The 57,671-nt window shown below is 61.3% G+C and carries 49 protein-coding genes (2 of these 49 running past the window's edge); 25 read left to right on the top strand and 24 right to left on the bottom strand.

What is annotated here, in order from left to right; genetic code table 11:
- Both ACIOMR_RS03900 and ACIOMR_RS03905 read left to right on the top strand, forming a co-directional pair.
- Positions 1-59: the 3' portion of a helix-turn-helix domain-containing protein gene (locus tag ACIOMR_RS03900; protein ID WP_008433396.1), read on the top strand. It extends 301 nt beyond the left edge of the window; only the last 59 of its 360 coding nucleotides appear in the window; its start codon lies beyond the left edge, outside the window; its stop codon occupies positions 57-59.
- A gap of 198 nt (positions 60-257) precedes the next feature.
- A complete protein-coding gene (locus tag ACIOMR_RS03905) occupies positions 258-1,460 on the top strand; it encodes a multidrug effflux MFS transporter (RefSeq protein ID WP_003217667.1) in 1,203 nt (400 codons plus the stop codon).
- Between the two features lie 40 nt (positions 1,461-1,500).
- Here ACIOMR_RS03905 and ACIOMR_RS03910 read toward each other — a convergent pair whose 3' ends face one another.
- Positions 1,501-2,580, bottom strand: coding sequence for a LacI family DNA-binding transcriptional regulator (locus ACIOMR_RS03910; protein WP_401192344.1), 1,080 nt, complete (start codon positions 2,578-2,580; stop codon positions 1,501-1,503).
- A gap of 203 nt (positions 2,581-2,783) precedes the next feature.
- Here ACIOMR_RS03910 and hisD point away from each other — a divergent pair, with 203 nt between their 5' ends.
- Positions 2,784-4,091 carry a histidinol dehydrogenase gene (gene hisD, locus ACIOMR_RS03915; protein WP_003217662.1) on the top strand — a complete coding sequence of 436 codons (1,308 nt, stop codon included), beginning with the start codon at positions 2,784-2,786 and terminating at the stop codon, positions 4,089-4,091.
- A 120-nt stretch (positions 4,092-4,211) separates the two neighbouring features.
- The gene (locus ACIOMR_RS03920) at positions 4,212-5,603 is read left to right on the top strand and encodes a GntP family permease (protein ID WP_003217660.1); all 1,392 of its coding nucleotides are present in this window, start codon (positions 4,212-4,214) and stop codon (positions 5,601-5,603) included.
- A gap of 39 nt (positions 5,604-5,642) precedes the next feature.
- On the opposite strand, the gene ACIOMR_RS03925 is transcribed toward ACIOMR_RS03920, so the two are convergent.
- The 9 genes from ACIOMR_RS03925 to ACIOMR_RS03965 all read right to left on the bottom strand — a co-directional run bounded on the left by ACIOMR_RS03925 (position 5,643) and on the right by ACIOMR_RS03965 (position 15,917).
- The gene (locus tag ACIOMR_RS03925) at positions 5,643-5,942 is read right to left on the bottom strand and encodes a DUF971 domain-containing protein (RefSeq protein WP_401192348.1); all 300 of its coding nucleotides are present in this window, start codon (positions 5,940-5,942) and stop codon (positions 5,643-5,645) included.
- Positions 5,939-6,892 carry a HEAT repeat domain-containing protein gene (locus ACIOMR_RS03930; protein WP_401192350.1) on the bottom strand — a complete coding sequence of 318 codons (954 nt, stop codon included), beginning with the start codon at positions 6,890-6,892 and terminating at the stop codon, positions 5,939-5,941. The genes ACIOMR_RS03925 and ACIOMR_RS03930 overlap by 4 nt, the downstream gene beginning before the upstream one ends.
- Complete coding sequence (locus ACIOMR_RS03935) at positions 6,889-7,728, bottom strand: ABC transporter ATP-binding protein (RefSeq protein WP_087692992.1); 840 nt, start codon at positions 7,726-7,728, stop codon at positions 6,889-6,891. Before ACIOMR_RS03935 ends, ACIOMR_RS03930 begins: the two co-directional genes overlap by 4 nt.
- Positions 7,728-8,510 (bottom strand): ABC transporter permease, encoded by a 783-nt coding sequence (locus ACIOMR_RS03940; RefSeq protein ID WP_003217654.1) that lies wholly within the window; start codon positions 8,508-8,510, stop codon positions 7,728-7,730. The genes ACIOMR_RS03935 and ACIOMR_RS03940 overlap by 1 nt, the downstream gene beginning before the upstream one ends.
- Positions 8,511-8,522: 12 nt before the next feature.
- Positions 8,523-9,929 carry an ABC transporter substrate-binding protein gene (locus ACIOMR_RS03945; protein ID WP_401192354.1) on the bottom strand — a complete coding sequence of 469 codons (1,407 nt, stop codon included), beginning with the start codon at positions 9,927-9,929 and terminating at the stop codon, positions 8,523-8,525.
- A 122-nt stretch (positions 9,930-10,051) separates the two neighbouring features.
- A complete protein-coding gene (locus ACIOMR_RS03950) occupies positions 10,052-10,297 on the bottom strand; it encodes a ferredoxin family protein (protein ID WP_401192357.1) in 246 nt (81 codons plus the stop codon).
- A 40-nt stretch (positions 10,298-10,337) separates the two neighbouring features.
- Entirely contained in the window at positions 10,338-12,068 is a 1,731-nt protein-coding gene (locus ACIOMR_RS03955) for a fumarate reductase/succinate dehydrogenase flavoprotein subunit (RefSeq protein WP_008433417.1), read from the bottom strand.
- A complete protein-coding gene (locus ACIOMR_RS03960; RefSeq protein WP_401192361.1) occupies positions 12,065-12,826 on the bottom strand; it encodes a GntR family transcriptional regulator in 762 nt (253 codons plus the stop codon). The genes ACIOMR_RS03955 and ACIOMR_RS03960 overlap by 4 nt, the downstream gene beginning before the upstream one ends.
- A gap of 169 nt (positions 12,827-12,995) precedes the next feature.
- Positions 12,996-15,917 (bottom strand): TonB-dependent receptor, encoded by a 2,922-nt coding sequence (locus tag ACIOMR_RS03965; protein ID WP_401192364.1) that lies wholly within the window; start codon positions 15,915-15,917, stop codon positions 12,996-12,998.
- A 229-nt stretch (positions 15,918-16,146) separates the two neighbouring features.
- Here ACIOMR_RS03965 and ACIOMR_RS03970 point away from each other — a divergent pair, with 229 nt between their 5' ends.
- Positions 16,147-16,419, top strand: coding sequence for a DUF2790 domain-containing protein (locus ACIOMR_RS03970; RefSeq protein WP_102369062.1), 273 nt, complete (start codon positions 16,147-16,149; stop codon positions 16,417-16,419).
- Between the two features lie 99 nt (positions 16,420-16,518).
- Complete coding sequence (locus ACIOMR_RS03975; protein ID WP_003217640.1) at positions 16,519-17,376, top strand: SDR family oxidoreductase; 858 nt, start codon at positions 16,519-16,521, stop codon at positions 17,374-17,376.
- A 119-nt stretch (positions 17,377-17,495) separates the two neighbouring features.
- Here the strand turns inward: ACIOMR_RS03975 and ACIOMR_RS03980 are convergent, their stop codons facing one another.
- From ACIOMR_RS03980 to ACIOMR_RS03990, 3 genes are all read right to left on the bottom strand, one after another.
- Positions 17,496-17,720, bottom strand: coding sequence for a DUF2188 domain-containing protein (locus ACIOMR_RS03980; protein WP_003217639.1), 225 nt, complete (start codon positions 17,718-17,720; stop codon positions 17,496-17,498).
- A 115-nt stretch (positions 17,721-17,835) separates the two neighbouring features.
- On the bottom strand, positions 17,836-18,750 hold the full coding sequence (gene xerC / locus ACIOMR_RS03985; RefSeq protein WP_087692998.1) for a tyrosine recombinase XerC: 915 nt from the start codon (positions 18,748-18,750) through the stop codon (positions 17,836-17,838).
- 103 nt (positions 18,751-18,853) lie between these two features.
- A complete protein-coding gene (locus ACIOMR_RS03990; protein WP_023658829.1) occupies positions 18,854-19,642 on the bottom strand; it encodes a M949_RS01915 family surface polysaccharide biosynthesis protein in 789 nt (262 codons plus the stop codon).
- A 469-nt stretch (positions 19,643-20,111) separates the two neighbouring features.
- Between ACIOMR_RS03990 and arnC the strand changes: the two genes are divergently transcribed.
- The 12 genes from arnC (at position 20,112) to ACIOMR_RS04050 (ending at position 33,403) form a co-directional block, all read left to right on the top strand.
- A complete protein-coding gene (arnC, locus tag ACIOMR_RS03995) occupies positions 20,112-21,146 on the top strand; it encodes an undecaprenyl-phosphate 4-deoxy-4-formamido-L-arabinose transferase (protein ID WP_003217633.1) in 1,035 nt (344 codons plus the stop codon).
- Positions 21,143-23,134 carry a bifunctional UDP-4-amino-4-deoxy-L-arabinose formyltransferase/UDP-glucuronic acid oxidase ArnA gene (gene arnA / locus ACIOMR_RS04000; protein WP_401192370.1) on the top strand — a complete coding sequence of 664 codons (1,992 nt, stop codon included), beginning with the start codon at positions 21,143-21,145 and terminating at the stop codon, positions 23,132-23,134. The genes arnC and arnA overlap by 4 nt, the downstream gene beginning before the upstream one ends.
- A complete protein-coding gene (gene arnD / locus ACIOMR_RS04005) occupies positions 23,134-24,018 on the top strand; it encodes a 4-deoxy-4-formamido-L-arabinose-phosphoundecaprenol deformylase (RefSeq protein ID WP_401192373.1) in 885 nt (294 codons plus the stop codon). Before arnA ends, arnD begins: the two co-directional genes overlap by 1 nt.
- Positions 24,015-25,670, top strand: a complete 1,656-nt coding sequence (arnT, locus tag ACIOMR_RS04010) for a lipid IV(A) 4-amino-4-deoxy-L-arabinosyltransferase (RefSeq protein ID WP_401192376.1) — start codon at positions 24,015-24,017, stop codon at positions 25,668-25,670. Before arnD ends, arnT begins: the two co-directional genes overlap by 4 nt.
- Positions 25,667-26,014 (top strand): 4-amino-4-deoxy-L-arabinose-phosphoundecaprenol flippase subunit ArnE, encoded by a 348-nt coding sequence (arnE, locus tag ACIOMR_RS04015; protein ID WP_003217625.1) that lies wholly within the window; start codon positions 25,667-25,669, stop codon positions 26,012-26,014. The genes arnT and arnE overlap by 4 nt, the downstream gene beginning before the upstream one ends.
- Entirely contained in the window at positions 26,011-26,424 is a 414-nt protein-coding gene (gene arnF / locus ACIOMR_RS04020; RefSeq protein WP_003217623.1) for a 4-amino-4-deoxy-L-arabinose-phosphoundecaprenol flippase subunit ArnF, read from the top strand. Before arnE ends, arnF begins: the two co-directional genes overlap by 4 nt.
- Positions 26,421-27,800, top strand: a complete 1,380-nt coding sequence (locus ACIOMR_RS04025; RefSeq protein WP_008433443.1) for a UDP-glucose/GDP-mannose dehydrogenase family protein — start codon at positions 26,421-26,423, stop codon at positions 27,798-27,800. The genes arnF and ACIOMR_RS04025 overlap by 4 nt, the downstream gene beginning before the upstream one ends.
- A gap of 3 nt (positions 27,801-27,803) precedes the next feature.
- The gene (locus ACIOMR_RS04030) at positions 27,804-29,426 is read left to right on the top strand and encodes an ArnT family glycosyltransferase (RefSeq protein ID WP_401192380.1); all 1,623 of its coding nucleotides are present in this window, start codon (positions 27,804-27,806) and stop codon (positions 29,424-29,426) included.
- Positions 29,427-29,947: 521 nt separating this feature from the next.
- Positions 29,948-30,127 (top strand): type VI secretion system contractile sheath small subunit, encoded by a 180-nt coding sequence (locus ACIOMR_RS04035; RefSeq protein WP_256344058.1) that lies wholly within the window; start codon positions 29,948-29,950, stop codon positions 30,125-30,127.
- A gap of 176 nt (positions 30,128-30,303) precedes the next feature.
- Positions 30,304-31,020, top strand: a complete 717-nt coding sequence (locus tag ACIOMR_RS04040) for an HPP family protein (protein ID WP_102604350.1) — start codon at positions 30,304-30,306, stop codon at positions 31,018-31,020.
- Between the two features lie 124 nt (positions 31,021-31,144).
- Positions 31,145-32,248: an enoyl-CoA hydratase/isomerase family protein gene (locus tag ACIOMR_RS04045; protein WP_177021109.1), complete on the top strand. Its 1,104-nt coding sequence runs from the start codon at positions 31,145-31,147 to the stop codon at positions 32,246-32,248.
- 3 nt (positions 32,249-32,251) lie between these two features.
- Entirely contained in the window at positions 32,252-33,403 is a 1,152-nt protein-coding gene (locus tag ACIOMR_RS04050) for an acyl-CoA dehydrogenase family protein (RefSeq protein ID WP_134326621.1), read from the top strand.
- A gap of 141 nt (positions 33,404-33,544) precedes the next feature.
- Here ACIOMR_RS04050 and ACIOMR_RS04055 read toward each other — a convergent pair whose 3' ends face one another.
- The 5 genes from ACIOMR_RS04055 to ACIOMR_RS04075 are packed head-to-tail and all read right to left on the bottom strand — an operon-like array spanning position 33,545 to position 39,100.
- Positions 33,545-34,318, bottom strand: a complete 774-nt coding sequence (locus ACIOMR_RS04055; protein ID WP_003217608.1) for an enoyl-CoA hydratase — start codon at positions 34,316-34,318, stop codon at positions 33,545-33,547.
- A 9-nt stretch (positions 34,319-34,327) separates the two neighbouring features.
- A complete protein-coding gene (locus ACIOMR_RS04060) occupies positions 34,328-35,455 on the bottom strand; it encodes an acyl-CoA dehydrogenase (RefSeq protein WP_102604354.1) in 1,128 nt (375 codons plus the stop codon).
- Between the two features lie 9 nt (positions 35,456-35,464).
- On the bottom strand, positions 35,465-36,649 hold the full coding sequence (locus tag ACIOMR_RS04065; protein WP_087693007.1) for an acetyl-CoA C-acyltransferase: 1,185 nt from the start codon (positions 36,647-36,649) through the stop codon (positions 35,465-35,467).
- 11 nt (positions 36,650-36,660) lie between these two features.
- Positions 36,661-37,428 (bottom strand): SDR family NAD(P)-dependent oxidoreductase, encoded by a 768-nt coding sequence (locus ACIOMR_RS04070; RefSeq protein ID WP_401192387.1) that lies wholly within the window; start codon positions 37,426-37,428, stop codon positions 36,661-36,663.
- 22 nt (positions 37,429-37,450) lie between these two features.
- A complete protein-coding gene (locus tag ACIOMR_RS04075) occupies positions 37,451-39,100 on the bottom strand; it encodes an AMP-binding protein (RefSeq protein WP_087693009.1) in 1,650 nt (549 codons plus the stop codon).
- A 516-nt stretch (positions 39,101-39,616) separates the two neighbouring features.
- On the opposite strand from ACIOMR_RS04075, the gene ACIOMR_RS04080 reads away from it, so the two are divergent.
- The 4 genes from ACIOMR_RS04080 (at position 39,617) to ACIOMR_RS04095 (ending at position 44,922) form a co-directional block, all read left to right on the top strand.
- On the top strand, positions 39,617-40,507 hold the full coding sequence (locus ACIOMR_RS04080) for a bestrophin family protein (RefSeq protein ID WP_087693011.1): 891 nt from the start codon (positions 39,617-39,619) through the stop codon (positions 40,505-40,507).
- A 75-nt stretch (positions 40,508-40,582) separates the two neighbouring features.
- Positions 40,583-41,641 (top strand): lipopolysaccharide assembly protein LapB, encoded by a 1,059-nt coding sequence (locus ACIOMR_RS04085; RefSeq protein ID WP_102369052.1) that lies wholly within the window; start codon positions 40,583-40,585, stop codon positions 41,639-41,641.
- 111 nt (positions 41,642-41,752) lie between these two features.
- Positions 41,753-43,255, top strand: a complete 1,503-nt coding sequence (locus ACIOMR_RS04090; RefSeq protein WP_102369051.1) for an ATPase domain-containing protein — start codon at positions 41,753-41,755, stop codon at positions 43,253-43,255.
- Positions 43,252-44,922, top strand: a complete 1,671-nt coding sequence (locus tag ACIOMR_RS04095) for a response regulator (RefSeq protein ID WP_177022834.1) — start codon at positions 43,252-43,254, stop codon at positions 44,920-44,922. The genes ACIOMR_RS04090 and ACIOMR_RS04095 overlap by 4 nt, the downstream gene beginning before the upstream one ends.
- Positions 44,923-44,952: 30 nt before the next feature.
- Here the strand turns inward: ACIOMR_RS04095 and ACIOMR_RS04100 are convergent, their stop codons facing one another.
- The 5 genes from ACIOMR_RS04100 to ACIOMR_RS04120 form a co-directional block, all read right to left on the bottom strand.
- Positions 44,953-45,330: a response regulator gene (locus tag ACIOMR_RS04100; RefSeq protein ID WP_003217591.1), complete on the bottom strand. Its 378-nt coding sequence runs from the start codon at positions 45,328-45,330 to the stop codon at positions 44,953-44,955.
- Positions 45,331-45,408: 78 nt separating this feature from the next.
- Positions 45,409-46,602, bottom strand: coding sequence for a hybrid sensor histidine kinase/response regulator (locus tag ACIOMR_RS04105; RefSeq protein WP_003217587.1), 1,194 nt, complete (start codon positions 46,600-46,602; stop codon positions 45,409-45,411).
- On the bottom strand, positions 46,596-47,195 hold the full coding sequence (locus ACIOMR_RS04110; protein WP_008431027.1) for a chemotaxis protein CheB: 600 nt from the start codon (positions 47,193-47,195) through the stop codon (positions 46,596-46,598). Before ACIOMR_RS04110 ends, ACIOMR_RS04105 begins: the two co-directional genes overlap by 7 nt.
- Positions 47,192-48,007, bottom strand: coding sequence for a protein-glutamate O-methyltransferase CheR (locus ACIOMR_RS04115; protein ID WP_003217583.1), 816 nt, complete (start codon positions 48,005-48,007; stop codon positions 47,192-47,194). The genes ACIOMR_RS04110 and ACIOMR_RS04115 overlap by 4 nt, the downstream gene beginning before the upstream one ends.
- A complete protein-coding gene (locus tag ACIOMR_RS04120; protein WP_401192396.1) occupies positions 48,008-51,505 on the bottom strand; it encodes a response regulator in 3,498 nt (1,165 codons plus the stop codon).
- A 280-nt stretch (positions 51,506-51,785) separates the two neighbouring features.
- Here ACIOMR_RS04120 and ACIOMR_RS04125 point away from each other — a divergent pair, with 280 nt between their 5' ends.
- The 3 genes from ACIOMR_RS04125 to ACIOMR_RS04135 all read left to right on the top strand — a co-directional run bounded on the left by ACIOMR_RS04125 (position 51,786) and on the right by ACIOMR_RS04135 (position 57,563).
- Positions 51,786-55,352, top strand: coding sequence for a hypothetical protein (locus ACIOMR_RS04125; RefSeq protein WP_401192399.1), 3,567 nt, complete (start codon positions 51,786-51,788; stop codon positions 55,350-55,352).
- Between the two features lie 216 nt (positions 55,353-55,568).
- Complete coding sequence (locus ACIOMR_RS04130) at positions 55,569-55,928, top strand: response regulator (RefSeq protein WP_003217574.1); 360 nt, start codon at positions 55,569-55,571, stop codon at positions 55,926-55,928.
- A 234-nt stretch (positions 55,929-56,162) separates the two neighbouring features.
- The gene (locus tag ACIOMR_RS04135) at positions 56,163-57,563 is read left to right on the top strand and encodes a DUF1254 domain-containing protein (RefSeq protein ID WP_003217572.1); all 1,401 of its coding nucleotides are present in this window, start codon (positions 56,163-56,165) and stop codon (positions 57,561-57,563) included.
- A gap of 30 nt (positions 57,564-57,593) precedes the next feature.
- On the opposite strand, the gene ACIOMR_RS04140 is transcribed toward ACIOMR_RS04135, so the two are convergent.
- Positions 57,594-57,671 carry the 3' end of a DUF3313 domain-containing protein gene (locus tag ACIOMR_RS04140; protein ID WP_102369048.1) on the bottom strand. Its footprint extends 594 nt past the window's final position, so only the last 78 of its 672 coding nucleotides appear in the window; its start codon lies beyond the right edge, outside the window; its stop codon occupies positions 57,594-57,596.

Here is a 57,671-nt window from a genome sequence, read left to right on the forward strand (position 1 = left end):
ATATGCTGGCGGTTGAACGCATCAGTGAGCGCCGAGCGACCGCCCTCGCCCAGCCTTAAATTCGCGAAATATCCAACTCGACTAAATGGATATTTAGTTGAGTTAAATCAATACTTTACGTCTATCTCCCGTATCAATTGCCTATTCACGACACCCTGCCGCTGGTGACTATGTAGCGAGTCTGTAAACACCGGCTTGTATGCGCCGAGGGCGATCACTAAGCTGGCCCCTCTTTTTTACCGCCGCCCGGAACCACCATGTCTCGAAGTATCGCCCACCTCGCCCTGCTGCTGGGGTTGATCACCGCCGTCGGCCCGTTTGCCATCGACAGCTACCTGCCGGCGTTGCCGACACTCGGCGCCAGCCTGCATGCCTCGCCTGCCGCGGTGCAGATGAGCCTGACGGTGTTCTTCATGATCATCGGTGTGTGCCAGCTGTTCTACGGCCCGATCAGCGATGTGTTCGGGCGCAAGCCGCCGATCTATGCCGGCCTGGCGATTTTCATCGTGGCCAGCATTGGTTGCGCCCTCGCCCCCTCCATCGAGGTGCTGATCGGCTTCCGGGCGTTGCAGGCCTTTGGCGCCTGCGCCGGGATGGTGATTCCACGGGCGATTGTGCGTGACTTGTACACCGGCCATGAAGCCGCGCGCTTGATGGCGTTGCTGATGCTGGTGGTGAGCATTTCACCGATTCTCGCACCGCTGGCCGGCAGCGTGATCATTGCAGTGTGGAGCTGGCGCGAAGTGTTTTGGGTACTGGGTGTGGCCGCAGTGCTGTGCCTGATCATGACCGCCGTGCAATTGCCGGAAACCCACCCCGCCGAACGCCGCCTGGGCAAGACCCTGGGCAATGCGTTCGGCAGCTACGGTGCGTTGCTGCGTGATCCGGTGTTTACCGGGTTGTCGGTAGTGGGCGGTTTTGGCCTTGCGACGTTTTTCGTGTTCATCGGCAGCGCGCCATTCGTTTACATCGAGTACTACGGGCTCACGCCAACGCAATTCAGCCTGTGCTTTGCCCTCAACGCGGCGTCGTTTTTTGCCCTGAGCCAGTTGACCGCGCGCTTGAGTGCACGCTTCGGCCTCGCGCCGTTGATTCGCTGGTCGGTGGCGGGCGTGGCAACGGTCATGGCCTTGCTGGCGCTCACCACGCTGTGGGTCAACAGCCTGCCGTTGATGATGGCGCTGCTGTTTATCGGCTTTGGTTTTCTCGGACTGCTGTTGCCGGCGGCCGGGGTATTGTCCCTGGAAGACCATGGCGCAGTGGCCGGTTCTGCATCAGCGTTGCTGGGCGCGATCCAAATGATCACCGCCGCCGTGTGCATGGCGGTAGTGGGTGTGTTTGCCGACCACACCCCGGCACCGATGTTGATCGGCATCGCCCTGAGCGCGGTGGCGGCGATGCTGACTGCGTGGTGGACCCTCAACCGATTGCCACCGCACCTGGCCCGCGCGGGGTCATAGCGACGCCGGGTAGTTCGTCGCCAGCCTTCGACCGAATGGCTCACGCCTGTTCCTGGGGTTGCCACACCCGGCAGTCGGGCCCCTGCTCTACCCCGCTGTCCGGGACTTTCGCGCTTTTGCGTACGATCAACCGCCCCCTTACGACTTCCTGAATGGCAGGCGTATCGGGGTTTTCCAATTGCGCGCAGATGATCCCAACCGCACGACTCACCATATCGCTCACCGGTTGAACGTAGGTGGTCAGCGAAAACACTGGCCAGGCGGCCAGGGCGATGTCATCGAACCCGACAATCGAGATCTCTTTGCCCGGTGTGAGCCCGAACTCCTCGCGTGCGACATTGATGGCGCCCAGGGCCATGATGTCATTCGCACAAAAAATCCCGTCAGGCGGACTGGCACTCGACAGCAGCCGGCGTACGGCCTCCATCGCGCCTTCAAAGGTGTAGTCACCCACGGCGCGTTGCGGTACCGGATGCCCCAGACGTTGCAGTGCGTCGACAAAGGCGATTTCCCGGTCACGACTGGTCGAGGAGCTTTCCTTGCCGGCGATATAAGCCAGCTCGCGATGCCCGCCAGCCACCAGGAACTGCGCAATTTCCATGCTGCCCTGGGCGTTGTCGCTGGTCACGCTGGAGATACTGGTGCTGTCATTTCGACGGTTGACCAGCACCACTGGCAACCCGGTTTGCTTGCACTCCTCGGCAAACCGCGAAGACAGGCTCGCCGACACCAGCACCAGCGCCTCCACGCGGTAGCCCAGTATCTCTTCCAGCACCGGGTCAGAGTCTTCGTGGTTGGCCGTGGAGAACAACAGTACTCGATAGCCAAGCTCTTCGAACGCCGCCGACAAGGCTTCCAGCACTGCAGAATAAAACGGGTTTTCCATACTTGGCGCGACCACGCCAATCAGGTTGGAGCGCCGCTTGATCAACGAACGCGCCCACTGGTTCGGACGGTAGCCCAATGCTGCCGCCGCCGCCTCCACCTTTTGCCGGGTTTTCGGCGAAACACTGGCGCCTTTGGTGAACGTTCGCGAGACCGCAGACTGCGAGACACCGGCCAACCGGGCCACATCATGGGCAGTGATCGGGTGTCTGGAAGGGTCGTTGGAGTCTGCCATTGAGTCTGCATCCACATTTCAAATGCCGATCATACCTGCCATTTAAAGCAAGGTGTGTCGCCCGTCCCATGCTCGCCCGTCTCGCGCAAATTTCTCGGTCTTTTTTCGCCCTCCCCCTTTTCATCTCGTCCGGGAATGGCTTAGCATCGGCTCAATTGCATACGTATGCAATATCTAAAACAACAACGCTAGGAATTCATCCCATGGCAATTTGGCTCAAAAAAGGCGCAGAAGCGTCCGTCATCAAATCAGCAGCGCGTGAGGTGCGTGACACCGTCGAAAAGACCCTGGCAGACATCGAAGAACGGGGTGATGACGCGATTCGTGAGCTGTCGATCCGCTTCGACAACCTGGACCGGGATGACTACCGGCTCTCCAGCGCCGAGATCGATGCCTGCATGGCGCAGTTGACCAAGCGCGACATCACCGACATCGAATTCGCCCAGACCCAGGTGCGCAATTTCGCCCAGCACCAGCGCAACAGTATGCGTGACCTGGAAGTCGAAACCCTGCCGGGCGTAGTGCTCGGCCACAAGCACATTCCGGTTAACGCGGCGGGCTGCTATGTACCCGGTGGCAAGTATCCGTTGCTGGCCTCCGCGCACATGTCGGTGATCACCGCCAAGGTCGCCGGGGTTCCACGCATCATCACTTGCGCCCCGCCGTTCCATGGCAAGCCGGCACCGGCGATTGTCGCCGCACAGCACATGGCGGGTGCCGACGAGATCTACTGCCTGGGCGGCATCCAGGCTATCGGCGCCATGGCCCTGGGCACCCAGTCGATTGCTGCGGTGGACATGCTGGTGGGGCCGGGCAACGCGTTTGTGGCGGAAGCCAAGCGTCAATTGTTCGGCCGCGTCGGTATAGACCTGTTCGCCGGTCCGACCGAGACCCTGGTAATCGCCGATGAAACCGTGGACGGTGAAATCTGCGCCACGGACCTGCTCGGTCAAGCCGAACACGGCCCGGATTCCCCGGCGATCCTGCTCACCACGTCGGAAAAACTCGCCCGCGAGACGATGGCTGAAATCGAGCGCTTGCTGACGATCCTGCCGACCGCCGGGATTGCGCGCCAGGCCTGGGAAAGCTTCGGCGAAGTGATCGTCGCTGAAGACGAACAGGAGATGCTCGCCATTGCCAATGACCTGGCGTTCGAACACGTACAAGTCATGACCCGTGACCCGGACTTCTTCCTGGACAACATGCGCAACTACGGCGCCCTCTTCCTCGGCCCTCGCACCAACGTCTCCTACGGCGACAAGGTGATTGGTACCAACCACACCCTGCCCACCAAAAAAGCCGCGCGTTACACCGGTGGGCTATGGGTCGGCAAGTTCATCAAGACCTGCACCTACCAGAAAGTGATGACCGACGAAGCCTCCTCCCTCATCGGCGAATACTGCTCACGCCTGTGTGCCCTCGAAGGGTTCTCCGGGCATGGCGAACAGGCCAACATCCGCGTGCGTCGCTACGGCCACAAGCACGTCCCTTACGCCGGTATCGCAGAATAAAAACAGCTTGGCTACAACGGGTCGCGCCACGTGCGCGGCCCGACAACAACAAAAATCATAGCCATCGCGCAGCCCAACACTGGCCCTCTGCGCCAAAGGCCCAGCCTCGAAGGACATCCCATGAGTGTCATCATCGCCTTGCTGGCGTTGTTCGCGTTAATGCTCGCTGCATATCGGGGATACAGCGTCATTATCTTCGCGCCTCTCGCCGCACTCGCTGCCGTTCTACTGACTGACCCCGGCGCCGTTGCGCCGGCGTTCACTGATATTTTCATGGACAAGATGGTCGGCTTTATCAAACTGTACTTTCCGGTGTTTTTGCTCGGCGCCGTGTTTGGCAAGTTGATTGAGTTGTCCGGCTTTTCCCGCTCCATTGTCAAAGCCGTGATCCAGGTGCTCGGCAGCAGCCAGGCCATGCTGGTGATTGTGCTGGTCTGTGCGCTGCTCACCTACGGCGGTGTTTCGCTGTTCGTGGTGGTGTTTGCGGTGTATCCGTTTGCCGCGGAAATGTTCCGCCAAAGCAACATTCCCAAGCGCCTGATGCCCGCAACGATCGCCCTGGGTGCCTTCACCTTCACCATGGATGCGTTGCCTGGTTCGCCGCAGATCCAGAACATCATTCCCACCACGTTTTTCGGTACCACGTCCTGGGCGGCGCCCTGGCTGGGAGTCCTGGGTTCGTTGTTCGTACTGATCGGCGGCATGCTGTACCTGGAGCGCCAGCGACGCAAAGCCCGGCGCGCGGGCGAGGGTTATGGCACCGACCTGCGCAATGAGCCCGAAACGCCCCAGGACATCGCCTTGCCCCACCCGTTAGTGGCGTTGCTGCCGTTGCTGTTGGTAGGCGTGATGAACCTGGCCTTCACCCACTGGATTCCACAGTGGTACGGCAGCATTTATGAAATTGACCTGCCCGGACTGAAGGCACCGATCCAGACCCAGGTATCGAAGATGATCGCCATCTGGTCGGTCCAGGCGGCCTTGCTGGTAGGCATCGTCACGGTCTTTGCATTCGCCTGGCGCACCCTCGTCAGCAAACTCGCCGAAGGCAGCCGCACCGCCGTTGGCGGGGCCATGCTCGCTACGCTCAATACCGCCTCGGAATATGGGTTTGGCGCAGTGATTGCGGCGTTGCCTGGCTTCGTTGCAGTGGTTGAAGCGCTCAAGGTGATCCCCAATCCGCTGATCAACCAGGCCATCACCATTAACTTGCTGGCGGGTATTACCGGGTCGTCATCGGGTGGCATGAGCATTGCCCTGGCGGCGATGTCGGACACCTTCATCGCCTCCGCCAACGCCGCGCATATCCCGCTGGAAGTCATGCACCGTGTGGCCGCCATGGCTGCCGGGGGCATGGACACCCTGCCCCACAACGGCGCGGTCATCACCTTGCTGGCGGTCACCGGCCTGACTCACCGCCAGGCCTATAAAGACATTTTCGGCATGACGATCTTCAAGGTACTGGCGGCGTTTTTCGTGATTGGCGTGTACTACCTCACGGGGCTTGTTTGATCCGGACCGTGTGACGGGAAGTTATACCGCCGCGTTGTTTTAGTCCGACGGAGCCCCGGCCTGGGGCTCCATCTGTGCCAAATAAGCCCACGGGTAAATCCCCCGCTGGTGCCCATCGCTGAAAATCAACTGCACGCCATATCCCTGGGGATGGACCTCCAGCACCCGGACACGGTCCGACACCAGCGGCGGCGTGCCTCTCAACCGAAAGGCCCGGCACTGCGAGCACGGGCATTCACGGCGCAGGCGAGCGTGGTCGATCCATTGCACGCCGTCGCGCCATTCCAGCCTCAAGCGCCCATCATCATCGCGGCCAATGCCGTTCGGTGCACAGTTCATTGCAGTTGTGCCAGGGCAATGCGCACCGCCTTGCGTACTTCCGGGTCGCCATCGTCGGCCGCATCACGCAGCGGGCCAAGGGCCTGTCGGTCGCCCAACTCGCCCAGCGCCAGGGCGGCTTCCTTGCGCAGGTTGCTGATGCTGTGGCCCAATGTCAGGAGCAGCGCCGACAACGCCGGTGCATACCGCAGGCGCCCAAGGCTGCGGGTAGCGCGCAGGCGGACTTGCCAGTAGTCATCGGCCAGCGCCGTGATCAAGGCGTCGCCCGCGCGGGTGCTACCGACTTTGCCCAAGGTGGTCGCGGCCTCTTCCCGTACTTGCCAGGTGGCGTCCTGCAACGCTTCATACAGCGCCGGCAGTACCCGCTCATCACTGGCCAGGCCGAGGGCGCCGGTGGCGGCACGCCGGACTTCGGTGTCCGGATCGCTGCTGGCCAACCTCGCCAGGGCGTCCAATGCCGGCAGGTGCTTGAGCCAGCCGAGCACACCGACCGCTTCGCGGCGCACCCCCGCATCGGTATCGTTCAGCGCCAGCATTGCCGACGGCGCCGCCGCTTCAAGGCGCAACTCGCGCAGGGCACGGAAGATTGCCGTGCGCACGCTGACGTCGGCGTGGGTGGCCCATGGCAATAACAGCCGGCCCGCCTGCGTCGTCTTGAGTACGCTCAAGCTCTGGGCGGCGGCATCACGTACCGACGCTTCAGTGTCGGTCAGCGCCTGGCACAGCGCCTCGACCACTGCGTCTTCTTCCCACGCCTCCAGCAGGCTGGCAGCCTGGGCGCGCACGTCGGTGGCCGGGTCGTGGCGCAGGCTGTCCACCAGCCACACCAGGCCGTCGGGGTCTTCCAAGTCAGCCAGGTCAATCAGGGCGATCCGGCGCATGCCGGCATCCGGCGCTTGCAGCCGCGGGCGCAGGGCTTGGATGTCGGGGTTTTCGGTTTCATAGGTCATATGGCAAATCGCGGTCTTGGGTGATCGTTGGGTAGCCCGAGCGGGTTCAGCCGTGGTAACTGGCGACCATCTTCGTGGTGCAGCAGCTCCAAGCAATGGCGCTTGAGGTGGGTAAATTCCGGCGAGGTCATCAGTTCGGTGCTGCGCGGCCTTGGGAAAGTCAGCTGGAAATCCTCGATGATGCGCCCGGGGCGCGGGCTCATCACCAGGATGCGGTCGGCCAGGAACAGCGCTTCGTCGATGTCATGGGTGACAAACACCACGGTGGTGCGGATGCGCGTCCAGATGTCCAGCAGCAAGGCCTGCATCTTCATGCGGGTCAGGGCATCCAGCGCGCCGAACGGTTCATCCATCAACAGCAGGCCGGGACGATTGATCAATACCCGGGCAATTTCCACCCGCTGCTGCATGCCACCCGACAGCTGGTTGGGCCAGCGCTCGGCAAAACCTTCCAGGCCCACCAGGTGAAGGATCTCATCGGCGGCGGCCAGGCGCTCGGCCTTGCCTACGCCGCGCATCTTCAGGCCGAAGGCAACGTTTTCGCGCACCGTACGCCAAGGGAACAGTGTGTGTTGCTGAAACACCATGCCCCGTTGCTGGGACGGCCCGGCAACCGGCTGGCCATCCATTTCCAGCGTGCCCTGGCTTGGCGTGAGATGCCCGGCCAGCGCGCCGAGCAAGGTCGATTTGCCACACCCGGACGGGCCGAGGATGCACACGAACTGCCCCGGCTCGATCCTGCAATCCAGGGCTTTCACCGCCTCGAATGCCTGCTGCTGTTCGCCCAATACAATGGACAAGCCGCGTATGTCGACACGGCCTTCAAGATGACTCATCAGGCTTTACCTCGTGGTCGATGCCAGGGAGTGAACAGTGCGCCGAGACGCTTGACCAACAGGCTGCTGCCCATGCCCAGCACGCCGATCAACAGCATGCCAACGACAATGTCGGCATAGTTCTGGATGGTGTAGGACTCCCAGGTGTAATAGCCGATACCGTACTGGCCGGAGATCATTTCCGCCGTCACCAGGCAGAACCACGAAGTGCCCATGCCAATCGCCAGGCCGGTGATGATGCTCGGCGCGGCGCCCGGCAAAATCACCTCCAGCAGGATCGCCCGGCGCCCTGCCCCCAGGCTGCGCGCCGAGGCGATCAGCCGAGGATCGACGCCTTCCACGCCATGCACCGTATTGAGCAGTACCGGAAACAGCGCGCCGGTGAAGGTGATGAAGATCATCGACAGCTCCGACGACGGGAACATCAGGATCGCCAGCGGGATCCAGGCCACCGCCGGGATCGGCCGGATCACCTCCAGCGGCGGCAACAGCAGGTCTTCCGCCCACTTCCAGCGGCCAATCGCGATGCCCAGGCCGATCCCCACCAGCGCGGCCGCCAGGTAGCCTTCGAACACCCGGGTCAGGCTTGCGCTCAAGTGCCGCACAAGCTTGCCCGAGTCCGCCAGCCCCAGGGCAGCCTGCACCACGGAGCCCGGCGTGGGCACATTGGCAAACGTCACCAGCCACAGGTTCCAGTGCTGGCTGGCCGCCAACTGCCAGAACAGCAGGCACAACAGCAAGGAAGCGGCCTTGGGCAGCCAGCGCCATGGGGTGCTTGTCATGAACACGCTCCCTCAGCGACCGGCAACGGCCTGCGCGCCGGCGTCGGTGAAATTGAACACCTTGCCGCCCTGGGCCTGGGCAAATTGCTGCGCCTGGCCCTTGAGCAGGAATGCACTGAGTTGGCCGTGCTGGTTGGTGGCAAACCAGGCCTGGCTCGCCAGCAGCTTGATGCCGCTGTCTTCGGCCTGGGCATACACGGCGCGCACCGCCTTGCCTTGTTTGTTCAGGCTGTCCAGCGCGGTGAACGCCGCCTCGGCCGACGCGTAATCGCGCACCTTGGGCTCACCCTTGACCCAGATTTGCGCGACGTGCTTCCAGTCAGTGATCGGCGCGCCGCTCAGGGCGTCGTTGGCCTTCAGCGGGGCCTGGGCGTAGTTGCCCAATTGCGCCGCATAGTCCAGGCCCGAGGCCTTGAACGCGGCACGGATGTACTGGTCATCGATAAAGGTATTGAGGTCCAGGCCACGGTCGGCCTTTTTCAGCAGCTTGAGGGTGTCGATCGCGGTGCCCACGGCCTGGCGGTATTCGGGTTTCCAGCTCAAGTCACGGGTCTGCACGCCCAGCGGGCCATGGAACAGGTAGTTGACCTCGGCTTCGACGCCGGTGACTTTTTCGATCAGCTCGCTGTACTTCTCCGGCTCTGCGGCCAGCAACTGATTGGCCTCGATACTCGCGCGCAGGTAGGCGACGACCACTTCCGGGTACTGTTTGGCATAACTTTCGTCCACCAGCGCGCCGTGGAACGTCGGGGTGTTGGATTGCGAGCCGTCGTAGATCTTGCGGGCGAAACCACGGTTGGGGAACAGTTCGCCGAACGGCACAAAGTCGGCATGGGCGTCGATCTTGTTGGCCTGCAACGCCGAGCCTGCCACTTCGGGCGCCTGGGCAATGATGTTGACGTCCTTGAGCGGGTCCCAGCCCTGGGCCGCAACAGCACGCAGCAACATGCCATGGGCCGTGGAGGCGAACGGCACGGAAATCGTCTTGCCTTTGAGGTCCGCCAGGGACTCGGCGCTGGAAGCGACCGGCACCACAATGCCGTTGCCGCTGCCCTTGATGTTGCCCGACAACACGCTGATGAACAGGCTGTGCTTGCCCGCCGCCTCGAACGCTACGCCGTTGAAGGCACCGGGGAAGTCGGCCATTGCGCCAAAGTCCAGTTTGCCGGCGACCATTTCATTGGTCAGCGGCGCGCCACTGGTGAAGTTTTTCCACTGCACGTCGTAGGTCGCGTCCTTGTACTTGCCGTCGTGCGGCAGGTATTTGTCCAGCAGCCCCAGCTCGCGGATCAGCAAGCCGCCCGCGGCACAGTTGATGGTGGTGTCCTGGGTGCCGATGGCCACCCGGATCGTTTGTGCCTGGGCCGACAGGCTCAAGCAAGCCAGCACCAGGCCGGCCAGGGTTGCGCGCAATAACATTGGGTAGTTCCCCTCGAATCATGGTTGAAGGAATCGTCTCCGCCACGGTCTGGCGCGGTGGGAAACGAGGGGGTGTGGCTAGGGCTGCGTCCGGGGTTGGCGGATGGCGTTTGCGGCAGGTCTCAGCGCAACAGGTACGGAATCTCGACCTTGACTGCGCCGGTGGGGCAATCTTTTTCACAGGGCATGCAATACCAGCATTCATCAAACGCCATGTACGCCTTCTGCGTTGCCGGGTTGATCGCCAACAGGTCCATCGGGCACACGTCGACGCAGACCGTGCAGCCTTTTTCGGAGATGCACTTGTCCTCGTCCACCGTTACCGGGGCGTTGGAGCGAAAGAATATTTCCTGGGGCTGATAGGCCATTTCACGGTGTCCTGTGGTGAGCGAGCTTTGGGGGGCACATTCAGGCGGCGTCAGCCCCTACGCGCAGGCGGTCGTAAGCCTGCATCTCTTCGGCATCCAGCGGGATCACATAGGGCTCGACGGGTTTCTTGAAGCTGACCATCTGCCCGTCGTCGCCCTTTTTCAGGTGGCAATGGCAGAACCAGTCGGCGTCGTTGCGTTGCGGGTGGTCGACCCGGTAGTGGTACAGGCCCCAGCGGCTTTCGGCGCGGTACAGCGAGGCGCGGGCAGCCATTTCGGCGCAGTCGCGGATCACGCTGGTTTCCATGGCGCGCATCAATTCATGGGGGTTGTGCGCCTTCATCTGGTCCAGGTCGCGCTCGATATCGGCGAAGCGTTGCAAGCCGATTTCCATCTTGCGGGTGACCTTGGGCGGCTGCAGGTAATCGTTGACGAAGCGCCGCAGCTTGTACTCGACCTGGGCCGGCGGCAGACCGGTTTCGCGGTCCAGTGGCGCATAGACCCGCGCCTGCTCGGCGGCCACCTGCCGGGCATCCACCGCGCTGAATTCGCGCCCGGCCACAAAGCTTGCCGCGTTAGTGCCGGCAAACCAGCCATAGGTGAACGCGCCGAGCATGTAGTTATGTGGCACCGCCGCCATGTCGCCCGCTGAATACAGGCCCTTGACCGAGGTTTCCGCGCGCTCGTTAACCCACACGCCCGACGCCGAATGCCCGCTGCAAAAGCCGATCTCGGAGATATGCATCTCGACCATCTGGCTGCGGTAGTCGGTGCCCCGGTTGGCGTGGAACTGGCCACGGCTGGGGCGCTCGTTGCTGTGCAGGATCTGCTCGATGTTCTGGATGGTTTCCTCCGCCAGGTGATCGAGCTTGAGGAACACCGGGCCGTTGCCGCTTTCCAGTTCCTGGTGGAACTCCCACATCATCTGCCCGCTCCAGTAGTCGCACTCGATGAAGCGTTCACCCTTGTTGTTGGCGGTGTAGCCGCCCAAGGGGCCGGTGACATAGGCGCACGCCGGGCCGTTGTAATCCTTGATCAGCGGGTTGATCTGGAAGCACTCCAGGTTCGCCAGTTCGGCTCCGGCGTGGTAGGCCATGGCGTAGCCGTCGCCGGCATTGGTCGGGTTTTCATAGGTGCCCATCAGGTAACCCGAGGACGGCAAGCCCAGGCGGCCGGCCGCGCCGCAGCAGAGGATCACCGCCTTGGCCTTGATCACCTGGAAGTCCGCAGTGCGGCAGTCAAAACCCATCACGCCATTCACCGCGCCTTCGCTGTCGGTCAGCAAGCGGGTGCACACCAGGCGGTTGGTGATGCTGACCCGGGCGCGCTTGAGCTGGCGATACAGCACCTTCTTGATGTCGTGCCCTTCAGGCATCGGCAACACGTAGGCGCCCATGTGATGGACTTTTTTCACCGCGTAATCGCCGGTTTCGTCCTTCTCGAACTTCACGCCCCAGCGGTCCAACTGCTCGATGGTTTCAAAACTGTGGGTCGCGTAGGCGTACACCGCCGCCTGATTGACGATGCCGTCGTTGGCAATCGTGATTTCCTTGGTGTACTGCTCCGGCGTGGAGTGGCCGGGAATGATCGCGTTATTGAGGCCGTCCATGCCCATGCTGATGGCGCCGCTGCGCTTGACGTTGGCCTTGTCGATCAGCAATACGCGCAGATCGCGGTTGGCCTCCTTGGCCTTGATCGCCGCCATGGGGCCGGCAGTGCCGCCGCCGATCACCACGATGTCGTATTCCAGTTCCAGGGTTTGGCGGCTCACGGGCGGCTACCTCGCTGACGGTCGATGCGCAGGCGATACTGAAACGCGTCGCCACGGTAATACAGGTGTTCGAAGTCCACGGGCTGGCCGTCTGCGGTGTGGGTCAGGCGTTCGATGCGCATGATCGGCGAGCCGGCCTCGACGTTCAGCGCCTGGGTCAGCTCGCTGTCGGCGAGTACCGCGTCAATCGCCACGTCGGCGTGACCCAGCTGCAAGCCACAGTCGTTCTCCAGGATCAGGAAGATGTCGCGGGTTACCAGGTCGGCGTTTTCCAGGCGTTCGCCCAGGGCCTGGCTGAGGTAGGTGATTTCCAGCGACACCGGTTCGCGGTTGATCAGCCGTACCCGCTTGATCTGCGCGACAGTGCTGCCCTCCTCCACGCCCAGGCGCTCGGCCACCAGCTTGTCGGCGGGCACGAAGCGGTAGCTGCGCAGGCGGTTGATCACTTCATAGCCGCGCTCGGTCATGGACTCGCCCAACCCCTGCAGGGTGCTGACGTTCTGATAAGCCTTGGGTTTGGAAACAAAGGTGCCTTTGCCGTGGATCTTGTAGATCAGGCCTTCCTTTTGCAGATCACCCAGGGCCTGGCGCACGGTGATGCGGCTTACTTTGAAGTTCGTGCCCAGTTCGCTCTCGGAAGGCATCTGGGTGTTCGGCGCGTACTCACCATCAAGGATGCGGCTGCGTAGCAGGTCCCGCAGTTGGGCATGCAGCGGAACGCTGGACAGAGGGGATAAGGCGACGGTTGATTCGTTCATCAGGACCACTTGTCATAACGAGTTATGACGTGATCATAAGGAGTCTTATGAAAAGCCTGGAAATACCGTTTTGGAATAAGGTTATGGACCGGCGAATCCCGCTGCACCTACGGGATGGGTGCAGTGGATCCGCCTGTTTTATAGAGCAGTGTCTGAAGCGGATGAACAATCAGAAGTTATAGCTGACTCGGGTATAGAGGATGCGGCCAAACGGGTCGGCGTATTTCGGGTCGTACCCGCTCTGGAACGCATAGGTCTGGTTGCTGAACGGCGGCGCGCGGTCAAACAGGTTTTTCGCGCCCAGCGTGACGGCCAGGGACTTGCTCCAGTTGTAGGTACCCGCCAGGTCCCAGACGTTGTAGGAGCCTACAGAGTCGTGAGTGTCGGGGTCCGAGTCGTGATAGCCACTGGTGTAGCGGTTGGTCAGGCTGACGCCCAGCGGTCCCCGCGCCCAGGTACCGGTCAGGCTGTGGCGCCAACGCGCAACGGCGCCCGCGGTGGAGAACTCGCCGCCACGGAAATCACCGAGTTTGTCGATGTAGTCGCCCTTGAGCTCCTGCTGGTATTTGTATTCGTTGACGTAGGTGCCTTGCAGGCCGATGCCGAAGTCACCGATGGCGGTGCTCGGGAAGCGGTAGTCGAAACTCACATCCACGCCGTTGGTCTTGGTCTTACCCAGGTTGGCAAGGCCGGTAACGATGTGATCGATGGAGCCATCCGCCTTGCGAATCAGGCGGTCGCCGTAGGCATCCGGGTCGTCGAATACCGACGATTCAGGAAATTCGGCGATCTGGTTGGCGATGGTGATCCACCAGAAATCCAGGCCGGCACTGAGGCGCTCGATCGGTTGGAACACGAAACCAAAGGTCACGTTACGTGCGGTTTCCGGGCTCAAGCTGCCGTTGCCCCCGCTTTGCCGGCGGAACTGCTGGGCGCAGTCGCGGTTGCCGATCCCGCCATTGGCCGGGGTGCCGCCCGGGCACAGGCGCGGGTCGTTGTAGTTGGCCACGGTGTAGCTGGTGTAGGTCGGGTTGTACAACTCGTACAGCGACGGCGCACGGAAGCCTTCACTGTAGGCACCGCGCACCACCAGTTCCTTGAACGGCTGGAAGCGGAACGAGTATTTCGGGTTGGTGGTGCTGCCAAAGTCGCTGTATTTGTCATGACGCACGGCGGCAGACAGTTCCAGGCTTTCGAGCACCGGCACGTTGACCTCGGCGTACTCGGCCGACACGGTGCGATTGCCGCGCACCGCGCCATTGGGGTCTACGCCCAGGCTCTGCACGGTCTCGGCAAACTGGGCGAAATCCTGGTGGAAATCCTCCTTGCGATATTCACCGCCCAGCGCCAGGCCCGTCGGCCCCGCACCGAACCAGTCACCGATTTCACGGCTTACGCGCCCGTCGATACTCTTCACTCGGCCCACGGCAGTGGCGTAATCGCCATCGACGCGGCTGGAGGCGAGCAACGCCCTGCCCGCTTCACTCTGCGGCCCGAACGGGTTGATCACACCGTTGGCAATCCCCTGGCTGATGGTCTGGTCGTTTACATAGCCGTCAAGAATGGTTTGCACCACTTTGTTCTGGTTGTAGGACGCGCCGACGTTGTAGTCCCAGTTCGCCACATTACCTTCGAAACTCAGCAGCAGCCGCTGGCTGGTGTTGTCATCTTCGTGCTTGCGCGCGCCGGCATCGGTTTCACGCCAGTTCACGTCTACCGGCTGTGTCGGGTCCAGGGCGAAACCCGTGGGGCCCGGGGTGATGCCGTTGCCCGGATAGAAAGGCGTACCCGGATTGACCTGGGCCCCCATCAGGGTGCCTGGGCCAATCTGTGTGCGGTTTTCGTTGCGCGCCCAGAAGTATTCGAGGCTGACGGTATGGTCATCGGCCAGCTTGCCGGTGGCTTTGGCAAAGGCCGAGGTTTTTTCGGTTTCCGGCACCAGGTCCAGGTAACTCCACAGGCTTTGGCGGCAGATGCCATTGCGTGACAGCAGCCCGGGGGAATTGCAACCGGAGCCGGCCAGCGGGTTGGTCGCGTTGCTGCCCTGGCTCCAGTTGGCCGGCGCGGCGGTGCCGGAGGTGAAATCCAGGCCGCGACCTGGCTGGTAGTTGTAGGTGAAGTCACGGTCCTTGGCCGCCAGGCGCGTCTGCTTGTCGTAGCTGACCACGCCGAACACGTTGAAGCGGTCCTCTTCAAGGTCGCCGAAACCGTAGCTGCCACTGAAGTTATGGCTGTCGCCGCCCCCGGAGCGTGTGGGCGAATCGTAATTGGTGGAAAGTTGCCCACCGGTGAGGCTGGTCTTGGTAATGAAGTTGATCACCCCGCCAATCGCATCGGTGCCGTACAGTGCCGAGGCGCCATCGCGCAGGACTTCCACGCGGTCGATGGCGGCGAACGGGATGGTGTTCAAGTCCACCCCGGAACCGTTGGTGGTGTTGACGGCGTTGTTGCTCAGGCGCCGGCCATTGAGCAGCACCAGGGTTTTGTTCGCGCCAATCCCGCGCAAGTCGGCATACGCCGCACCGCCGCTGCTGGAGCCCACCGAACGCCCGGAGCCAACGGCAGACTGGTTGGCCGAAATGCGGTTGATCAACTCCTCGGTGGTGCTCACACCCTGCTCGCGCAATTGCTCGACCCGCAGGATGGTTACCGGCACTGCCGTTTCCGCGTCCACCCGGCGAATCGCCGAGCCGGTCACCGTGACTTTTTCCAGGCGGTAATCAGTACTTTTGCCCTCGGCCGGTGCGACGCTGGTGGACGTCACGGGTGCTGGATGCACCGTCAGCCCCTGTTCGCTGTCGCTCACTTGCAGGCCACTGCCCTGCAACGCCTTGTCCACCGCTTGCAGGCTGCCCAAATCGCCGCGGATGGCGGCACTGCGCTTGCCCTGCACCCACTGTTGATTGAACGAAATCATCACCCCGGTCTGCCGGGAGATATCCAGCAGCACCGTATCAAGCGGGCCGCCAGCGATATCGAAGGTGAACACCTGGCCGGCCACTTCCTGGGCCATCACCGATGTCGTGCACACTCCCATCGCCAGCGCCGCCGCCAGCGTCAGCCTTGGTAGTTGTTGTTTGAATAAAAACATCGAGGAACTCCCTGTTGTATGTGTCTACAGGGATGAGCAACGGCAGACGGATATTTATAGGGCTGCGTTTAGGCGAAGATGCTATGAGTTTATAACCGGTTATAAGAGGCTTGCTGCATCGATTTGGCTGATGTCTTCTATTGGCCCGCAAGCGTTCATCCCCGCGCCAGGTGCTTTGTAGAATGAACCCCACAGTCAAGCCACCACCTTCGTGGTGTCGGAGGTTCTCATGCGTTATCTGCTTATCGCCGTGCTGGGCCTGTTCAGCACACTTGCCTTCGCCCAGGGCGAAACCCCGGTACCCACTGTGAGTGCCAACACCCCCGCCAGCGAGGCGTACGACTATTCCCAGGACCTGGACATCGCCAAGGTGGTGCGCGTCAGTACCGAATCCTCCACCGAGTGCGGGCCGGTCAAGGGTCATATGGTCTACATCGACAGCCACGGGGTGCGTCATGAACTGGACTACATGCGCCTGGGCGATGCCTGCCAGCACGGTTGAGCGCAAACCATTCGTCGGGCTCGGCCGGCATCGATTACAACTATCCGGCAGCTGAAAATCACTAATCCATAGAACCCGTTGTGATCTATGGAGATTGAGATGACTGACTACCCACGCCCACCTTTCGCCAGCCAGGCCCAATCCGTTCCCGGTTCGCAGAAGAAGATGGACCCCTATCCCGACTGCGGCGAGAAGAGCTACACCGGCTCCGGCCGCCTGGCCAACAAGATCGCCCTGATCACCGGCGCCGACAGCGGTATCGGCCGCGCCGTGGCGATTGCCTTTGCCCGCGAAGGTGCCGATGTGGCCATCGCCTACCTGGACGAACACGAGGACGCGAAGGAAACCGCACGCTGGGTTGAAGAAGCCGGCCGCCAATGCCTGCTGCTGCCCGGCGACCTCGCGCAAAAAGCCAACTGCCAGGCGATTGTCGACCAGACCGTCGAGCAGTTCGGGCGGATCGACGTGCTGGTCAATAACGCCGCATTCCAGATGACCCACGAGACCCTCGAAGAGATACCCGACGAGGAATGGGTCAAGACCTTCGATATCAACATCACCGCGATGTTTCGCATCTGCAAGGCGGCGCTGCCGCATATGAAGGCCGGCGGGTCGATCATCAATACCAGCTCAGTGAATTCCGATATGCCCAAGCCAACGTTGCTGGCATACGCCGCCACCAAGGGCGCGATTGCGAACTTTACCGGTGGCCTGGCACAACTGCTGGGCAGCAAGGGCATCCGCGTGAACAGCGTGGCGCCGGGGCCGATCTGGACGCCATTGATTGTCTCGACGATGCCGGACGAAGACGTGAACAGCTTTGGCAGCGAAACACCGCTGGGCCGCCCCGGCCAGCCGGTGGAAGTGGCACCGATCTATGTGTTGCTGGCGTCGGATGAGGCGAGTTACATCTCGGGCTCGCGGTATGCGGTGACGGGCGGCAAGCCGATTCTCTAGGGTCGAATGCAAATCCAGTGTGGGAGCGGGCTTGCTCGCGAAGGCGGAGTGTCAGGCAATGCATCTGTGACTGATCCAACGCCTTCGCGAGCAAGCCCGCTCCCACATTGGGTGCTCGGTCAGCCCGGAGATCGTGTCGGGTCAGCCTTGCGCGGATAGGTTCTTTCTTCCTGAATCCGCCCATCCATGCTGTGAATTCTCAGCGACGCCGTCTTGTCGCTGAGAAACTCTTTCGCCAACTCAACGATCGCCTCCTTGGTCTCCGCCGTTTTCGACGGCCGTGCCGAGCCCTGCTTGGTCAACGCCCAACCGGTGCCGGTCTTGTTGATGTTGTAGGTATCCATGGTCTGCTCCTTCGACTGAATAAACACGGCACGCGGTAAAACCCGCGCCCTACTATTGCGAGCGCGGCTGCCGGGCAGAGTTCAAGGCAGTTGGCGGGCCAGGTTACGGGCGGCCCTACAGGTCAAACCGATCCACGGCCCTGCGCCGCTCATTGTCGTCGCGCACATCGTAGGTGGCGGTGGTCTGGATATTGGTGTGGTGCGCCAGCTTCTGGGCGATCGACAGGTCGTACTCTTCAATGACCCGCGTGATAAACGAACGGCGGAAATCATGGGGCATGATTTTCACGCCGACCTGTTCCCCACGCTGGCGGGCGATGTAGTAAATCGCGTGTTTGGTGATGCGCTCGCGGGTGATATGGCTGCCCCGGCGAATCCGGTTGAACAGGAAACCATCGTCCTGCTCACCCGGTTTCAACTGGCTGCGGCGAAACGCCAGCCACGCCTCCAGCTTGGCAAAGGCCCAGGCCGGTGCGTACTTGATCAATTGCTTGTTGCCCTTGCCGGTAACCTGCAGGCTGCGCTCGTCAAAGTTGACCTGGCCCAGTTCGATGTTCACCGATTCCGACTTGCGCATGCCCGAGCCATACAGGATCCCGATCACCGCCGCATCCCGCAGGCCCTGCGGGCGCGGATCGGCGGCGCAGACTTCCATCAACTCACGAATCAGCGTACGCCGCAGGTTGCGCCCCTGGCTCAGGCGGGTGCCGGCCATGGCCTTGACCGAGCGCATCTTCAGCAGGTGGTCCTGGCTGATCAGGCTCATGCGCCAGGCTTCGTTCATCACCCCGCGCACGGCGTTGACGTACAGCGATGAGGTGTTCGGCGCATACCCGTCTTCCCGCAGCACCGCCACCAGGGCCATGACGTGTTCGGGCTGCAGCAGGTGCCAGTCGATGTCTTCGAGGTTGATGTCTTCAAAGCCCAGGCGGTCGGCAGCGTCCTGCAGCACGTAGCGCATGGTCAGCTGGCTGGAGGGCGCCAGGCGGGTGAGGTAGAGGGTCAGCGGGTTGCGGGTAGACTCAGTCAAGGTAGATCAGCCTTTGGATTAAATATGTCGACTAACCATCTGTTTAATCGACATATTTAGTGAATTGGCGAGCGCCGAGTCTAGCGCAGGTCAATCCCCGGGGCTATTCCTGATCGTCTTCCGCCGGGGCTGGCGTCTGCTGCTGGCTCCAGTCGGTGTCCTGCTTCTGCATCAAGGCAAACCAGTGCTGGCGCATGAACTCCAGGTACGGTTTGGGCGCCTTGGCAAAATCTTCTTCGTCGCCGTAACAGCCAGGAAGCGGCAGCTCGGTACCCTGCTCCTTGTACTGGCTGACCAGCGCCTGTTGGGCGGCGATGCTGCAATCCTTGGGCAACGGCATGCCTTGCAGGGCGCCGGCGTCTTCATCCCACCAGCTGGCGCCATAGCGGTCGATGCCGCGCAGGCGGTACTTCTGCGACTTGCCGATGTGCATGATCAGCTTGAAATCATTGGGACTGACGTCACTGGTGCAGGTGCGGCTATACCCCACGGTGACCTGGCTGATGCCATCGCCCAGCAGGTCGGTGACCCGGGTGGCGTCGCTGTTGAAGTGCGCGCCGGCATCGAACTCGCAATGCTGCACGTCGTCGTAGAGCATCCACAGGCGCTTGGGCCGGTCACCGTCGAGCAGGTACTGGGCGGCGTAGACAAAGGCAGACTGCGCACCGTCGTCGTCGCGTTCGCTGACTTGCTCTGCGAGTACCAACAGGTTCTTGCCCTGTTTGTCGCTCCAGACGAAGGCGCCGACCTGTTTACCCCGCACTTCTACGCCATCGGGCACCTGGTCGATGGACGTCAGTGCCACGCCGTCATCGGCCCGCACACTCGTGGCCCAGGCCACCGTCATCAACAACACCATCAACATTGGCCGTAAACGCTGCACGCTATTCATCCGACTGCCCTGGCAAGAGATGGCTTACTTTACCGGCACTTGCGTGGCATTGCAGAGAAGATTCTTCAGGAACCTGCCCGCGTGAAGAAAAAGGCTACCGCCCCTTCTCCCCTCATCGGCACGGCGTTGTCCGTGCTTCTGCTGTTTACCTGAACCCTAGCTGTCTACCTGCCAAAAAAACGACTTTTTCATCTGCGTTTCATATTCGTTGAACATTTTTGCGCTTAATCTTGGCGGCACGACTTGAGAACGAACCGTACTTTGCAGGTTAACTCGTTGATTCCGCTTTACCTTTGAGCATTTTGGTCTTTACTCACGTAAGCCATGGAAGACCCACTGTGACCTGTCAGGACTGTCGAATGAATGCCACAAATCAACGCTATCTTTGATCGGATGCCCGGCATCCGAGGCTGACGATAACTGCTGTCTTTACGCTCCAAGTTGCTCTAACCCCCGAGGTAATGAATCTTTGAAACCCTATCCAATTCATTGCGTGTCGATCGTTATCCCGGTCTACAACGAACAAGAAAGCCTGCCTGAACTGCTGCGCCGCACCATGGCCGCCTGCAAACAACTGGCTTACGAATACGAAATCATCCTGGTGGACGACGGCAGCCGCGACAACTCCGCGCAATTGCTGGAAGACGCCGCCGCGCTCGAAGGCAGCAATGTGGTGGCGGTGATCCTCAACCGCAACTACGGCCAGCACGCCGCGATCATGGCCGGCTTCGAGCATTGCCGGGGCGACGTGGTGATCACCCTGGACGCCGACCTGCAAAACCCGCCGGAAGAAATCCCGCGTTTGGTCGAACAGGCCGCCCTGGGCTATGACGTGGTTGCCACCGTGCGCAACAACCGCCAGGACTCGGCCTTCCGCCGCTGGCCGTCGCGCCTGATCAACCTCGCCGTGCAACGCTCCACCGGCGTGGCCATGAGCGACTACGGCTGCATGCTGCGTGCTTATCGCCGCACCATCGTCGACGCCATGCTGGCCTGCCGCGAGCGCAGCACCTTTATCCCGATCCTGGCCAACAGCTTTGCGCGCCACACCACGGAAATCCTGGTGCATCACGCCGAGCGTGAACACGGCGAGTCCAAATACAGCCCGATGCGCCTGATCAGCCTGATGTTCGACCTGCTGACCTGCATGACCACCACGCCATTGCGCCTGTTGAGCATCGTCGGTTTCAGCCTGGCGGCCCTGGGCATGCTCTTCGCCTTTGCACTGATCGTGCTGCGTATCGCTTTCGGCTCCGGTTGGGCCGGCGACGGCATGTTCGTGCTGTTCGCCGTATTGTTCGTGTTCACCGGTGGCCAGTTCATCGGCATGGGCCTCCTGGGTGAATACCTGGGCCGCATGTACAGCGATGTGCGGGCCCGCCCACGGTTCTTTATCGAAAAAGTGCTGCGCAACCAACCGGCAGCACCGGCCGAGACCTTTACGGTCGACGGCCTGACGTCCTCCCACACCTCTACTTCTCCTTCCGATCAGGTTTCGTCATGAATTCAAAAGCTGTTGTCTTCGCTTACCACGATATTGGCTGTGCTGGCATTGAAGCCCTGCTCAATGCGGGTTACGAAATTGCTGCCGTGTTCACCCATGCCGATGATCCCAAGGAAAACAATTTCTACGGTTCCGTCGCCCAGCTGTGCGCCCGCAATGGCATCCCGGTACACGCCCCGGAAGACGCCAACCACCCGCTGTGGATCGAGCGCATCGCCAAGCTGAACCCGGACTACATCTTCTCGTTCTACTACCGCAACCTGCTGAGCGAAGCCCTGCTGGCCACCGCCAAGAAAGGCGCGTTCAACCTGCACGGCTCCCTGCTGCCTAAGTACCGTGGCCGCGCACCGGCCAACTGGGTGCTGGTGAACGGCGAAACCGAAACCGGCGTGACCCTGCACCGCATGGTCAAGCGTGCCGATGCCGGCGCGATCCTGGCCCAGCAGAAAGTCGTGATCGAGCGCACCGACACCGGCCTGACCCTGCACGCCAAACTGCGTGACGCCGCCACCAACCTGCTGCGCGATGCCCTGCCGCAACTGGCTCAAGGCAAGCTGACCGAAACCGCCCAGGACGAAAGCAAGGCCACCTACTTCGGTCGTCGCACCGCCGCTGACGGCAAACTGGATTGGAAAAAACCGGCTGAAGAGCTGTTCAACCTGGTTCGCGCCGTTACCCAACCGTACCCGGGTGCCTTCTGCGCCGTGGGCGAGCACAAGCTGATCGTCTGGAACGCCGAAGTCGTCAAGGGCAACGAAGGCCTGGCGCCAGGCCGCGTGATCAGCGTCAACCCGCTGCGCATCGCCTGCGGTGAAGACTCCCTGGTGGTCAAGTTCGGCCAGCGCAACGAGAACGGCCTGTACCTGGCCGGCCCGTCCCTGGCGGATGAACTGGGCCTGGTGGACGGTTCCGTACTGCGCGGCGCCGAGTCCGGCCGCAAGCCCCGTCGTACCCGCGTGCTGATCCTGGGTGTGAACGGTTTCATCGGTAACCACCTGTCCGAGCGCCTGCTGCGTGACGACCGTTACGAAATCTACGGCCTGGACATCGGCTCCGACGCCATCGAGCGCCTGCGCAGCCACCCGAATTTCCACTATGTGGAAGGCGACATCAGCATCCACTCCGAGTGGATCGAGTACCACATCAAGAAGTGCGACGTGGTCCTGCCGCTGGTGGCCATCGCCACCCCGATCGAATACACCCGCAACCCGCTGCGCGTATTTGAACTGGACTTCGAAGAGAACCTGAAACTGGTTCGCTACTGCGTGAAGTACAACAAGCGCGTGATCTTCCCGTCGACCTCCGAAGTGTATGGCATGTGCCAGGACCAGTACTTCGACGAAGACACCTCCAACCTGGTGGTGGGCCCGGTCAACAAGCAGCGCTGGATCTACTCGGTCTCCAAGCAACTGCTGGACCGCGTGATCTGGGCCTACGGCGACAAAGGCCTGAAGTTCACCCTGTTCCGTCCATTCAACTGGATGGGCCCGCGCCTCGACCGCCTGGACTCGGCCCGTATCGGCAGCTCCCGCGCCATCACCCAGCTGATCCTGAACCTGGTGGAAGGCACGCCGATCCGTCTGTTCGACGGTGGCGAGCAGAAGCGTTGCTTCACTGACATCGCCGACGGTATCGAAGCCCTGGCGCGCATCATCGATAACGACAACGATAACTGCAACGGCCAGATCATCAACATCGGCAACCCGGAAAACGAAGCCAGCATCCGTCAGTTGGGCGAAGAACTGCTGCGTCAGTTCGAAGCTCACCCGCTGCGCAGCAACTTCCCTCCGTTCGCCGGTTTCCGCGACGTGGAAAGCAAGGCGTTCTACGGCACCGGTTACCAGGACGTGGCGCACCGCAAGCCAAGCATCGAAAACGCCAAGCGCCTGCTGAACTGGGAGCCTACCGTGGAGATGAGCGAAACCATCGGCAACACCCTGGATTTCTTCCTGCGTGAAGCCATGCTCGAAATCGCGGACAAGCGCTGATGCAAGCGGGTCTACGCATCGACGTCGACACCTACCGAGGCACCCGCGAAGGGGTGCCAAGGTTGTTGGAGTCGCTTGATGAAGCCGGGGTCAAGGCGACCTTCTTCTTCAGCGTCGGGCCGGACAACATGGGGCGCCACTTGTGGCGCCTGATCCGCCCGCAGTTCCTGTGGAAGATGCTGCGCTCCAACGCGGCCGGTTTGTACGGCTGGGACATTTTGCTGGCCGGCACCGCCTGGCCGGGCAAACCCATTGGCCGCGACCTGGGGCACCTGATGCGCCAGGCCAAGGCCGCCGGGCATGAAGTCGGGCTGCACGCCTGGGATCATCACGGCTGGCAAGCCAACACCGGGCGCTGGAGCGATGCACAGCTGATCGAGCAGATTCGCCGTGGCGTCGACACCTTGAGCGACATCCTCGGTGAACCCATCGACTGCTCAGCCGCCGCCGGCTGGCGTGCCGATGAGCGCGTGGTGCAAGCCAAGCAACAGTTCAATTTCCGCTACAACAGCGATTGCCGTGGTACCAGCCTGTTCCGGCCAACCCTGGCGGATGGCAGTGCCGGCACGCCACAAATTCCGGTGGACATGCCGACCTTCGACGAAGTCGTGGGCCCGGTGGTGGCCGCCAAGGATTTCAATAGCTACATCCTCGACCGCTTCAAGCCGTCGAAGCTCAACGTCTATACGATCCACGCAGAAGTAGAAGGGATTCTGATGGCCAATGATTTTCGCCAGTTGCTCGCCCAGGCAGGGCAGCGCGGCATCGCGTTCAAACCGTTGGGCGACCTGTTGCCCGCCGACCTCACCACCCTGCCCCAGCAACACCTGGTGCGTGGTGCGTTGAGCGGCCGTGAAGGCTGGCTCGGAGTGCAAAAGGCATGATCCGGCGCTGGGCCCTGCCCCTGCTCCTGCTGGCCTTCGGGGTGTTCTACCTGATCCCGTTGGCCACCCACGGGCTGTGGATCCCCGACGAAACCCGCTATGCGCAGATCAGCCAGGAAATGCTGCTGACCGGCAAATGGGCCTCGCCACACTTCATGGGGATTCGCTACTTCGAGAAACCGGCGGCCGGTTACTGGATGATCGCGCTGGGCCAGGCGATTTTCGGGCAGAACCTGTTCGGCGTGCGTTTTGCCTCGGCCTTGAGCACTGGCTTGAGCATCCTGCTGGTGTATTTCGTGGCCCGGCGTTTGTGGAACGACCCGCGCAAGAGCCTGGTCAGCGCCGTGCTGTACATGAGTTTTGTCAGCGTCGCGTTCCTGGCGGGCTATGCCAACCTCGACCCGCAGTTCACCTTCTGGGTCAACCTGACCGGGGCGGCGCTGTGGTTCTGCTTCGACAGCACCACCACCCGCGGCCGGCTGTGGTCGTGGGCCTTGCTCGGGTTCGCCTGCGGCATGGGGTTCATGACCAAGGGTTTCCTTGCCTGGTTGCTGCCGGTGCTGATCGCCCTGCCCTACGTGCTCTGGCAAAAACGCATTCGTGAACTGCTCACCTATGGCCTGGTGGCCGTGGTGGTGGCGATTGTCGTGAGCCTGCCCTGGGCGCTGATGGTGCATGCCCAGGAACCGGACTACTGGAATTTCTTCTTCTGGCACGAGCACATCCAGCGCTTTGCCGGCGACGACGCCCAGCACTCCGAGCCCTTCTGGTATTACCTGCCGCTGATGGTTGCGTTCACCCTACCGTGGATGGCGTTGCTGCCGTCCACCGTGAAGCAGGCATGGCTGGAAAAACGCAACAGCAAGGTCGCCTTCCTGCTGCTGTGGCTGCTGATGCCGCTGGCGTTCTTCAGCCTGGCCAAGGGCAAGCTGCCGTCGTACATCATGCCCTGCCTGCTGCCACTGGCGCTGCTGATGGGGCATACCCTCGCCGACAAACTGGCCCAGGCCCGTGGCCGCGTACTGCGCATCAACGGCTGGGTGAATCTGGTCATTGGCATATTGGCGTTGCTGGCCCTGACCTGGTTCCAGCTGAAAAAACCGGTGTACGAGCACGGCCAGGAAACACTCAGCCTGGTGCTGGTGTTCGTCTTCCTGTTCGGCTGGATCATCGCCAACCTGCTGCAAGCCGCCCGCCCGTTGCACATGTGGGCCGCACCGGTGATGGGCAGCTGGTTGCTGGTGGCGCTGGTGCCGGCCGCGTTGCCGCACTCGGTGGTTTATAACAAGACCCCCGACCAGTTCATCATCGACCACCTCCAGGAGCTGCAGCCGACCACTGCGTTGCTGAGCAACGACCTCGGCGCCGCATCGGCCTTGTCATGGCGCCTGCAGCGTCCTGAAGTGATGCTCTACAACACCGTTGGCGAAGTGAAATACGGCATCGCCTTCCCGGACACCGCTTACCGCAAGATCGATGCCGCCAGCGTCCAGCAATGGATGAGCGATGCGCGCAAGCAAGGCTCGGTGGGCGTGGTGATGCGGGTCAAGGGTGACGACGAGCGCCAGGAAGTGGACCTGCTGCCCAAAGACGGCAAGCGTTACGAGCAGGGCAATATCGTGATTCTGATCTTCCCGCAGAGCGCGCCATGACCACTCTGCTGCTGTTGTTAGGTGCCTGCCTGCTGACCTGCATGGGTCAGGTGTCCCAGAAGTTTGCCGTGGAAGGCTGGCGTGACCAGCCCGACGGTTGGGCTCTGAAGCTGCGCTCGCCGTGGCTGTGGTCGGCGCTGGTGTGCCTGGGCCTGGGTTTGCTGGTGTGGCTGCTGGTGTTGCAACGCCTGGAAGTCGGTATCGCCTACCCGATGCTGAGCCTCAACTTTGTATTGGTCACCCTGGTGGCGCGCTTTGTGTTCCATGAACACATCGATGGTCGCCACTGGTTCGGCGTGCTGCTGGTGATTGCCGGTGTGGTGCTGCTGGGGCGCCAGGTATGAGTCGCGCTCGCGGTTTTGCCCTGGCCCTGGGCAGCGTGGCACTGGTCAGCGGCGCGCAGTTGGGCATGCGCTGGAGCATGACGCGCCTGCCACTGCCTGCTGAATGGCTGACAGCACTCGACACGGGCGCCATCGACCTCGGCGCGCTGGGCGTGGTGATCCTGGCGATCATCGCCTATGCCCTGTCGATGCTCTGCTGGCTCGGCGCGCTCAAAGACCTGCCGCTGGGCCGCGCCTATTCGCTGCTCAGCATCAGCTACGCATTGGTCTACCTGCTGGCCGCCAGCCTGCCGGTGTTCAACGAACATTTTTCGCTTTCAAAAACTGCGGGAGTGGCCTTGGTCATTCTCGGAGTCCTGACTATCAACTCTCGTCGTGCTAGCACCACAAGTCCCAGGAATGCCCCATGAAAATCAGTGTATTTGGTAGCGGTTACGTCGGTCTCGTACAGGCCACCGTGTTGGCCGAAGTCGGCCACGATGTCATCTGCATGGACGTTGACGAGAAAAAGGTCAAGTTGCTGCAACAGGGCCATGTGAGCATTTTCGAGCCGGGCCTGGCGGCCATGGTCAAGGAAAACCTCGAAGGCGGACGCCTGACGTTTACCTATGACGAAAAACTCGCGGTCGAACACGGCGAAGTGCTGTTCATCGCCGTGGGTACCCCTTCGGACGAAGACGGCTCGGCCGACCTGAAATACGTGCTGTCCGTGGGCGATGCAGTGGCTCGCCACCGTATCGACCCGGTGATCCTCGTGGAAAAATCCACCGTACCTGTAGGCACTGGCGACACTTTGCGTGCGCACATGGAAAAAGCCCTGCGCATTGCCGGCCGCCACCTGGAGTTCGATATCGTCTCCAACCCGGAATTCCTCAAGGAAGGCTCGGCCGTTGCCGACTGCCGCCGCCCGGACCGGATCGTCATCGGCTGCGAACGTGAGGAAGTGCGCGAGGTGATGCGTGAGTTGTATGCACCGTTCAACCGCAACCACGACCGCATCATCTTCATGGACCTGCGCAGCGCCGAACTGACCAAGTACGCCGCCAACTGCATGCTGGCCACCAAGATCAGCTTTATCAACCAGATCGCCGAACTGGCCGAACACCTGGGCGCCGACATCGAAGCCGTGCGCCTGGGCATTGGTGCCGACTCGCGTATCGGCTACCACTTCATCTACCCGGGCTGTGGTTATGGCGGCTCGTGTTTCCCCAAGGACATGCGCGCCCTGATCCACAGCGCCAAGGCCGCCAACTGCTCCAGCGACCTGCTGGAAGCCGTGGAAGCCATCAACCAGCGCCAGAAGAGCAAGCTGTTCGAACGTGCCAATGCATTCTTCAAGGGCGACCTGCGTGGCAAGACCTTCGCCTTGTGGGGCCTGGCGTTCAAGCCCAACACCGACGACATGCGCGATGCGCCAAGCCGGGTGCTGATGGAAGCCTTGTGGGCCGCCGGCGCCAATGTACGTGCGTTTGACCCGGAAGCCATGCAGGAAACCCAGCGCATCTACGGTGATGACCCGCGCCTGATGCTGATGGGCACCCCGGAATCCACCCTGAGTGGCTCTGACGCCTTGATCATCTGCACCGAATGGCAACAGTTCAAGGCACCGGACTTCGACCTGATCCAGCAACGCCTGAAAACCCCGGTGATCTTCGACGGCCGCAACCTGTACGACGGCGAACGCCTGGCACGCAAAGGCATCCAGTACTTCCCGATGGGCCGCGGCGATTCCTGCAACTTGCCGATCCCCCAGCAAAACTGGGCGCCTCAGGCCGAGGAAGCCTGAGACGTGGACAAAGCTCATCGGTCCCTGCTCAGCCCGACGATCCGCCGCCACTCATGGATCCTGGGGCTGCTGGCCCTGATCCTGTTTGTCGCGGGCAACTGGAACCAGGCAATCATCGGCTTTGACTCGCGCTTCGTGCTGTTCGCCCAGGAGATGCTGCGCCACGGGCCGGGGTTCTTCCCGACCACGTACGGGCAACCTTATGCCGATTACCTGGCCACCTCGACGCTGCTGACCTGGCTGCTGTCGGTGCCCCTGGGGCAGGTCACCAGCCTGACGGCCTGGCTGCCCACGGCCATCGCTTCGGCACTGATCGTGGTGCTGCTCTACCGGCTGACCGCGCCCTACTCCCGGCGCTGGGCACTGCTGAGCATCGCGGTGATGCTGCTCAGCAGTACCTTCATCAGCGAAACCCGCGCGGTGTCCCTCGACCAGATGCTGGCGGCAGTGGCCCTGACAGTCTTCTACCTGGGTTACGCCCACGACCACTTCGGCGCCGGCAAGCGCCTGCACTGGCTGTTTGCGCTGCTGATCGTGGGGTTCGCGATCCGTGGGCCGATCGGCCTGGTGATCCCCACCGGCATGCTGTGCAGCTATTACCTGATCAATCGGCAATGGCGCCAGCTCTTCAGTTTCGGCCTGCTGGCGTTGGCGTTACTGGCGGCGTGCGTGGGCCTGCTGCTGCTGCTGGCCAAGCTCAGTGGCGGTGAAACGTTCATGCAGGACGTGATCCGCATGCAGTTCCTGGGTCGCATGGACGGCACCGAAGGCTCCGGCAGCGCGCTGTATTACTTCAGCAGTTCGCTGGGTAACTACGCGCCGGCGTATCCGTTGGCAATACTCGCGCTGATTGCGATTGTCGCCGGTGGCCGCGAGGACAAGGGCCCGGCGCTGAAACTGGTGCTGTACTGCCTCGCCGCCGGCTTGATCGTGATGATCGGCTTGTCGGTGCCCCAGGCGAAAAAAGCGCGCTATGTGCTGCCGATGCTGCCCCTGGCCGCGATCATCGCCGCGTATCCGTTCCAGGTGTCGCGGGGCAGACTGTTCGCCGGGCTGCGCTGGCTGATGCTGGGGTTGTGGACGGTCATTCCGGGGCTGCTGATCGCAGGCTTGTTCGTGGCGCGTCACCGCTTCCCCGAGCAGATTGGCAGCCTCAATCCGGTGTTCGGGATCCTGATTGCGATCCAGGTACTGGTGCTGGGCTTGCTGTTCAACCGGCGGCTTCGCTACGTGGGCCCGGCCTTCGCCGCGGTATTGGCGGTGTGGCTGGCGTATATCGTGATGGTCGAGCCGCTGGAGCGCCGGTTGTATGACACGCGCACCTTTACCCTCCAGGCCCACGCGCTGACCCAGCTACAACCGGCGCCGCTGGTATTGCACGCACTGGGCAAGGACGCAAAAGCCATCAAGTTCATGGTCAACCTCGATTGCGACCGGGTGCCGTTGTTTACCCAGTTGCCTGCCGACCTGGCGCCGATCCAGGCTCCTGCATGGCTGATCATGAGCCAGTCGGACTATGAAGCGTTGAGCGACCCGCGTTTTCGTTCACTGCAGCCGGTACTGACCGGCCAGTTCGACAAGAACCCTTACGTACTGCTGCATTTGATCAAACCCGCACAACCTTGATACAGGGCGCGGGATAAGCGGAACCAACCGCTTATCCCGCGCCAGTACATTCAGTAGTTATAAATCCAAGTGTATGTAAGAAACTTCTTTGCCCATTCAACTTCGAAACTTTTAGCGTAGCAACTATCGAGAAACATCCTACGCATCTATACGCTGCTACCGATAAGACGCCCTCTTCCCGCCCCTAGCCCTCGACTGTAGACTCGCCTGCAAAGCGAGTTAATTATTTAATACCTTTTAACTATTTTCAGAAGTTCCAAAGGTGCGGTGTAAGGCATTCCTGTTACTTTCGAAAGAAACTCGACGAACGTAGCAGCAAGCCATCAATCAAGACATGCCCCGCTTAAACGAACAGTCGAAATAACAATAAAGACCTTTTAAACAGCATTCAGCGCTGCCGTTTATTTCATTTAGAGGAATGTTTTGTGTCCGACCGTCGATTGCCCGACCCCTCAACCTCTGACGCTGTCGCGCCTTTGTCCCGCGACAGAGTCAATGCGGGTTACATCCCGCTGCCAAAACTGGATCGGCTGATGGAACTGCGTGATGCACTGGTGGTGCTCAAGGGGCCATTGGCCAACAATCCATCGCTGCGGGAAAATGTACAAAACCTGCTGATCAACGAGGAAACCGATGACCGTGTGCTGGGCAAGATCAGCAACCCCATGCCACCGCCAACCCGCCTGATACCGTTTGGCTGACACGTTTTACTGCAAAAATACTGCACTTGACCTGCATTAATATGCATTGGCAGCAGTCTTCATCGATTGGCACACTGCGCAGGTTCCTCCCCCAAATGCAGGAACTTCTTTAAAGGGCTTTTCCGGGAAACCAGGCAAGCCTTTTTTTTCGCCCGCTTTTCACGGATCGTCTGTCAATGCTCGCTCGCTGGTTACCCGCTGCCATCAATACCCGCCCTGCCGAATGGAGTCGTGCCGCCATCGGCATGGCCCTGGGCACACTGTTCAGCGTCTGGGTGTGCGCCCAGGTGTTCGGCACCGAGGTGGCCCTGCACCTGATAGGCCCGCTGGGAGCCTCGGCGGTGCTGCTGTTTGCCGTATCCTCCGGCGCGCTGGCCCAGCCCTGGTCGATCATCGGCAGCTACCTGTGTGCCGGGATTGTTGCGCTGCTGGTGGCCCGGGTATTGGGCCGAACGCTGGGCAGCGCATGCCTGGCTGCCGGGATGACCGTGATCCTGATCTGCTGGCTGCGCTGCCTGCATCCACCGGCGGGCGGCCTGGCCATGAGCCTGGTGCTGGCTGACCCTGCCTCGATTGCCATGGGCTGGCACGAACTTGCCGCAGTCATGCTGGGAGCCACAGCCTTGTTGGCCTGCGCGCTGGCCTACAACAACGCCACGCGCACGCGTTACCCCAAGGGCACCCGCGAACCGGCTGCGCCGATCTTTATGCCAATGGCCACCGAAAACCCCGGGATCAGCGCCGAGGACCTCAAGCAGGCCCTCGCCGAGCGCGAGCAGTTCCTGGACGTTACCCCGCAGGAGCTGGAAGAGCTGATCCAGGCCAGCGAGCGGTATGCCCGACGGCGCACCATCGGCGCGGTTTTCCAGCACCAGGGCCAGCCTCCTCCATAAGGCAAAAATGCAAAAACGACCTGCATGATTCCGACTTGTACTGGGCAAATTTGCACTGGTACGATCGCGAGATGGTTCGCCCGCGAACATCTTGATAAAGAACAATAAAAGCAGGGAGTTAGAGATGACTGCTCAGGTTTCATCCGAGGCAAGCAGCGCCGGGATTGTGCAAGACGAGGTCCTGGCGCACGTACGCAACCATATTGGCCACCTGACCCTCAATCGCCCCGCAGGCCTTAACGCCCTCACCCTGGACATGGTCCGCAGCCTCAGCCGGCATTTGCAGGCGTGGGCGGAGGATCCCCAGGTGCATGCCGTGGTGTTGCGCGGTGCCGGTGAAAAAGCCTTCTGCGCCGGCGGCGACATTCGCTCGCTGTACGACAGCTTCAAGAGCGGCGACACCCTCCACGAAGACTTCTTCGTCGAGGAATACGCCCTCGACCTCGCCATTCACAACTATCGCAAACCGGTCCTGGCACTGATGGACGGCTTCGTCCTTGGCGGTGGCATGGGCCTGGTGCAAGGCGCCGACCTGCGGGTGGTCACCGACCGCAGCCGCCTGGCAATGCCCGAGGTGGCCATCGGGTATTTCCCTGACGTGGGCGGCAGCTATTTCCTGCCGCGCATTTCCGGGGAACTGGGGATCTACCTCGGGGTGACCGGCGTGCAGATTCGCGCCGCCGACGCCCTGTATTGCGGCCTGGCGGACTGGTACCTCGACAGCACCCGGCTCGCCGACCTCGACCAGCGCCTGGACCGCCTGGAATGGCACGATTCTCCCCTCAAGGACCTGCAAGGCCTGCTGGCCAGCCTCGCGGTGCAACAATTGCCCGACGCCCCTCTGGCGGCGCTACGCCCAGCCATCGATCACTTCTTTGCCTTGCCGGACGTGCCGAGCATCGTTGAGCAATTGCAGCAAGTCACCGTCGCCGACAGCCATGACTGGGCATTGACCACCGCCAGCCTGATGCAGACGCGCTCCCCCCTGGCCATGGCCGTGACCCTGCAGATGCTGCGTCGCGGGCGCCACCTGCCGCTGGAGCAGTGCTTTGCCCTGGAACTGCACCTGGACCGCCAATGGTTTGCCCGTGGCGACCTGATCGAAGGCGTCCGCGCCCTGCTGATCGACAAGGACAAAACCCCTCGCTGGAACCCTCCAACCCTGCAGGCGTTGGAGGCTGATCATGTCGAAAGCTTCTTCCGCGACTTCGACAAGAACGGGAACTAAATCATGCAAGATATTGAATTTACAGAAGAACAAGTGATGATCCGCGACATGGCGCGGGACTTTGCCCGTGGCGAAATCGCCCCCCACGCCCAGGCTTGGGAAAAGGCCGGCTGGATCGACGATGCCCTGGTCGCCAAGATGGGCGAGTTGGGTTTGCTGGGCATGGTGGTGCCTGAAGAATGGGGCGGCACCTACGTCGACTACGTGGCCTACGCCCTGGCAGTGGAAGAGATTTCCGCTGGCGACGGCGCTACCGGCGCACTGATGAGTATCCATAATTCAGTGGGTTGCGGGCCAATCCTCAACTACGGCTCACAAGCACAAAAGGAAACCTGGCTGGCGGAACTGGCCAGCGGCCAGGCCATCGGTTGCTTCTGCCTTACCGAACCCCAGGCCGGTTCCGAAGCGCACAACCTGCGCACCCGTGCCGAACTGCGGGACGGCCAGTGGGTGATCAACGGCGCCAAGCAGTTTGTCAGCAACGGCAAGCGCGCCAAGCTGGCGATCGTATTTGCAGTGACCGACCCGGAGCTGGGCAAGAAAGGCATCTCGGCGTTCCTGGTGCCGACCAACACCCCGGGCTTCGCGGTGGACCGTACCGAACACAAGATGGGCATTCGTGCCTCCGACACCTGTGCCGTCACCCTCAACCAGTGCACCGTACCGGAAGCCAACCTGCTGGGTGAACGCGGCAAGGGCCTGGCCATCGCCCTGTCCAACCTCGAAGGCGGACGCATCGGGATTGCCGCCCAGGCGCTGGGTATCGCCCGTGCCGCCTTTGAGGCCGCGCTGGCCTATGCCCGTGACCGGGTGCAGTTCGACAAGGCGATCATCGAGCACCAGAGCGTGGCCAACTTGCTGGCCGACATGCAAACCCGGCTGAATGCGGCGCGCCTGCTGATCCTGCATGCCGCCCGATTGCGCAGTGCGGGCAAGCCATGCCTGTCGGAGGCCTCCCAGGCCAAGCTGTTTGCCTCGGAAATGGCCGAGAAGGTGTGCTCTTCAGCCATGCAGATTCATGGGGGTTATGGCTATCTGGAGGACTACCCGGTGGAGCGTTACTACCGGGATGCGCGGATTACCCAGATTTACGAGGGCACCAGCGAGATTCAGCGGATGGTGATTGCCAGAGAATTGAAAAACTACCAGCTGTAACAGGTATTTCGCATAACCCATGTGGGAGCGGGCTTGCTCGCGAAGGCGGTGGATCAGTCGATACATCGGGTGACTGTAATACCGCCTTCGCGAGCAAGCCCGCTCCCACATTTTTTGATCTTCAGCGTTTCAGGACAGTGTTTACTTGTCCTTGAACTCCGGCGCACGCTTGGCCACAAACGCCGCCATGCCTTCCTTCTGATCCAGCGTGGCAAACGCCGCGTGGAACACCCGGCGCTCAAAGCGCACGCCTTCGGACAGGCTCACTTCAAACGCGCGGTTCACGCTTTCCTTGACCATCATGCTGATGGGCACCGACTTGCCGGCGATCAGGGTCGCGACCTTCAATGCTTCGTCCAACAGCTCATCCGCCGGCACTATGCGCGCGACGATCCCGCAGCGCTCGGCTTCCACCGCATCGATAAAGCGCCCGGTCAGGCACATTTCCATGGCTTTGGCCTTGCCCACGGCGCGGGTCAGGCGCTGGGTGCCGCCCATGCCCGGCAGCACGCCGAGGTTGATTTCCGGCTGGCCAAACTTGGCGTTGTCACCCGCCAGGATGAAGTCGCACATCAAGGCCAGTTCACAGCCGCCACCCAGGGCAAACCCGTTGACCGCCGCGATGATCGGCTTGCGGCGGTTGGCCACGCGGTCGCTGTCGCTGAACAGGTCGTCGAGGTAGATCTGCGGGTAGGTCAGCTCGGCCATTTCCTTGATGTCGGCACCGGCGGCAAAGGCTTTTTTCGAGCCGGTTAGCACGATGCAGCCGATTTCCGGGTTGGCTTCCAGGCTGTCCAGCGCCTGGTTCAGCTCGCTGACCAGTTGCGCGTTCAGGGCGTTCAGCGCTTGCGGGCGATTGAGGGTGATCAGCCCGACCCGGCCCTGCACGTCCAGCAAAATGCTTTCGTAACTCATAGAGACTCCTCAGAGATTGCGTGAAATGACCATGCGTTGAATATCGCTGGTGCCTTCGTAAATCTGGCAGACCCGCACATCGCGGTAGATCCGCTCCAGGGGAAAGTCGCTCAGGTAACCGTAACCGCCGAGGGTTTGCAAGGCTGCCGAGCAGACCTTTTCGGCCATTTCCGAAGCAAACAGCTTGGCCATGGACGCTTCCACCAGCGCCGGCTTGCCGCTGTCACGCAGGGCGGCGGCGTAATGCACCATCTGCCGCGCCACGGCGATTTGCGTCGCCATGTCCGCCAGGCGGAAGGCCACGGCCTGGTGCTCGATGATCGGCTTGCCAAAGCTTTCCCGCTCGCGGGCGTAGTCCCGGGCCGCTTCAAATGCCGCCCGTGCCATGCCTACCGCTTGCGAAGCAATGCCGACACGCCCGCCTTCGAGGTTGGCCAGGGCGATCCGGTAGCCTTCGCCCTCCTCGCCCAAACGATTGGCCACCGGCACCTGCACATCCTCAAACAGGATCTGGCAGGTGTCGGAAGCATGCTGGCCGAGCTTGTCCTCGACCCGCGCGACGCTGTAGCCCGGCGAGTCGGTGGGCACGATAAAGGCGCTGATGCCGCGTTTGCCGGCAGCCGGATCGGTGACTGCAAACACAATCACGATCCCGGCGTTTTGCCCGGAGGTGATGAACTGCTTGCAGCCATTCAAGACGTAGTGATCGCCCTCCAGCCGGGCACGGGTTTTCAGGCCGCTGGCGTCGGAACCGGCCTGGGGCTCGGTCAAGGCAAACGCACCGAGCATCGCACCACTGGCCAGGGGCTTGAGGAACTGCTCGCGCTGTTGATCATTGCCGAACTTGAGGATCGGCACGCAGCCCACGGAGTTGTGCACGCTCATGATGGTCGAGCAGGCGCCGTCACCGGCAGCGATCTCTTCCAGGGCCATGGCGTAGGCCAGGTAGCCGGTATCACAGCCGCCCCATTGCTCCGGGACCAGCATGCCGAAAAAGCCCAGCTCGGCCATTTCACCAATGGCTTCCTTGGGAAAGCGATGCTCGCGGTCCCACTCGGCAGCGAACGGTTTAAGGCGTTCCTGGGCAAATTGCCGGGCGGCTTCGCTGATTTGCAGTTGTTCGTCATTCGGCAGCATAGGTGTTCCTTAGTACAGGCATTCAACGGCCATGGCCGTGGCTTCACCGCCGCCGATGCAGATAGCTGCAACGCCGCGCTTGAGGCCTTTCTGGCGCAGGGCCGAAAGCAGGGTCACCAGGATCCGCGCGCCGGACGCGCCAATCGGATGGCCCAGGGCACAGGCACCGCCGTGGATGTTGACCTTGCTGTGGGGAATCTCCAGCTTGCTCATGGTCACCAGGCTGACCACGGCAAAGGCTTCGTTGATTTCAAACAGGTCGACTTCGTCGAGGTTCCAGCCGGTCTTGCTCATCAGCTTGCGGATCGCCCCCACCGGCGCTACCGGGAACAGGCCAGGCTCATCGGCAAACGCCGCGTGGCCATGGATCACCGCCAGAGGCTTGAGCCCGCGCTTGTGCGCTTCGGACTGGCGCATCAGCAGCAGCGCCGCCGCACCGTCGGAAATCGAACTGGAGTTGGCTGCCGTCACCGTGCCGCCCTCACGGAAGGCCGGCTTCAGGGTGGCGATCTTGTCCAGCTTGGCTTTCGGCGGCTGTTCGTCGTGGATGATGGTTTTCTGTTCCTTGCCCACGGTGACCTGCACCGGGACGATTTCGGCGATGAAGTTGCCGTCGGTGATCGCCTGTTGCGCACGGGTCAGGGACGCAATCGCGAACGCGTCCTGGGCCTCGCGGGAAAAGCCGTTGTGCTCGGCGCAGTCCTCGGCAAAGGTGCCCATCAGGCGGCCCTTGTCGTAGGCGTCTTCAAGGCCGTCGAGGAACATGTGGTCGAGCACCCGGCCGTGGCCCATGCGATAGCCGCTGCGGGCACGGTCCAGCAGGTACGGCGCGTTGGACATGCTCTCCATGCCACCGGCGATGACCACCTCCACGCTGCCTGCCAGCAACGCGTCATGGGCCAGGATCGTGGCTTCCATGCCCGAGCCGCACATCTTGTTGAGGGTGGTGCAGCGCGTGGACTTGTCCAGGCCAGCACCCAGCGCCGCCTGGCGTGCCGGCGCCTGGCCGAGGCCGGCGGGCAGCACGCAGCCGAACAGCACTTCATCCACGGCATCGGAAGCGATACCGGCGCGTTCGACCGCTGCACGAATCGCCGCAGCGCCCAGTTGCGGAGCGGTGAGGCCTTTGAGATCACCCTGGAACCCGCCCATCGGGGTGCGTACCGCGCTGACAATAACGATTGGATCAGTCATGAAAAATCTCCTTATTTGGCTGCCATGCGCAAGGCGCCGTCGAGACGGATCACCTCGCCGTTAAGCATGCTGTTTTCAATGATATGCCGCACCAGCGCGGCGTACTCGCCCGGCTTGCCCAGGCGCGGCGGGAATGGCACGCCGGCGGCGAGGGATTCGCGCACTTGCGGCGTCATGCCCGCCATCATCGGAGTTTCGAAAATACCGGGGGCGATGGTCATCACCCGAATCCCGTAGCGCGCCAGTTCGCGGGCCGCCGGCAGGGTCAGGCTGGCAATCGCGCCCTTGGAAGCGGCATAGGCCGCCTGGCCGACCTGGCCGTCAAACGCTGCCACTGAAGCGGTATTGATGATCACACCGCGCTCGCCATCGGCATTCGCCTCGGTTTCAGCGATAGCCGCTGCAGCCAGGCGCAGCAGGTTGAAACTGCCGATCAGGTTGACGTTGATCACCTGGGCGAAGTTGGCCAGCACGTGCGGGCCATTTTTGCCGAGGATTTTCTCGCCCCGCACCACACCGGCACAGTTGACCAACCCATGCAAACCGCCAAAGGCGGCGACGGTGGCCTGTACCGCCGCTTCGGCAGCGGCTTCCTGGCTGATATCGGCGACCGCGCTGCGGGCCTGCGCGCCGAGCTTTTGCGCCTGGGCGGCCACTGCGTCGGCGTTCAGGTCCACCAGCATCACCTTGGCTCCGGCCGCCACGAGCATCTCGGCGGTTGCCGCGCCGAGGCCTGAAGCGCCACCGCTGACCAGAAAAACCTTGTTCTCAATCTGCATCATTGTTTCCTTGAAGAATGGGTCACGCCGTGGCCGCCTGGGCCTTGGCAATTTCCTGATTACGCAAAATGAAGCGTTGCAGCTTGCCGCTCGGGGTCTTGGGCAGCTCGCTGACAAATTCGATTTCCCGCGGGTACGAGTGAGCGGCCAGGCGCTTGCGCACGTGCTGGCGCAGCTCTTCGGCCAGGGCCGGCTCGGCGCGGTACTGCTCGCTGAGCACCACAAACGCCTTGACGATCTCGGTGCGTTCCGGACATGGCTTGCCCACTACGGCGGCCTCCACCACGGCCGGATGCTCGATCAAGGCGCTCTCTACGTCGAACGGCCCCACGCGATAGCCGGAGGTGGTGATCACATCGTCGCTGCGCCCGACAAAGCTGATGCTGCCATCGGGGTTCAGCTCCACCGTATCGCCGCTGAGGTAGTACTTGCCGACGAAGGCCTTGGTCTTGACGCCGTCATAACCGGCAAACCAGCACATCGGCGATTGCTCGCGGTCGATGGCGAGGATGCCCGGTTGGCCGGCGGGCAATTCCTGATGGTTGTCGTCCAGCACCACAATGCGATGGCCCGGCGAGGCAAAGCCCGCGGAGCCGACGTGCACCGGATGCTCCAGGCCATGGTGATTGCACAGCACCATGCCCAACTCGGTCTGGCCGTAGTGGTCGTGGATGGTCACGCCGAGGTTATCGGCGAACCAGCGGATCACTTCCGGGTTAAGCGGCTCGCCGGCACTGCTGACAATACGCAGCTTGCCCTTGATCGACTTGGCGAACTGCTCGCCCCCGGCGATCAGCAGGCGATAGGCCGTGGGAGAACCGGTGAGGTTGGTAATCCCGTATTTGTTGATGACACGGCATGTGCTTTCGAGGGTGAACGGGCCATCGTAGAAGGTGATCGGGTGGCCCATGGACAAGGGGCCGGTCACGCCGAAATAGATGCCGTAGGCCCAGCCCGGGTCGGCGACGTTCCAGAATGCGTCTTCGGGGCGCAGGTCGACGGCGTCGCGGGTGTAGCTCTGGAACGCAACGATTGCCTTGAGCGGCACGGCCAGGGCTTTCGACGGGCCGGTGGTGCCTGAGGTGAACATCAGCAGGAACGGGTCGTCGGCGCCCAGCAATACGGGTTCGCAGAGGTTGGAATAGTTGGGCAGCTCGGCCCAGAAGCTGAAATCGCCGCGCACGATGCCTTCGCCGTTGGGGCCGGCGACGGTGACGATGGTCGGGCAGTCGGCCACTTCCGTCAGTTTGGGACGGTTTACTGCATCGGTCACCACCAGCGCGGCGCCGGAGCTGTTCAGGCGGTGTTCGATGGCCTTGGGGCCGAAGGCGGTGAACAGCGGCTGATAGACCGCGCCGATGCGCCAGGTGGCGAGGACGACCACCAGCAGCTCGGCGGTGCGTGGCAGGAGGCCTGCCACCTTGTCGCCGCGATTGACGCCCTGGGCCAGGAGGAAGTTGGCGAAGCGTGCGGCCTGGTCTTGCAGCTGGGTGAAGGTGGACGTGGCGCTGCGGCCGTCCTTGCCCTCCCAGAACAGTGCGATGCGGCCAGGTAATGCGTGGCGGTCGCAGCATTCGACGCAGGCGTTGAGGGCCTGCAGGTTGCCCGACAAGGCAGCGTCGACGGTGTGTTGGTAGTTGAACTGGGTGGTGGCAGCCGAGTAATCACGCATCGCTTCAAATCCCTGTGTGTTTTTTATTTTCAGGATGGGTACGTAGACCGGTGAAATAGTCGCTCTAGAGCGGTGGGTGGGCAATGGTCAAAGCTTTCAACTTGGTTGACTGGTTTGGCCAATGGGGGGCGCTGTTTGGTGTGTGTATATCCGTTTTTTGGGTGATGGCTTGTATTGGTTCCGCTCTCACAGCGGCTCACTTTTGAACAGCGCAAAAGAGTGTTGAAGAGCAAAATCAAAAGCTAAAGCGGGCACGGTCCAAATGTGGGAGCGGGCTTGCTCGCGAAGGTCGTTAACGATGACGCTGGCATTCTGGATGAACGCGGCGCCCTCAGATTTTTCGCGAGCAAGCCCGCTCCCACAGAAAAGCAGATCTGCTTTCGCTCTGGTCACCGAAAAAACGGATATGTACTCAATCCCGATAGACCCCACCAATCACCCAGTCAGCCCAAGCAATTGGACGCAACGCAAACATGCTTCTAACCTGACAGCCTGCGCCACCCAAGAAGCCCGCCCATGATCGTCCGTCCCAAACCCAACCTGCTCGGCATCCTGTTCTCCCTCAAGGGCTCGATCGCCAAACGCATTGCGCTGCGCAGCCTGCTGGTCACCCTCCTGGCCTCAGTCATCGTGCTGGTAGAAACCCTGCACCCGGCCTACTTTTCCAAGGTCAACGCCACACCCTTCACACTGCTGGGGCTGTCACTGTCCATCTTCATGAGCTTTCGCAACAACGCCTGCTACGACCGCTGGTGGGAAGGCCGCAAACAACTGGGCCAGATGATCATCGAGATCCGCTCACTGATCCGCGAAACCCAGGTCCTCAACCCTGCCGAACGCAAACACGTCCTGCGCAGCCTGTGCGGTTTCGCCCATGGCCTGATCGCCCGCCTGCGCCTGGAAGACGAAAGCCAGGCGATCAAACCGTGGGCCAACCCAGAACCCGGCCACCCGAACCTCCCCGACAGCATCCTGCAAGACCTCGGCGCCCGCTGCTCGAACCTCGCCGAACAGGGCCACATCAGCGACTGGCGCTACACCCAACTGGAAACCCGGCTGTACGGCCTGAGCCAGGTCCAGGCCTCCTGCGAGCGGATCAAACACACCCCGCTGCCCTTCCCCTACACCTTGCTGCTGCACCGCACCATCTACCTGTTCTGTATCCTGCTGCCCTTCGCCATGGCCGAGCCGCTGGGCTGGCTGACCCCGGTGTTCACCGCCATCGTCAGCTACACCTTCTTCGGCCTGGACGAAATCGGCGACGACCTCGAAGACCCGTTCGGCTTCGACGAAAACGACCTGCCCTGCAACGCCATCGTGCGCACCCTGGAGCGCGAGATTCTCGCCGCCCTCGGCGAAACCACGCTGCCGCCGGCCCTTGAGCCGATTGAGTTCGTGCTGACGTGATGCGGGTTTGACACTCGCGATAACCTGACCGAAGCTGATGGCTTTGCACTAGCTGCCCAGCTTTCGGACGCCTGCATGTCAAAGTCACGCCGTTACTCCATCGTCGGCCTGTGCGCCCTGTTGTTTATTGTGCTGATCACCTGGTATTTCACCCGCACCACGCCGGTGGTGGTACCCCCGGCCATCGCCCATGGTTACGCCAAGGCCTTGAAACAGGCGCACAACGGTGAACCCGGCGCTGCCCGGGTGCTGTATCAACAGTTGGGCCGCCCGGACCTCTCCGATGTGCGCCGCGCCGCCCTGCATGCCGAACTGCCCAACTACCCCAGCCCCCAGGCCCTCAAGTTGGCGGACAAGGACCTGGCCAACGACGCACCGATGGTGCGCGAGGCGGCGATTCACAGCATTGTCGGCCTGGTGCCCAGCGGCCAGCGCACGCTGTTGCTCGGGCCACTGCTGGATGACCCCGAGCAAAGCGTCAGGTTTGCCGCGGCCAATGCCTTGCTCGGGCTGTCCCCGGATACCCTGGGCCTGTACTTCGGCCCGTTGCAGCAAGTGCTCGACGAATACGTAAAGCTGCTCAAGGGCCAACCCGAAAGCCCCGAAGGCTGGATCCAGCTGGCACGCCTGTACATTCACAGCGCGCTGCTGCCCGACGCACAAAACGCCCTGGAGCAGGCGATGCGCCTGCAACCGGACAACCTGCAAGCCGTGGTCGCGCAAATTGAACTGCTGGACAAGCAGGGCAAGGTCGACGAGTCCCGCCAACTCCTGGCCAAACAGTTGCAGGCCCACCCCGATTCGGCCTACCTGCAACATGCCCTGGGCATGTGGCTGCTGCACCATGGCGAGCGCGCCTTTGCCCTGCTCAGCCTGTCCCGAGCGGTGGAGCTCGAACCGAACAACCAGGATTACCGCTACGACCTGGCCACCACCCTGCACGCCCAGCAGGAACTGGAGGCCGCCCAGCGCCAGCTGGAAGAAATCATCCAGCGCAACCCGGCCAATCGCAAAGCCAGGGTGCTGCTGGTCAATTACTGGAAGGAAACCGGCCAGTTGCAGAATGTGCAGGTGCTGCTGGCACAGCTTGAACAGCAGAATCCGGACGACCCGGCGCTGCAACAGGGCCTGTAAAAGCGGTATTTGATACAAAACGTTGAACCGCCACACGGCGCCAAGGTCAAGTAAATATGGCGCGCCCCAGACGGCGCTGCCGACTACTTATTTGTGACCCGAGGGCACTTCTTGTCTACATCCAAAGAGCTGTTCACAGCAAAGGCGGCCACCGGTATTGAAGGTCTGGACGACATTCTTGCCGGAGGGCTTTCCCGTAGCCATTTGTTCCTGCTGGAAGGTGAACCCGGCACCGGTAAAACCACCGTGGCCCTGCATTTCCTCCAGGCCGGCGCAAAAAACGGCGAACGATCGCTGTACATCACCCTGTCGGAAACCGAGCGCGAGTTGCGCCAGGGTGCCAAGTCCCATGGTTGGGACCTGGACGAACACATTCACATCTTTGAACTGACTCCCCCCGAAAGCCTGCTCAATGCCGAGCACCAGCAAAGCCTCCTGTATTCCTCGGACCTTGAGCTGGGCGAAGCCACCCGGCAGATCTTCGAAGTGGTGGAACGGGTCAAGCCTACCCGCGTCGTGATCGACAGCCTTTCGGAAATCCGCCTGCTGGCGCAAAGCTCCCTGCGCTATCGCCGGCAGATCCTGGCGATCAAGCACTACTTCGTGCGCTACGACGCCACCGTGCTGCTGCTGGACGACCTGACCACCGAGTCCCTCGACAAGACCGTACACAGCGTGGCCCACGGTGTGATTCGCCTGGAAGAACTGACCCCCAACTACGGTGCCGAGCGCCGCCGCGTACGGATAGTGAAATACCGTGGGCAGAAGTACCGTGGCGGTTTTCACGACTTCACCATCATGGAAGACGGCGTACATGTGTTCCCGCGCCTGGTGGCAGCCGAGCACCGTGGCGGCTACAACCGCCAGACCCTTACCAGCGGCATCCGCGAGATGGACGCCCTGTTGGGCGGCGGGATCGAGACAGGTTCCAGCACCTTGATCCTGGGCCCGGCCGGTACCGGCAAATCGCTGATCTCGATGATCTTTGCCGCGGCAGCCGTCTCCCGGGGCGAAAAAGCCGCGCTGTTCATTTTTGACGAAGAGCTGGGCCTGCTGTTCGAGCGCATGAAGAACATGGGCATCGACCTGGAGGCCCTGCAAGCCACCGGCAACCTGCTGATCGAACAGGTAGACGCCGCCGAGTTGTCCCCCGGCGAGTTCTCCCATCGGGTGCGCCGCTGTGTGGACGAACGCGGGATCAAGACCGTAGTGATCGACAGCGTCAATGGCTATCAGGCCGCGATGCCGGAAGAGAACGCGTTGATCCTGCACATGCACGAACTGCTGCTGTACCTCAACCGCCGTGGCGCTGCGACCTTCATGACCGTCGCCCAGCACGGGCTGGTGGGGGACATGCAGGCGCCGGTGGACATTACCTATCTGGCCGACACCGTGATCCTGCTGCGTTACTTCGAAGCGCTGGGCAAGGTGCGGCGTGCGATTTCGATCATCAAGAAACGCACCGGCAGCCACGAATCGACCATTCGCGAATACCGCATCGGCAGTCGTGGCATGACCATCGGCGAACCGCTTGATGCGTTCCAGGGTGTATTGCGCGGCGTACCGACCTACATGGGCACCGACAACCCGCTGCTCAAGGATGAAAGTTCATGAGTGGCCTGCCGGCCATTTTCGAACGGGCGATTATTCTGGCGCCCCTGGGTCGCGACAGCTCCCTGGCGTTGATGATGCTCAATGAGGCTGGTTTCAACGGCATCATCGCCAGCCATTTGCAGATGCTCTGCGAGGAGCTGGAGCACGGTGCCGGCTTGCTGGTCATTGCTGCCGAAGCCCTGCGCGGTATCGACCTGGAACCGCTGCTCACGTACCTGCATCAGCAACCGGCGTGGTCAGACCTGCCGATTGTGCTGATGACGCACCACGGCGGCAGCGAACAGAATGGCTCGTCGCACCTGAGCACCTTGCTGGGCAACGTGACGTTCCTGGAGCGTCCGTTCCACCCGATCACCCTGATCAGCCTCGTGACCACGGCGCTGCGCGGACGTCGTAGGCAATACGAGGCCCGCGACCGGCTGATCGACCTGAGCCAGAGCGAGCAGCGCCTGCAAAGCACCCTGGAAACCCTTGAGCAACAGGTGGAAGAACGCACGGCGCAGTTGCGCAATAACGAAGAAGCGTTGCGCCAGTCACAGAAAATGGAAGCCGTCGGCCAATTGACCGGCGGCATCGCCCATGACTTCAACAACATGCTGACCGGCATCATCGGCAGCCTGGAACTGCTGCGCAGGCGCGTGGCTCGGGGCCGCACCGAAGACCTCGACAGCCTGATCGACCTGGGTGTCACGTCGGCCAACCGCGCAGCAGCCCTGACCCACCGCCTGCTGGCCTTCTCCCGGCGCCAGTCGCTGGATTCGAAACCGGTGCAGATCAATCAGCTGGTGAGCTCCATGGGTGAGCTGCTGCAACGCAGCCTGAATGAAAGTATTGCCCTGGATATCCGCCTGACCGAGCAACTCTGGACCGCCGAAGCCGACCCCAACCAGCTGGAAAGCGCCCTGCTCAACCTCGCCATCAATGCCCGGGATGCGATGCCCAACGGCGGCAAACTGGTGGTGGAAACCACCAACCGCCACCTGGACAGTGTGTTTACCGCAGCCTACGGCACCCTCACCCCTGGCGACTATGTGGAACTGAGCGTCAGCGACACCGGTTGCGGCATGCCCGAGAGCGTGATCAGCCGTGCATTTGACCCGTTCTTCACCACCAAACCCATCGGCCAGGGCACCGGGCTGGGGTTGTCGATGATCTACGGGTTTGCGCGCCAATCCCACGGGCATGTGTCGATCCACAGTGTGGTGGGCCAAGGCACCACCGTCAGCCTGTTCCTGCCGAGGTATGTCGGCGAGGTCATTGCAGATGAACCGCTCAACCCGGCATTGCTGCCGTTCGCCAATGCCGGCGAGACCGTGCTGATCGTCGAGGACGACCCGGCCGTGCGGGTGCTGGTCAGCGCCGTGCTGAGTGAACTGGGCTATGCCTTCGTCGAAGCCGGTGATGCCGACAGTGCCATGCCGATCATCGAGTCCAGCCAGCGCATTGACCTGCTGATCAGCGACGTTGGCCTGCCCGGCATGAACGGCCGGCAACTGGCGGAGATCGGCCGGCAGGTGCGGCCCGAGTTGAAGGTGTTGTTTATTACCGGCTATGCAGAGCATGCGGCTGTACGGGGCGGTTTTCTGGACCCGGGCATGCAGATGATCACCAAGCCGTTCACCTTTGATCTGTTGACGGCAAAGGTGAGGGAGATGATCAAGGCTTGAAGAGGGAGTGTGCTCCCTCTTCTCAAGACGTTAAGCCAACAGCCGCTGGATATGTTCCTGCAACGTATCCAGGTCAAACGGTTTGGCCAGGATCGGCGCATTGCGCGTGATCGGGCTGTTGCAGTCGAGAATCTCCTGCGGGTAACCGCTGATGAAGATCACTTTCAATTCCGGTCGCAGCTTGATCGCAGGCTCGGCGATCTGCACCCCGGAAATGCCGCCAGGCAGGCGGTAGTCGGTCACCATCAGGTCCAGGTGCGGCTTGGTGGCCAGGATTTCAAACGCCTGCTCACCGTCAATCGCCTTCAACACCCGATACCCCAGGCCCGCCAGGTACTCGCCCAACACAAACATAATCGATTCGTCATCTTCGACGATCAGTACAACATCTTGTGCATCTTCACTCATGGGAAGCCTTTGTCCGGTCAATTGCTGCTGATACGACCATGGGGTCACGCAGAGGTTGCGTCGGATTTGCGATTGATTTCATGCCCCGGCCTCCAGGGGCAGGCAGACGCGGAACAGCGCGCCCTCGCCTATCCGGCTTTCCACTTCAATGGTCCCGCCGTGGGCCGCGATAATCTGCTCGGAGATAAACAACCCCAGGCCCAGGCCCGCCACGGCATGGTTGGCCGACACGCGTTCGAACTGTTGGAAAATACGCTTCTGGTTGTCTTCGCTGATGCCGATCCCGTGGTCACGTACTTCTACCCGCGCTTCGCCATGCTCGGCGTACACCCGCACTTCCACCGGGCTCTTGGCCCCGTAGCGCAAGGCGTTGGTCAACAGGTTGGACACCACCTGTTCGATACGGAATTCATCCCAGTTGCCTACCACCGGCCCTTCCTGGACCCAGGCCACCGAAGACTCCGCCGCCGCCACCTGCGGCGCAAAATTTTCCAGCAGGTTGTGCACCAGTTGCGTGAGGTCAAAGCGACCGGGGCGGATCGACAGCTTGCCCGTGCGAATGCGCGACACGTCGAGCATGTCTTCGATCAGGCGGATCAGGCTCTGGATCTGCCGCTCATCGCGGTCGACCATGGCATGCATCTTGTCCAGGGTAAACGCTGCGGCGTTGTCCCGGGCAAGGTGCATCTTGCGCAGCTGGGTTTCCAGGATCAGCCCGTTGAGGGGCGTGCGCACTTCGTGGGCGACGATCGACATGAAGTCATCGCGCATGCGCACGGCCTGCTCCAGTTCGGCCTGGGTGGCCTGCAAGCGCGTGAGCAAGGCTTCCTGCTCGCGCCGGCTTTGCTCCAGGGCTTCAACCTGCTGCTTCATCGCCTTGCTCTGGCGGTACAGGTCAACGAATACGTTGACCTTGCTCTTGACCGCGTGGATATCCAGCGGCTTGTGCAGGAAATCCACGGCGCCGCTTTCGTAGCCCTTGAACGCATAGTTGAGCTCACGGCCGGCAGCGCTGACAAACACGATGGGAATGTTCTTGGTCTTTTCGGTGCCGCGCATCAGCTCGGCCAGCTCGAAGCCGTTCATGCCCGGCATCTGCACGTCGAGAATGGCCATGGCGAACTCGTGCTCCAGCAGCAGCGACAAGGCCTCGTCGGCGCTCAATGCCTTATAGACCTGGCGGTCCTCGCGCTTGATCAGCGCTTCAAGGGCCAGCAGGTTTTCCGGCAGATCGTCGACGATCAGCAGTTTGGCCTGGACAGTACTTAACATGGGGAGGATTCCAGGGAAGCCAGCAAGGTGCCGATGCGGCTCAAGGTGAGGATATGGTCAGGTTCATGCAGCGCCAGGGCGGCCCGGGGCATCACGGCGACGCGGGCCTCCAAAGGGTCCTGCACCACCGTGGTACCGCCGCTCTGCTTGACGTGGGCCAGGCCCCGGGCGCCGTCCTGGTTGGCCCCCGTCAGCAAAATCGCCAGCAAGCCCTTGCCGTAGACATCGGCGGCTGAATCAAACAGGTAGTCGATTGCCGGGCGGGAATGGTGCACGCGGTCCTCCTGGCTCAGTGACAGGCTGCGGTCGTGCTCCACCGACAGGTGATAACCGGGGCCGGCAAAATACAGGGTGCCGGGCTGGATCACTTCCTTGTCGCGGGCCTCCACTACCTTCATCGATACGCGTCGGTCAAACACTTCCGCCAACTGGCTGCGGCGCTCGTCGGGCAAATGCAGCACGGTAATGATCGGCAGGCCGAAGCTCGCCGGCAGCTCGCCAAAAATGCTCAGCAATGCCTCGACACCGCCCGCGGAAGCGCCGATCACAATGGCCTCGATCCCGGATACCGGGCTGGCAGTAGCTTCATTCATAATTTTCGGTAGATCCGTTCTTGCTTGACCAGGGGTTCGAACTGTTTGCTGTAGGCGGAAAAGTCCAGGGTTTCCTTGCTGCCCAGCACCAGGAAGCCGCGGTGACACAGCGACTCATGGAACAGTCCAAACGCCCGATCCTGCAACTTTTTATTGAAGTAAATCAATACGTTGCGACAGGAAATTAATTGAGTTTCGGAAAACACGCTATCGGTCGCCAGGCTGTGATCGGCAAACGTCACGTTCTCCCGCAGGGTCTTGTCGAAGATCGCATGATCGTAAGCCGCCGTGTAGTAATCGGCAAACGAACGCTGGCCACCGGCCTGTTGGTAGTTGTGGGTATAGGCGCGGATGTTCTCGAGGGAAAAGATCCCCTGCTTGGCTTTTTCCAGGGACCGGGGATTGATGTCGGTGGCGTAGATGATGGTGCGTTCCAGCAGGCCTTCCTCACGCAACAGGATGGCCATGGAATACACCTCCTCCCCGGTACTGCAGCCCGCGATCCAGATCTTGATCGACGGGTAGGTCTTGAGCAGCGGCACCACTTCCTTGCGAATCGCCAGGAAGTGCGAGGGGTCGCGAAACATTTCGCTGACCGGAATCGTCAGGAACTGCAGCAACTGCATGAACGCCGTCGGGTCATGCAGCACCCGTTCCTGCAAGGCCGAGATGGTGGCGCAGTCGAACTGACGCAACGCATGGGCCACGCGGCGCTTGACCGAAGCGCCGGAGTAGTCGCGAAAGTCGTAGCTGTACTTGAGGTAAATCGCCTCAATCAACAAGCGCAGTTCGATGTCAGTGCTTCGTTCCAATTAAATCCGTTCCATCTTGGGTAGCCACACGCGAATCAATGAAAACAACCGGTCCAGGTCGATGGGCTTGGCCAGGTAATCGTTGGAGCCTGCCGCCAGGCAGCGCTCCTGATCGTCCTTCATGGCCTTGGCCGTCACCGCGATGATCGGCAGCTTGCGCCAGCGCGGGTCCTGGCGGATCAAGGCAGTGGCCTCGTACCCGTCCATCTCCGGCATCATCACGTCCATCAGTACCAGGTCGATGTCATCGACTTCATTGAGTTTCTCGATCGCCTCGCGGCCATTACGGCCGATCACGACAATCGCGCCCTTGTGCTCCAGGGCACTGGTCAGGGCGAAGATATTGCGTACATCATCATCCACCAGCAGGATCTTGCGGCCCTCGAACACCTTGTCGCGGCTGCGGGCAGTCCTGAGCATTGTCTGGCGTTCATGGGACAACTGCGATTCGACTTTGTGCAGAAAGAGTGTCACCTCGTCCAGCAGGCGCTCGGGGGAACGCGCGCCCTTGATGATGATCGAGCGCGAATACTTGCGCAGTTCGGCCTCTTCATCGCGGGTCAGGTTGCGCCCGGTGTAGACGATCACCGGCGGGAACGAGCAGATGTCCTCGATGGACATGCGCTTGAGCAGCTCGTTGCCGAGCATGTCCGGCAGCTTGAGGTCGATGATCATGCAGTCGTAGATGTGGGTGCGCAGCAGGTCCAGGGCCTCCTGGGCGAAGCCTACGGCGGTGATCTCGATATCATCGTCGCCGATCAGGCGGGCAATGCTGTCTCGCTGAAGGTCATCGTCTTCCACCAGCAGCACACGCTTGACCTTCTGCGTCAGCTTGGCTTCCAGGCGGGCGAACACATCCTTGAGCTCTTCGCGGGTGGTCGGCTTGACTGCATAGCCCACGGCGCCCATGTGCATGGCGGCTTCGACGCGGTCTTCCACGGAAATCACGTGCACCGGGATATGGCGGGTCCCGGCATGTTCCTTGAGACGTTGCAGCACGGTCAGGCCGGAATGGTCCGGCAGGCGCATGTCCAGCAGGATCGCGTCGGGAATGTACTGTTCCGCCAGGGCGTAGCCTTCGTCTGCGCCATGGGCCACCAGGCAGTGGTAACCCAGTTCATGGGCGAGGTCGAAGAGGATGCGGGCAAAGTTGGGCTCATCTTCCACCACCAGGATGCAACGCGTGGCGAACGGAGCCTTGTCGCGGTCATCGATAAAGCGCGGTATCTGCGCTTCGTGGGCGATCGGCATCGGCGACACCTTGATCGGCGCCGGTGCAGGCACAGGGACTACCGCGCGCGGCTGTTCCAGCGCCGGGGTGTCTTCGTCACGCTCTACATAGTGCTCGGGCACCACCAGGGTAAAGATACTGCCCTGGCCAGGTTCGCTGGTGACGCTGATATAGCCGCCCAGCAGGTTCGCCAGGTCCCGGGAAATCGACAGGCCCAGGCCGGTGCCGCCGTAACGACGGTTGGTGGTGCCATCGGCCTGGCGGAACGCCTCGAAGATGCTTTCCTGCTGGTCCGGGGCGATGCCAATCCCCGAGTCGCGTACGGTAAAGGCGATGCCCTCCCCCGGTGCCCGGGATACCGACAGGCTGACCTCACCTTTCTCGGTGAACTTGATGGCGTTGGACAGCAGGTTCTTCAGAATCTGCTCCAGGCGCTGGCGGTCGGTGAACAGCATGTGTGGCGAGCCTTCCTGCACCTCCACCTGGAACCCGAGCTTGCGGTCGTCCGCCAGCGGCTCGAACATGCCGCGCAGCCCATCCACCAGGCGCGCAACGCTGGTGTTCTCCGGGCGCATTTCCAGCTTGCCGGCTTCGACCTTGGAGATATCGAGGATGTCATTGATCAGGTTGAGCAAGTCGTTACCGGCCGAGTAGATCGACTCGGCGAACTTGACCTGTTCGGCGCTGAGGTTTTCCTGGGGGTTCTCCGCCAGCAACTTGGCCAGGATCAACGAGCTGTTCAGCGGCGTGCGCAGCTCGTGGGACATGTTGGCGAGGAATTCGGACTTGTACTTGCTGGAGCGCTGCAACTCGTCGGCGCGCTCTTCCAGCTCGATCTGTACGCGGTTGAGCTGGACGTTCTTCTGGTCCATGGCATCGCGCTGCTCGGCCAGGGTCTGGGTCTGTTCGGCCAATTGTTCGTTGGTCTGCTCCAGCTCCGCCTGTTGGGTTTCCAGGTGGGCCTGGGACTCCTTGAGGATGCGCGACTGTTCTTCCAGCTCTTCGTTGGCGGTCTTGAGCTCTTCCTGCTGCACTTGCAGCTCTTCATTGAGCTGCTGGGTTTCGGCCAGCACTTCCTGCAGGCGCTGGCGATAACGCGCGGCTTCGATGGAGGTGCCGATGTTGTCGGCAATCAACTCCAGCAGTTCGACATCACGGTCATCGAGTGCACGCAGGAAACCCAGTTCGATCACCCCGTTGACCCGGCCATCATCGCTGGTCGGTACCACCAGCACGCTGCGGGTCGAACCTTCGCCGAGGCCGGAACTGACCTTGAAGTAATCCACCGGCACATCGTCCAGGCGAATCAGGCGGTCCTGCCGGGCCGATTGGCCGACGATGCCTTCGTCGTTGTAGATCGACTGTTCCTGCTGCTCCTGCTCGCGGGAGAAGCCATAGGTCGCCACGCGTGTGAGGCCGCCGTGCTCTTCACGCACGTACAACGCCGCCACCGCCGAGCCCATGTACTGGGCAAAGAACTGCAAAATGTTGCGCCCCAGCAGGTTCAGCGTCAGTTGGCCAAGGACCTGCTCGGCCAGCTCGGTCTGGCCGTTGCGCAACCAGGCTTGCTGCTCGAGGCGCTTGGCGATCCTCTGCTGCGACATCAGGTTTTCGCTGTAACTATTTGAAAGTTCTAAAAGATTCTTTCGGCCTACATACGCCAGGAAGCCACTCAGGCCGAGCACAAACACCAGGTACAAGGTGACGCTGATGATCGTGGTGCGGGTAACGTCTTCGTTGCGGGTGATGCGGAACTGTTGCTCCATCGCCACCGCCCGGTCGTACTCCTTGCGGATCTCGTCCGTCAGGCTCTTGCCACGCCCGGCTTTCACGGCGGTGCGGTAATCGCCGTTTTGCCGCTGCATGTCAATCATCGACTGGGCGTAGGTGTTCCACGCCTGTTGCAACGATTCCAGACGCTTGAGCCGGTCCACCTGCTCCGGATTGTCCGCCACCAGTGCCTGCAAGTTGCGCAAGTCGGAAATGATCCGCGGCTTGGCCACTTCGTACGGGTCGAGGAAATGCTCGTCACCGGTAATCAGGAAGCCGCGCATGCCGGTTTCCAGGTCCACGGTCAGTTTCGAGGTTTCGTTGAGATTGTTGATTACCCGGTCGGTGTGTTCGACCCACTGGATCACCGACAACAGGTAGGTGATCAGAACGACGAAAAACACCGCGCTGAGCACGCCAACGCCCAACGGCAGTGCCACGTTGCGGCCCAGCAATTTACGGAAGCTTTTCTCATCGACGGACGACGCGGGAGTCATGGGCATGCCTTGGCCAATACGGAAAAACGAGGAGTTTGCCCCAAAGTTGCGCCTGAGCGCTATTTTTCTGCTACCCGTAGCGACATGGATTACATAACCCATTGATAAATAGACGAATGGATGTGTTTTTAACACTCGGCAATTGACTTTCCTTCTTACATGGGAACCGAAGTGAGCCTGGAACGTTGTGTGTGGGCCGCCCCACCCAAAGGGGTGCCGTGGGGAACAGGGAACCTCCTCGGAAAAGGCGCGTATCTCCTAATAAAACAGGTACCCACCGATGCAAAATGTCAGCCACCTCTCCGTGCAACAGCCTGCGCCCCAATTCTTTTCCTCCCCTGCTTCCGGGGCATCGTCCCTGAGCCCCCAGCCAGCCACGCCCCCTGCCGTTGCAGCAGCGCCAGCATCAGCCGCCAGCCGCTCCGATGTGCTGAAACAGCCCATGGCCGACCGGCAGAACTGGCAGAACCTGCTGGACGCCATCAACCTCGCTGCCCCGGCCCTGCAAGACTACGACACCGCCCCCTATGTACAGTCCGTCCTGAAGCTCACACAAATGGCCATTCATCCGGACTCATCCCATCACAACACCCTGGACATGGGGACCAGGGTCAACCAAAGCCTGGAGGCATTCCTGAATGCCAACGGGGTGCCTCTGCCAACCTCCAAGGCCGAGTTGCTCAAGCTGAAACTGGAAGCGACCGTCAGGATCGCCGCCCACCCTTTCGGTGACCTGGGCGGTGCCTTGTCCTGGCCTGCACCGCTGGACCAGAACCAGCAAACTCAGTTGCGCCTGCTTGCGATGAACCACGCCCACCACCTCGGCGATCAGCCGCAAGTCACGCAGACAAAGAGCGTCCTGGACTTTCTCGCGTACCAGAATCCCATTCCTGTGGCCGCCTTGAACGACCCGGCGAAGATCCTCGAGTTTCTTTTAAGCTCGCCCGAAGGCCAACTGATGGGCCAGGCCCTGCAGCGCGGGCTCAATGGTATCGAGACCAAGAACAGCCATTACGACTACCTGCTGGCCGCCATCAGTGCACAGATGGATCCCGAGTCAATCCAGGCGCCTCAACGGAACAAACTGGCCGGTTTCGACGTGGCCAGTGAAGAACATTGGGGCAAGCCGGCCTCTGCCATCGTCAACGGGCTGAGCGCACACCTGTCGAGCGAGGGCAGAACGAGCCCCGAGATGGCCCAGGCGGGTGCTTACGTATTGCTGGCAAGAACAGCCCCGGAGTTCCTGATCAAAGACATCCCGGCCAGCGTGACCTATGGCAGCCCGGCCTGGGTCAACCTGGCGGTTGCGGCGGCGTCGATTGAAGCGCAGTCGCCGGGCTCGGTACCGAACATGACTTTCGCCCAAGTGATGCTCAAGGCCGAAAGCGCTGCACTCGCCGAGCCCGCCGTGACCCAAAGCGCACAGAGGGCAGCGCTGATTGATTGGGCCGTGGCCAACGGCGTTATCAGCAAACAACCCAACGATGCCTACAGCCCCGACCAGCTGGAAGCGATACGCGTCGAGTTCACTCAGCAGGTGGATGAACGCATGAAGGCCTCCACCCTGCTGGAGACCGATATCCCGAGCCGCAAGGCCATTGCACTGGCCCAGCTCAAAGAGCGATTTGGCGAGGATGTGCCGTTTGAAAAAAAGGCCCTGACGGTGAAGGACACCCGCCAACAACAGTTTGGCGTACCGCTCTACGACCCAAACCGCGCACCTGCGGGCCTGCATTCGTTGCTGGACATCGCCATGAGTGGCTTGGGCGATTACACCTGGGAATCCAAGGATCCAGACATCACCCAGGCACTGGAAGGCCAGTCGCTCAAGTTCGACGTAAACGCGACATTTCAAAAGCAGTTTGAAGCGTCGATCAAGTCGCTGAACGACGGGGTTGCCACCACCGTAAAGCACCTGATCGCCAGCCTGCCGCTGGAAGATCGAAAAAACATCGAGCAGGGCAACCTCACTTTTTACCAGCCCTCTGTTTATCAATTGGGCCCAAACCTGGTCACCTCGCTTTTCAAACCGATTAAAAATGAGCTGCTGATACAGGTAGAGGGTGGCACGGAACCTGTTACCTATAGGCTGGACATAAAAAACGGCAGCATCAAAAAAGTAACGCCCCAGGATTTCTCTGCGAGTACCTGGGAACTGGCGATCGAGGAAAACAGAATAAAAAAATTCGACGCTTCAGAGGCCAGTGAGCCCGAGCGCTCAGCCAGTACAGACACGAACCCACTGCCTCCCAACAGCTTTGCCACCGCCCGTACCCAGTACATCGCGGAGGCATTTGTCGAAAACCTCGACCTGGGCAACGAGGATGTCGTCAAGCAAGCCAAGGGCGCCACGACCTACGACAAGCAAATGGAAACCGAGTTGAAGGTGACCCATTTCTTCCTCGACCTCATTCCCTTCAAGTCAGCGATTGCCAACTTTACCAAGGGTAATTACCTGGAGGGGGCGATTGACCTCCAGCTGGACCTGCTGGGCTTTGTCAGCCTGGGTTCGTCCAAAGCGGCACAGGCGGGCACAAAAGCCCTCAGTGCAGGCGCCAAGGCGCTGAATGTTGCCAAAAAGATCGGTGTCGCCACCATCGGCGCCTTGAACCCGGTGGGCGGCTTGGGCGATTTGCTTCTGGGAGGCGCAGGACTGATTAACCGGGGCGGCAAGTTTGTAGTCGAAAAAAGCATTAACGGGCTAAACAAACTCAAGGGGGCAGCCGGCAGCCATGACCTGTTGAAAGCCGCCGGCAAGGAGCATGGCGTCGCGGCAATCGGCACCATCAAGCTGGCGGATCAAACCTTCGAAGCCTCCGCTGTATTGAACAAGGGCGAATGGTACGCGTACGACGCCCTCAAGAAACAACCCTATGGCCCACCGCTGAAGGGGTTCACGCCACAGACCGTGTCGGTCCAGGACAACGTTGAAAGCTTCTGGGAGTACTTTGTCGGAGGGCCGGCCACCAAGGCGCAAAACACACCCTCCAAGCAATTATCCAACTCATTCAAGGCTACGCAGGAACACGCCAGAACAACGAGCCACGATGCGTATATGCGTGGCTATAACAACGGGGTAGTGGATGACATCCCGGGCTACTCGGGCTCCATGGATATCGCAGAGCTCATGGAACTGGCACTTAAGCCGAATCGAAGCCCCGAAGAAATCGGCGCCCTGGCACAGTCAATAGGCAAAAAGCGATCAGAAGTCGGCCTTAAAAACTATGAGTTCTACAAAGCCGAAATTGAGCGCATCCCCGGCATCAAGCTCCGGGGCATGCCCCAGAATTTCTATTTGAGCCAGGTGGACACGGTGACCGGAGGCGAATGTGGCGTGTTAGCCAACGCAATGGCCTACGCCGTGTCCGTTGGAAAACAGGACGAGTACATCGACAAGCTTTTCATTGCAGCGGCAACCAAGGAAACCAACCCGAAATCGGCGAGGTTCATCAAGGACATGAGCGAAGCCCAGGATCACTTCAGAAAGCGACCGCACTCGGCTGAAGTCGTCACGCAAAAGTCCTATCAGGCCATCATCGATGACCTGGCCAACGCGACGACGTCCAAGACACTCATCATCGCCACGCCCGTCCACGCGATGACAGCGGGAGTGATCGTGGAAGGCGGCACGCGAAAATGGTTCTATTTCGACCCCAATTTCGGATTGGTCAATTTTCCGACCGAGGACGCCATGAAGAAAGGAATGAAGGAATCGCTGGCCAACAGTAAGGCGCCGCTCATCCCGGGAGCGTTTGGGACGCCGACAAACCCGGAATATACGGTCAGCACCTTCAAGGCAAGCGAGAACCAGAGCCGGGTCCATGGGTTGGTGTACGGATCCCTTTAACCGATAAAACCGGCAGCTTGAGACCATGGCCGGGGCTTGCTGGTTGTTCCAGCAAGCCCCTGGCAAGTGGGTGGCGGTGATACGCGACATTTGTAGCCGTTACCGGCACAATGTTTTGCTTATCTGGGGAACTTGCCGGGACCGACAATACTCAGGATGAAAACGGTCTTCCCATCGCCCAAGACCTGCCCCTTCCACTGTTCGGGAACCTCCACTATGTCAGCCGCCCCCTCCACCATCCTTGTAGTCGAAGACGACGCCATCGTGCGCATGTTGATCGTCGATGTCCTCGAAGAGCTGGAGTACCAAGTGCTTGAAGCGGCCGATGCCGAAGAAGCCTTGAAAATTGTTCAAGACACCGACCAGACCATCGACCTGATGATGACCGACGTCGGCCTGCCGGACATGGACGGCAAGCAACTGGCCCTCAAGGCCCGTGAAATACGCCCCGCCCTGCCCATCCTGTTCGCCAGCGGTTATGCCGAAAATATCGATTCGCCAGCCGACATGCAGGTGATCGGCAAGCCGTTCTCGATTGATCAGTTGCGTGACAAGGTCAAGTCCATACTGCCTTGACTGCCCCCCGATGCCGCCTTTCACAGGCGGCACTTGATCTCGTTGATGTCAACTGATCGATAGATCTTTGCGTTGAACCTCACGTGCCAAAAGACTTCCCGAGCAACTGAGTGCAAACTCTGCCTGACACGCAAAGGTTCAGCTAGTTGCGACTGTACGCGCCCACCGGAGCCTGCTTTTATAACAGCTGAAAAACTCGACGACATCCGACTGACTCAGTAAGGACGCAACAACATGATTCGAACACCGACGCGCCTGCTGTTGGCGAGCCTCTCGATTTTCATGAGTACCGGCGCCTGGGCCGATTTCACCGCCACGCCGAGTGAAGCCCGGGCCATCGCCAAGGAAGCCTATCTTTATGGCTTCCCGGTGGTGGAGATGTACAAGACTCTCTACACCCAGGCTGTCGACAAGACCGGGGCGAACTTCAAGGCGCCGTTCAACCACATCGGGAACACCGCGCAGGCGATAACCCCTAAAGATACAGCGATCCCCACCCCCAACCCGGACACGCCCAACTCCTTTGTCTGGCTCGATCTGCGGGCCGAGCCCGTGGTGTTGACCCTGCCCAGGATCGAAGACAACCGCTACTACGCCGTGCAGTTGGTCGACCTCTATACGCAGAACTTCGGCTATCTGGGCACCCGCAGCACCGGTAACAACGGTGGCCACTACATGATTGCCGGCCCGGGCTGGAAAGGCCAGCAGCCAACCGATATCGACCGCGTCGTGTACAGCGAAAGCAACATCGCCTACGCCCTGTACCGCACTCAATTGTTCGATGAAAAGGACTTGGGCAAAGTCAGACAGATCCAGGGCGGCTATAAGGTCCAGACCCTGAGCAGCTACGTGAAGCAGCCCAAACCCATCAAGCCGCCGAAAATTGCCTGGCCCAAGCCTACGCCGAACATGAGCGACAGCGTGCATCTGTTCCGCTATCTGAACTTCATGCTGGCCTACGCAGCACCGCAGGACAGTGAGAAAGACGTGCTCGCGCGTTTTGCCAGGATCGGCGTCGAGGCGGGTAAACCGTTCGACCTCAAGGCCCTGACGGTTGAGCAACGCAAAGCGCTGGATGACGGCATCGCCGACGGCAAAGCCGAGTATGCAGCCTTCAAAAAAGACAAGATCGATACCCATCAAGTATCCAGTGCAGACCTGTTCGGCAATCGCGACCACCTTCAAAACAACTACCTGTACCGCTACGCTGGCGCCAACCTGCACCTGTTTGGCAACTCCGGCGATGAAACGGCCTACCTGCGCTACTCCGTGGACAGCGAGGGCAAACCCGCCAACGGCGCACGCCACAGCTACACCCTGCACTTCGCCAAGGACCAGTTGCCACCGACCGACGCATTCTGGTCACTGACCATGTACAACGCCAAGACCAATCTGCTGACCCCCAACCTGAAGAAGCGCTACGTGCTCACGTCGGGGATGTTGCCCAACTTCAAGCTCGACGCCGATGGCGGCCTGACGCTGTTGGTCGCGCACCACGAGCCACCGAAGGCGGAACAAAGCAACTGGCTGCCAGCACCACCCGGCCCGTTCTATGCCCTATTGCGCATTTACCTGCCCAAGCCTGAAGTGGGTAACGGGCAATGGAAGCAGCCACCGCTCACACCGATCAAATAGCACCCGCTCAAGTCGCGCACCGTTTGAGGCTTAGCCCTTTTTAAGCTTCAAAAACGATTGATGCAGGTCCGACGCCCAGCCGTCGATGACGCTTTTCACGTCATCGGC

The organism is Pseudomonas sp. NPDC087814 (genome assembly GCF_044742865.1).
Lineage (GTDB): Bacteria > Pseudomonadota > Gammaproteobacteria > Pseudomonadales > Pseudomonadaceae > Aquipseudomonas.

Excerpts from the sequence above, each read along its gene's own strand:
- ACIOMR_RS03905 (WP_003217667.1), top strand. The coding sequence starts at position 258 with ATGTCTCGAAGTATCGCCCACCTCGCCCTGCTGCTGGGGTTGATCACC.
- ACIOMR_RS03910 (WP_401192344.1), bottom strand. The coding sequence starts at position 2,580 with ATGGCAGACTCCAACGACCCTTCCAGACACCCGATCACTGCCCATGAT.
- hisD (WP_003217662.1), top strand. The coding sequence starts at position 2,784 with ATGGCAATTTGGCTCAAAAAAGGCGCAGAAGCGTCCGTCATCAAATCA.
- ACIOMR_RS03920 (WP_003217660.1), top strand. The coding sequence starts at position 4,212 with ATGAGTGTCATCATCGCCTTGCTGGCGTTGTTCGCGTTAATGCTCGCT.
- ACIOMR_RS03925 (WP_401192348.1), bottom strand. The coding sequence starts at position 5,942 with ATGAACTGTGCACCGAACGGCATTGGCCGCGATGATGATGGGCGCTTG.
- ACIOMR_RS03930 (WP_401192350.1), bottom strand. The coding sequence starts at position 6,892 with ATGACCTATGAAACCGAAAACCCCGACATCCAAGCCCTGCGCCCGCGG.
- ACIOMR_RS03935 (WP_087692992.1), bottom strand. The coding sequence starts at position 7,728 with ATGAGTCATCTTGAAGGCCGTGTCGACATACGCGGCTTGTCCATTGTA.
- ACIOMR_RS03940 (WP_003217654.1), bottom strand. The coding sequence starts at position 8,510 with ATGACAAGCACCCCATGGCGCTGGCTGCCCAAGGCCGCTTCCTTGCTG.
- ACIOMR_RS03945 (WP_401192354.1), bottom strand. The coding sequence starts at position 9,929 with ATGTTATTGCGCGCAACCCTGGCCGGCCTGGTGCTGGCTTGCTTGAGC.
- ACIOMR_RS03950 (WP_401192357.1), bottom strand. The coding sequence starts at position 10,297 with ATGGCCTATCAGCCCCAGGAAATATTCTTTCGCTCCAACGCCCCGGTA.
- ACIOMR_RS03960 (WP_401192361.1), bottom strand. The coding sequence starts at position 12,826 with ATGAACGAATCAACCGTCGCCTTATCCCCTCTGTCCAGCGTTCCGCTG.
- ACIOMR_RS03965 (WP_401192364.1), bottom strand. The coding sequence starts at position 15,917 with ATGTTTTTATTCAAACAACAACTACCAAGGCTGACGCTGGCGGCGGCG.
- ACIOMR_RS03970 (WP_102369062.1), top strand. The coding sequence starts at position 16,147 with ATGCGTTATCTGCTTATCGCCGTGCTGGGCCTGTTCAGCACACTTGCC.
- ACIOMR_RS03975 (WP_003217640.1), top strand. The coding sequence starts at position 16,519 with ATGACTGACTACCCACGCCCACCTTTCGCCAGCCAGGCCCAATCCGTT.
- ACIOMR_RS03980 (WP_003217639.1), bottom strand. The coding sequence starts at position 17,720 with ATGGATACCTACAACATCAACAAGACCGGCACCGGTTGGGCGTTGACC.
- ACIOMR_RS03990 (WP_023658829.1), bottom strand. The coding sequence starts at position 19,642 with ATGAATAGCGTGCAGCGTTTACGGCCAATGTTGATGGTGTTGTTGATG.
- arnA (WP_401192370.1), top strand. The coding sequence starts at position 21,143 with ATGAATTCAAAAGCTGTTGTCTTCGCTTACCACGATATTGGCTGTGCT.
- arnD (WP_401192373.1), top strand. The coding sequence starts at position 23,134 with ATGCAAGCGGGTCTACGCATCGACGTCGACACCTACCGAGGCACCCGC.
- arnT (WP_401192376.1), top strand. The coding sequence starts at position 24,015 with ATGATCCGGCGCTGGGCCCTGCCCCTGCTCCTGCTGGCCTTCGGGGTG.
- arnE (WP_003217625.1), top strand. The coding sequence starts at position 25,667 with ATGACCACTCTGCTGCTGTTGTTAGGTGCCTGCCTGCTGACCTGCATG.
- arnF (WP_003217623.1), top strand. The coding sequence starts at position 26,011 with ATGAGTCGCGCTCGCGGTTTTGCCCTGGCCCTGGGCAGCGTGGCACTG.
- ACIOMR_RS04025 (WP_008433443.1), top strand. The coding sequence starts at position 26,421 with ATGAAAATCAGTGTATTTGGTAGCGGTTACGTCGGTCTCGTACAGGCC.
- ACIOMR_RS04040 (WP_102604350.1), top strand. The coding sequence starts at position 30,304 with ATGCTCGCTCGCTGGTTACCCGCTGCCATCAATACCCGCCCTGCCGAA.
- ACIOMR_RS04045 (WP_177021109.1), top strand. The coding sequence starts at position 31,145 with ATGACTGCTCAGGTTTCATCCGAGGCAAGCAGCGCCGGGATTGTGCAA.
- ACIOMR_RS04050 (WP_134326621.1), top strand. The coding sequence starts at position 32,252 with ATGCAAGATATTGAATTTACAGAAGAACAAGTGATGATCCGCGACATG.
- ACIOMR_RS04055 (WP_003217608.1), bottom strand. The coding sequence starts at position 34,318 with ATGAGTTACGAAAGCATTTTGCTGGACGTGCAGGGCCGGGTCGGGCTG.
- ACIOMR_RS04060 (WP_102604354.1), bottom strand. The coding sequence starts at position 35,455 with ATGCTGCCGAATGACGAACAACTGCAAATCAGCGAAGCCGCCCGGCAA.
- ACIOMR_RS04065 (WP_087693007.1), bottom strand. The coding sequence starts at position 36,649 with ATGACTGATCCAATCGTTATTGTCAGCGCGGTACGCACCCCGATGGGC.
- ACIOMR_RS04070 (WP_401192387.1), bottom strand. The coding sequence starts at position 37,428 with ATGCAGATTGAGAACAAGGTTTTTCTGGTCAGCGGTGGCGCTTCAGGC.
- ACIOMR_RS04075 (WP_087693009.1), bottom strand. The coding sequence starts at position 39,100 with ATGCGTGATTACTCGGCTGCCACCACCCAGTTCAACTACCAACACACC.
- ACIOMR_RS04080 (WP_087693011.1), top strand. The coding sequence starts at position 39,617 with ATGATCGTCCGTCCCAAACCCAACCTGCTCGGCATCCTGTTCTCCCTC.
- ACIOMR_RS04085 (WP_102369052.1), top strand. The coding sequence starts at position 40,583 with ATGTCAAAGTCACGCCGTTACTCCATCGTCGGCCTGTGCGCCCTGTTG.
- ACIOMR_RS04095 (WP_177022834.1), top strand. The coding sequence starts at position 43,252 with ATGAGTGGCCTGCCGGCCATTTTCGAACGGGCGATTATTCTGGCGCCC.
- ACIOMR_RS04100 (WP_003217591.1), bottom strand. The coding sequence starts at position 45,330 with ATGAGTGAAGATGCACAAGATGTTGTACTGATCGTCGAAGATGACGAA.
- ACIOMR_RS04105 (WP_003217587.1), bottom strand. The coding sequence starts at position 46,602 with ATGTTAAGTACTGTCCAGGCCAAACTGCTGATCGTCGACGATCTGCCG.
- ACIOMR_RS04110 (WP_008431027.1), bottom strand. The coding sequence starts at position 47,195 with ATGAATGAAGCTACTGCCAGCCCGGTATCCGGGATCGAGGCCATTGTG.
- ACIOMR_RS04120 (WP_401192396.1), bottom strand. The coding sequence starts at position 51,505 with ATGACTCCCGCGTCGTCCGTCGATGAGAAAAGCTTCCGTAAATTGCTG.
- ACIOMR_RS04125 (WP_401192399.1), top strand. The coding sequence starts at position 51,786 with ATGCAAAATGTCAGCCACCTCTCCGTGCAACAGCCTGCGCCCCAATTC.
- ACIOMR_RS04130 (WP_003217574.1), top strand. The coding sequence starts at position 55,569 with ATGTCAGCCGCCCCCTCCACCATCCTTGTAGTCGAAGACGACGCCATC.
- ACIOMR_RS04135 (WP_003217572.1), top strand. The coding sequence starts at position 56,163 with ATGATTCGAACACCGACGCGCCTGCTGTTGGCGAGCCTCTCGATTTTC.